Origin of the sequence: Streptococcus sanguinis, assembly GCF_019929225.1 — a bacterium.
GTDB lineage: Bacteria > Bacillota > Bacilli > Lactobacillales > Streptococcaceae > Streptococcus > Streptococcus sanguinis_J.
Genome location: NZ_JAHZPA010000009.1, coordinates 1 through 46,104, shown reverse-complemented (window position 1 = coordinate 46,104; position 46,104 = coordinate 1). Strand labels below are relative to the sequence as shown.

45 protein-coding genes, 1 tRNA gene, 1 other RNA gene and 1 pseudogene are annotated in these 46,104 nt (G+C 44.3%); 42 read left to right on the top strand and 6 right to left on the bottom strand.

Annotated features, from left to right (window positions below):
- Positions 1 to 506: 506 nt before the first annotated feature.
- The 18 genes from K1I80_RS11485 to K1I80_RS11400 all read left to right on the top strand — a co-directional run bounded on the left by K1I80_RS11485 (position 507) and on the right by K1I80_RS11400 (position 17,152).
- Entirely contained in the window at positions 507 to 707 is a 201-nt protein-coding gene (locus K1I80_RS11485) for a F0F1 ATP synthase subunit C (RefSeq protein WP_002896005.1), read from the top strand.
- A gap of 35 nt (positions 708 to 742) precedes the next feature.
- On the top strand, positions 743 to 1,459 hold the full coding sequence (gene atpB / locus K1I80_RS11480; RefSeq protein WP_002910186.1) for a F0F1 ATP synthase subunit A: 717 nt from the start codon (positions 743 to 745) through the stop codon (positions 1,457 to 1,459).
- 18 nt (positions 1,460 to 1,477) lie between these two features.
- On the top strand, positions 1,478 to 1,972 hold the full coding sequence (gene atpF / locus K1I80_RS11475; RefSeq protein ID WP_223312524.1) for a F0F1 ATP synthase subunit B: 495 nt from the start codon (positions 1,478 to 1,480) through the stop codon (positions 1,970 to 1,972).
- Entirely contained in the window at positions 1,972 to 2,508 is a 537-nt protein-coding gene (locus K1I80_RS11470; RefSeq protein WP_223313966.1) for a F0F1 ATP synthase subunit delta, read from the top strand. The genes atpF and K1I80_RS11470 overlap by 1 nt, the downstream gene beginning before the upstream one ends.
- Positions 2,509 to 2,523: 15 nt before the next feature.
- On the top strand, positions 2,524 to 4,029 hold the full coding sequence (gene atpA, locus K1I80_RS11465; RefSeq protein ID WP_223313965.1) for a F0F1 ATP synthase subunit alpha: 1,506 nt from the start codon (positions 2,524 to 2,526) through the stop codon (positions 4,027 to 4,029).
- A 15-nt stretch (positions 4,030 to 4,044) separates the two neighbouring features.
- A complete protein-coding gene (locus tag K1I80_RS11460; protein WP_002895995.1) occupies positions 4,045 to 4,926 on the top strand; it encodes a F0F1 ATP synthase subunit gamma in 882 nt (293 codons plus the stop codon).
- A 39-nt stretch (positions 4,927 to 4,965) separates the two neighbouring features.
- On the top strand, positions 4,966 to 6,372 hold the full coding sequence (atpD, locus tag K1I80_RS11455; RefSeq protein ID WP_223313964.1) for a F0F1 ATP synthase subunit beta: 1,407 nt from the start codon (positions 4,966 to 4,968) through the stop codon (positions 6,370 to 6,372).
- Between the two features lie 7 nt (positions 6,373 to 6,379).
- Entirely contained in the window at positions 6,380 to 6,802 is a 423-nt protein-coding gene (locus K1I80_RS11450; RefSeq protein ID WP_002904155.1) for a F0F1 ATP synthase subunit epsilon, read from the top strand.
- Positions 6,803 to 6,977: 175 nt separating this feature from the next.
- A complete protein-coding gene (locus tag K1I80_RS11445) occupies positions 6,978 to 7,208 on the top strand; it encodes a DUF1146 family protein (protein WP_223313963.1) in 231 nt (76 codons plus the stop codon).
- Positions 7,209 to 7,275: 67 nt separating this feature from the next.
- On the top strand, positions 7,276 to 8,556 hold the full coding sequence (gene murA, locus K1I80_RS11440; RefSeq protein ID WP_223313962.1) for a UDP-N-acetylglucosamine 1-carboxyvinyltransferase: 1,281 nt from the start codon (positions 7,276 to 7,278) through the stop codon (positions 8,554 to 8,556).
- The gene (locus K1I80_RS11435; protein WP_002900736.1) at positions 8,549 to 8,731 is read left to right on the top strand and encodes a DNA-directed RNA polymerase subunit beta; all 183 of its coding nucleotides are present in this window, start codon (positions 8,549 to 8,551) and stop codon (positions 8,729 to 8,731) included. Before murA ends, K1I80_RS11435 begins: the two co-directional genes overlap by 8 nt.
- A 58-nt stretch (positions 8,732 to 8,789) precedes the next feature.
- Positions 8,790 to 9,650 carry a DNA/RNA non-specific endonuclease gene (locus K1I80_RS11430; protein WP_223313961.1) on the top strand — a complete coding sequence of 287 codons (861 nt, stop codon included), beginning with the start codon at positions 8,790 to 8,792 and terminating at the stop codon, positions 9,648 to 9,650.
- Between the two features lie 177 nt (positions 9,651 to 9,827).
- A complete protein-coding gene (locus K1I80_RS11425) occupies positions 9,828 to 10,547 on the top strand; it encodes a matrixin family metalloprotease (protein ID WP_223313960.1) in 720 nt (239 codons plus the stop codon).
- A 4-nt stretch (positions 10,548 to 10,551) separates the two neighbouring features.
- Positions 10,552 to 10,917 carry a hypothetical protein gene (locus K1I80_RS11420; RefSeq protein ID WP_002906927.1) on the top strand — a complete coding sequence of 122 codons (366 nt, stop codon included), beginning with the start codon at positions 10,552 to 10,554 and terminating at the stop codon, positions 10,915 to 10,917.
- 97 nt (positions 10,918 to 11,014) lie between these two features.
- The gene (locus K1I80_RS11415) at positions 11,015 to 12,910 is read left to right on the top strand and encodes an ABC-F family ATP-binding cassette domain-containing protein (protein WP_223313959.1); all 1,896 of its coding nucleotides are present in this window, start codon (positions 11,015 to 11,017) and stop codon (positions 12,908 to 12,910) included.
- 21 nt (positions 12,911 to 12,931) lie between these two features.
- Entirely contained in the window at positions 12,932 to 14,575 is a 1,644-nt protein-coding gene (locus tag K1I80_RS11410) for a DUF2971 domain-containing protein (protein WP_223313958.1), read from the top strand.
- Positions 14,576 to 15,028: 453 nt separating this feature from the next.
- On the top strand, positions 15,029 to 15,892 hold the full coding sequence (locus K1I80_RS11405) for an Rgg family transcriptional regulator (protein WP_061602942.1): 864 nt from the start codon (positions 15,029 to 15,031) through the stop codon (positions 15,890 to 15,892).
- Positions 15,893 to 15,970: 78 nt separating this feature from the next.
- A complete protein-coding gene (locus K1I80_RS11400) occupies positions 15,971 to 17,152 on the top strand; it encodes an MFS transporter (protein WP_317627764.1) in 1,182 nt (393 codons plus the stop codon).
- 18 nt (positions 17,153 to 17,170) lie between these two features.
- Here the strand turns inward: K1I80_RS11400 and K1I80_RS11395 are convergent, their stop codons facing one another.
- From K1I80_RS11395 to murT, 3 genes are read right to left on the bottom strand one after another with little or no spacing between them, the layout of a single operon-like run.
- On the bottom strand, positions 17,171 to 17,428 hold the full coding sequence (locus K1I80_RS11395) for a LapA family protein (RefSeq protein WP_223313956.1): 258 nt from the start codon (positions 17,426 to 17,428) through the stop codon (positions 17,171 to 17,173).
- Positions 17,429 to 17,446: 18 nt separating this feature from the next.
- Positions 17,447 to 18,232, bottom strand: coding sequence for a lipid II isoglutaminyl synthase subunit GatD (gatD, locus tag K1I80_RS11390; RefSeq protein ID WP_223313955.1), 786 nt, complete (start codon positions 18,230 to 18,232; stop codon positions 17,447 to 17,449).
- Complete coding sequence (murT, locus tag K1I80_RS11385) at positions 18,232 to 19,575, bottom strand: lipid II isoglutaminyl synthase subunit MurT (RefSeq protein WP_223313954.1); 1,344 nt, start codon at positions 19,573 to 19,575, stop codon at positions 18,232 to 18,234. The genes gatD and murT overlap by 1 nt, the downstream gene beginning before the upstream one ends.
- Positions 19,576 to 19,807: 232 nt before the next feature.
- On the opposite strand from murT, the pseudogene cdaA reads away from it, so the two are divergent.
- From cdaA to whiA, 11 genes and pseudogenes are all read left to right on the top strand, one after another.
- Positions 19,808 to 20,653: pseudogene (gene cdaA, locus K1I80_RS11380) on the top strand (diadenylate cyclase CdaA); the annotation flags it as partial.
- On the top strand, positions 20,653 to 21,408 hold the full coding sequence (locus K1I80_RS11375; RefSeq protein WP_032913377.1) for a CdaR family protein: 756 nt from the start codon (positions 20,653 to 20,655) through the stop codon (positions 21,406 to 21,408). The pseudogene cdaA and the gene K1I80_RS11375, both read left to right, overlap by 1 nt.
- Positions 21,409 to 21,502: 94 nt before the next feature.
- Positions 21,503 to 22,855: a phosphoglucosamine mutase gene (glmM, locus tag K1I80_RS11370; RefSeq protein ID WP_223313952.1), complete on the top strand. Its 1,353-nt coding sequence runs from the start codon at positions 21,503 to 21,505 to the stop codon at positions 22,853 to 22,855.
- A gap of 65 nt (positions 22,856 to 22,920) precedes the next feature.
- Positions 22,921 to 24,660, top strand: coding sequence for an Ig-like domain-containing protein (locus tag K1I80_RS11365; RefSeq protein WP_223313951.1), 1,740 nt, complete (start codon positions 22,921 to 22,923; stop codon positions 24,658 to 24,660).
- A 117-nt stretch (positions 24,661 to 24,777) separates the two neighbouring features.
- A complete protein-coding gene (locus K1I80_RS11360) occupies positions 24,778 to 24,906 on the top strand; it encodes a DUF4044 domain-containing protein (RefSeq protein WP_002895969.1) in 129 nt (42 codons plus the stop codon).
- A 50-nt stretch (positions 24,907 to 24,956) separates the two neighbouring features.
- Positions 24,957 to 26,267, top strand: coding sequence for a GTPase ObgE (gene obgE, locus K1I80_RS11355; protein WP_223313950.1), 1,311 nt, complete (start codon positions 24,957 to 24,959; stop codon positions 26,265 to 26,267).
- Between the two features lie 11 nt (positions 26,268 to 26,278).
- Positions 26,279 to 26,440: a hypothetical protein gene (locus K1I80_RS11350; protein WP_002895966.1), complete on the top strand. Its 162-nt coding sequence runs from the start codon at positions 26,279 to 26,281 to the stop codon at positions 26,438 to 26,440.
- Between the two features lie 213 nt (positions 26,441 to 26,653).
- The gene (locus K1I80_RS11345; protein ID WP_002895964.1) at positions 26,654 to 27,034 is read left to right on the top strand and encodes a RidA family protein; all 381 of its coding nucleotides are present in this window, start codon (positions 26,654 to 26,656) and stop codon (positions 27,032 to 27,034) included.
- Positions 27,035 to 27,090: 56 nt separating this feature from the next.
- Entirely contained in the window at positions 27,091 to 27,981 is an 891-nt protein-coding gene (rapZ, locus tag K1I80_RS11340) for an RNase adapter RapZ (protein ID WP_002921728.1), read from the top strand.
- Complete coding sequence (locus K1I80_RS11335) at positions 27,978 to 28,955, top strand: YvcK family protein (RefSeq protein ID WP_002912115.1); 978 nt, start codon at positions 27,978 to 27,980, stop codon at positions 28,953 to 28,955. Before rapZ ends, K1I80_RS11335 begins: the two co-directional genes overlap by 4 nt.
- On the top strand, positions 28,952 to 29,863 hold the full coding sequence (gene whiA / locus K1I80_RS11330; protein WP_223313949.1) for a DNA-binding protein WhiA: 912 nt from the start codon (positions 28,952 to 28,954) through the stop codon (positions 29,861 to 29,863). The genes K1I80_RS11335 and whiA overlap by 4 nt, the downstream gene beginning before the upstream one ends.
- Positions 29,864 to 29,896: 33 nt before the next feature.
- Here the strand turns inward: whiA and K1I80_RS11325 are convergent, their stop codons facing one another.
- Positions 29,897 to 30,865, bottom strand: a complete 969-nt coding sequence (locus K1I80_RS11325) for an NAD(P)/FAD-dependent oxidoreductase (protein ID WP_223313948.1) — start codon at positions 30,863 to 30,865, stop codon at positions 29,897 to 29,899.
- 111 nt (positions 30,866 to 30,976) lie between these two features.
- Entirely contained in the window at positions 30,977 to 32,293 is a 1,317-nt protein-coding gene (locus K1I80_RS11320) for an FAD-containing oxidoreductase (protein WP_223313947.1), read from the bottom strand.
- Positions 32,294 to 32,482: 189 nt separating this feature from the next.
- Here K1I80_RS11320 and K1I80_RS11315 point away from each other — a divergent pair, with 189 nt between their 5' ends.
- The 6 genes from K1I80_RS11315 to rpsU all read left to right on the top strand — a co-directional run bounded on the left by K1I80_RS11315 (position 32,483) and on the right by rpsU (position 36,931).
- A complete protein-coding gene (locus tag K1I80_RS11315) occupies positions 32,483 to 32,839 on the top strand; it encodes a DUF1304 domain-containing protein (RefSeq protein WP_223313946.1) in 357 nt (118 codons plus the stop codon).
- A 113-nt stretch (positions 32,840 to 32,952) separates the two neighbouring features.
- Complete coding sequence (locus K1I80_RS11310) at positions 32,953 to 33,330, top strand: BlaI/MecI/CopY family transcriptional regulator (RefSeq protein ID WP_002895954.1); 378 nt, start codon at positions 32,953 to 32,955, stop codon at positions 33,328 to 33,330.
- A gap of 15 nt (positions 33,331 to 33,345) precedes the next feature.
- Entirely contained in the window at positions 33,346 to 34,803 is a 1,458-nt protein-coding gene (locus K1I80_RS11305; RefSeq protein WP_223313945.1) for a M56 family metallopeptidase, read from the top strand.
- Between the two features lie 377 nt (positions 34,804 to 35,180).
- Positions 35,181 to 35,912, top strand: a complete 732-nt coding sequence (locus K1I80_RS11300) for a polyphosphate polymerase domain-containing protein (protein ID WP_223312506.1) — start codon at positions 35,181 to 35,183, stop codon at positions 35,910 to 35,912.
- A gap of 11 nt (positions 35,913 to 35,923) precedes the next feature.
- Complete coding sequence (locus K1I80_RS11295; protein ID WP_002895949.1) at positions 35,924 to 36,607, top strand: DUF4956 domain-containing protein; 684 nt, start codon at positions 35,924 to 35,926, stop codon at positions 36,605 to 36,607.
- Between the two features lie 147 nt (positions 36,608 to 36,754).
- Entirely contained in the window at positions 36,755 to 36,931 is a 177-nt protein-coding gene (gene rpsU, locus K1I80_RS11290; RefSeq protein WP_000048054.1) for a 30S ribosomal protein S21, read from the top strand.
- A 112-nt stretch (positions 36,932 to 37,043) separates the two neighbouring features.
- On the opposite strand, the gene mscL is transcribed toward rpsU, so the two are convergent.
- Entirely contained in the window at positions 37,044 to 37,427 is a 384-nt protein-coding gene (mscL, locus tag K1I80_RS11285; RefSeq protein WP_002904176.1) for a large conductance mechanosensitive channel protein MscL, read from the bottom strand.
- A 154-nt stretch (positions 37,428 to 37,581) separates the two neighbouring features.
- On the opposite strand from mscL, the gene dnaG reads away from it, so the two are divergent.
- The 7 genes from dnaG to K1I80_RS11250 all read left to right on the top strand — a co-directional run.
- Positions 37,582 to 39,366, top strand: a complete 1,785-nt coding sequence (gene dnaG, locus K1I80_RS11280; RefSeq protein ID WP_317627804.1) for a DNA primase — start codon at positions 37,582 to 37,584, stop codon at positions 39,364 to 39,366.
- 2 nt (positions 39,367 to 39,368) lie between these two features.
- Positions 39,369 to 40,481: an RNA polymerase sigma factor RpoD gene (gene rpoD, locus K1I80_RS11275; RefSeq protein ID WP_002897871.1), complete on the top strand. Its 1,113-nt coding sequence runs from the start codon at positions 39,369 to 39,371 to the stop codon at positions 40,479 to 40,481.
- Positions 40,482 to 40,607: 126 nt separating this feature from the next.
- The gene (locus tag K1I80_RS11270; protein ID WP_002895943.1) at positions 40,608 to 40,946 is read left to right on the top strand and encodes a metal-sulfur cluster assembly factor; all 339 of its coding nucleotides are present in this window, start codon (positions 40,608 to 40,610) and stop codon (positions 40,944 to 40,946) included.
- A gap of 81 nt (positions 40,947 to 41,027) precedes the next feature.
- Positions 41,028 to 41,376, top strand: a transfer-messenger RNA (tmRNA) gene (ssrA, locus tag K1I80_RS11265).
- A 166-nt stretch (positions 41,377 to 41,542) separates the two neighbouring features.
- On the top strand, positions 41,543 to 42,388 hold the full coding sequence (locus tag K1I80_RS11260; protein ID WP_223313943.1) for a DUF695 domain-containing protein: 846 nt from the start codon (positions 41,543 to 41,545) through the stop codon (positions 42,386 to 42,388).
- A 38-nt stretch (positions 42,389 to 42,426) separates the two neighbouring features.
- Positions 42,427 to 42,514: transfer RNA gene (locus tag K1I80_RS11255), tRNA-Ser, on the top strand.
- 201 nt (positions 42,515 to 42,715) lie between these two features.
- Positions 42,716 to 46,104: accessory Sec-dependent serine-rich glycoprotein adhesin (locus tag K1I80_RS11250; protein WP_223339044.1), on the top strand; the 3,389-nt coding region annotated here is incomplete at its 3' end.

Here is a 46,104-nt window from a genome sequence, read left to right as displayed (position 1 = left end):
AGTGGGGAACGACCTTTTGATTCTTGATTTTTTGTTTTCATAAGTTCACTTCCTTTCAAAATCGGGTAAAAAAATAGACACCTCATTTTTTGAAGTGTCTACCTATTAAATATTCAAATTTTATTGGAAGTATCTTTATATCTTCACTTTTCAAGGATAAATCGTCGTATCAAAGCTCATTCATAAGTAGTAAATTAGTAGTAAATTGAGTGGTTTTGACCTTGATAAAGTGTGATAAGTCCAGTTTTTATGCGGATAACTAGATTTTTATGCTATTTTTATAATAAGAAAAAACATATGAAATAAGTGAAATTTTAATCACTTTCTTCTTATTTATATAGCAGAATAGTTTGTATATCAACAATAATTCAATTGTTTTGACAGGAAAATTTATAAATCAAAAGAATGAAACAAAAAACGCTTACAATGGTGGCAAAAGATTGACTATTCGATATTTTAGGAGTAAACTAAGGAAGTAAATTTTAAAATATAAAGGAGAAGTCATCATGAATTTAACATATTTAGGACTTTGTTTGGCCTGCTTGGGCGTATCAATTGCTGAAGGTATGATTATGAGTAATCTATTTAAGGCAGCAGCTCGTCAGCCAGAAATTATCGGTCAATTACGAAGCCTCCTAATCTTGGGAGTAGCCTTTGTTGAAGGTACTTTCTTTGTAACGCTGGCTATGTCCTTTGTTATCAAATAAGAAAGGATTCTCTTTAGAAAAGGGGGTGTCATCTGTTGGAAGAAAGTATCAATCCAACTATCAATATAGGTCCTGTGACCTTTGATTTGACCCTGCTGGCCATGACTCTGCTAACGGTGTTTGTAACTTTTGGACTTGTTTATTGGGCAAGTCGAAAGATGACGATTAAGCCGTCAAGAAAGCAGAATGCTTTGGAATATATCTATGACTTTGTCATTGATTTTACCAAGGGAAACGTTGGCGAGCATTATATGAAGAATTACTCGCTTTTTCTATTCTCCCTCTTTCTTTTCGTTGCTGTGGCGAATAACTTGGGATTAATGGCTAAGGTTCAGACAACCAATGGTTTCAATCTCTGGACATCACCAACAGCAAATCTCGCTTTTGACCTAGGCTTCTCTCTTTTAGTGACGGTATTCTGTCATGTAGAAGGAATCCGTCGTCAAGGTATAAAAGGATATCTGAAAGGTTTTGTGACTCCAGGTATCATGACACCCATGAATATCTTGGAAGAATTTACCAATTTTGCTTCGCTAGCCTTGCGGATTTATGGGAATATTTTTGCAGGTGAAGTATTGGCTGGTTTGCTCTTGACTTGGGCACATCAAGCAGCGTATTGGTATCCGATTGCCTTTATTATGAACATGGTTTGGACTGGTTTTTCCATCTTTATTTCCTGTATCCAAGCCTATGTTTTTACCATGCTAACATCTATGTATCTTGGTAAGAAAATTAATGGTGAGGAAGAATAAAAAGAAAGGATAGATAAAATGAATATAACCGTAGGTGAAATTATTGGCAACTTTATCCTGATTGCTGGCTCCTTTCTTCTTTTAGTATTTCTCATTAAGAAGTTTGCTTGGGGCAATATTATCGGGATTTTAGATCAGCGTGCTCAAAAGATTTCAGACGATATTGATGGTGCAGAAGCTGCCCGTCAGAAAGCTGAAGACTTGGCGCAAAAGCGTGAAGAAGCCTTGGCAGGAAGCCGTGAAGAAGCTGCTACTATTGTTGAAACAGCTAAAGAAACAGCTGAGAAGAACAAGGCTGGAATCCTAGCTAATGCAGCAGAAGAAGCAGGGCGCTTGAAGGCTAAAGCCAATCAGGAAATTGCCCAAAATAAGGCAGAGGCTATGAGCAGCATCAAAGGAGAAGTAGCCGACTTGACAGTGACTCTGGCTAGTAAGATTTTGAGTCAGGAGCTGGATAAGGAAGCTCAGAGCGAGCTCATTGACCGCTATATCAAACAGTTAGGAGATGCCTGATGGATAAGAAGCAATATGCAATCATTGAGAAATATGCTTTGCCTTTTGTTCAGACGGTCTTTGAAAAAGGTCAGCAAGAAGATGTTTTTGAAAAACTGAGTCAGATTAAGGCTGTTTTCGCGGAGACCGGCCTTGCTGACTTTTTGTCACATATCGGCGTCAGCGACCACGAGAAAGAAAAGAGTCTGCGGCTCTTTCAAAACTCAGGCTCCCAGCTGCTTGATAATCTGATTGAAATTGTCATTCTCAATCATCGTGAGGACCTCTTTTATGAGATTGTGCTGGAGAGTCAGCACCAGCTCGAAAAGATCAGCAATGAGTTTGAGGTGACACTGCGATCTGTTCAGCCTTTGACAGCCGGTCAGAAGGAAAAGATTCGACCAATTATTGAGCAGAAGATGGGCCTAAAAGTCCGCTCGCTCAAGGAAGAATTGGACAGCAGCTTGATTGGCGGCTTTGTCATCTCTGCCAATAACAAAACAATTGATGCAAGCATAAAACGTCAATTGCAAGTCGTAAAAGAAAAATTGAAATAGAAAGTGGTGTGAATTTTGGCGATTAACGCACAAGAAATCAGCGCTTTAATTAAGCAACAAATTGAAAATTTCCAGCCAAATTTTGACGTCACGGAAACAGGGGTCGTCACTTATATTGGTGATGGAATCGCGCGTGCTCATGGTCTGGATAAGGCTATGAGCGGAGAGTTGTTAATCTTTGAAAATGGCTCTTATGGTATGGCGCAAAATCTAGAGTCGACCGATGTTGGGATTATCATCTTGGGAGACTTTACAGACATTCGTGAGGGAGATACCATCCGCCGGACTGGTAAAATCATGGAAGTTCCTGTGGAAGAGGCCTTGATTGGACGGGTTGTTGATCCGCTGGGTCGTCCTGTTGATGGACTTGGTGACATTGTCACGGATAAGACACGTCCGGTTGAAACACCGGCTCCAGGTGTTATGCAGCGTAAGTCAGTATCTGAGCCTTTGCAGACAGGTCTCAAGGCTATTGATGCCTTGGTTCCGATTGGCCGCGGTCAGCGGGAGCTGATTATCGGGGACCGTCAGACTGGGAAGACGACCATTGCCATTGATGCCATCCTGAACCAGAAAGGTCAGGATATGATTTGTATCTATGTGGCCATTGGTCAGAAAGAATCTACCGTCCGTACGCAGGTAGAAACGCTCCGTCAGTATGGTGCTTTGGACTATACGATTGTCGTGACAGCCTCTGCTTCACAGCCGTCGCCTTTGCTTTTCCTAGCGCCTTATGCTGGTGTAGCGATGGCAGAAGAGTTCATGTATAATGGCAAGCATGTTTTGATTGTCTATGATGACTTATCCAAGCAGGCTGTAGCCTACCGTGAATTGTCCCTCCTGCTTCGTCGTCCGCCAGGCCGTGAGGCCTTTCCAGGGGATGTTTTCTATCTGCATAGCCGTCTCTTGGAGCGTTCAGCCAAGGTTTCTGATGAGCTGGGCGGTGGTTCGATTACAGCTTTGCCATTTATTGAAACGCAGGCAGGAGATATTTCAGCTTATATCGCGACCAACGTGATTTCAATCACTGACGGACAAATTTTCCTCAGCGACAGCCTGTTCAATGCTGGGGTACGTCCAGCCATTGATGCAGGTTCTTCTGTATCACGGGTTGGGGGCTCTGCCCAAATCAAAGCTATGAAGAAAGTAGCTGGAACCCTGCGTATCGACCTGGCTTCTTATCGGGAGCTTGAGGCCTTTACTAAGTTTGGTAGTGATTTGGATGCGGCAACGCAGGCCAAGCTCAATCGTGGCCGCAGGACTGTAGAAGTCTTGAAGCAGCCGATTCATGAGCCGCTGCCGGTTGAAAAGCAGGTCGTGATTCTCTATGCTTTGACCCATGGTTTCTTAGACAGTGTGCCAGTAGACGATATTCTGCGCTTTGAGTCAGAATTATTCGCCTACTTTGATGCACATCAAGAAAGCATTTATGAAACCATTCGGACAACGAAAGATCTTCCAAGTGAGGAAGTCTTGGATGCTGCCATTACTGAGTTTATTGACCAGTCTAGCTTCAAATAGGAATAGAGGTGTCAGATGGCAGTTTCATTAAATGATATTAAAAATAAAATTGCATCCACGAAAAACACCAGTCAAATCACCAATGCCATGCAGATGGTTTCTGCTGCTAAGCTGGGAAAGTCTGAGGAAGCAGCTAAGAACTTTCAGGTCTATGCCCAGAAAGTGCGTAAGCTAGTTACGGATATGCTGCATGGCCACGAGGCAGAAAATGCCCGTCATCATTCGATGTTAATCAGTCGGCCAGTCAAGAAATCAGCCTATATCGTCATCACTTCTGACCGCGGTCTGGTAGGTGGCTATAATGCGACCATTCTCAAGGCATTGATGGAGCTGAAAGCTGAGTACCATCCGACAGGAGAGGACTTTGAAGTCATCTGTATCGGAAGTGTCGGTGCTGATTTCTTCCGAGCTCGGGGGATTCAGCCAGTTTATGAGCTGCGTGGTCTAGCCGACCAGCCTAGCTTCGATGAGGTCCGTAAAATCATTAGCAAAACCATTGAGATGTATCAGAATGAACTCTTTGATGAGCTCTATGTCTGTTATAACCACCATGTCAACAGTCTGACCAGTCAGATGCGGGTGGAGCAGATGCTGCCAATCATTGACTTGGATCCTAATGAAGCTGATGAAGATTATACGCTGAATCTGGAACTGGAGTCCAGTCGGGATTCTATCTTGGACCAACTGCTACCCCAGTTTGCAGAGAGCATGATTTACGGTGCCATTATTGATGCCAAGACGGCTGAGAATGCTGCCGGTATGACTGCTATGCAGACAGCGACAGACAATGCTAAAAAAGTCATCAGTGATTTGACTATTCAGTACAACCGTGCTCGGCAAGCTGCCATTACGCAGGAAATTACTGAAATCGTGGCGGGTGCAAGTGCCCTAGAATAAGGCCACAAATGAATTAGAAATTAAACGAGGGGAAAAAACATGAGCTCAGGCAAAATTGCTCAGGTTATCGGGCCGGTCGTAGACGTTGCGTTTGCTGCCGGAGACAAACTACCTGAGATAAATAATGCACTTGTAGTCTATAAAAATGATGAGAAAAAATCAAAAATCGTCCTTGAAGTAGCTCTTGAGCTTGGTGACGGTGTGGTGCGGACCATTGCCATGGAGTCGACCGATGGTTTGACGCGTGGTTTGGAGGTCTTGGATACTGGTCGTCCGATTTCTGTGCCGGTCGGCAAGGAAACTCTGGGCCGAGTGTTCAATGTCCTAGGAGACACTATTGACTTGGATGCGCCTTTTGCAGAGGATGCAGAGCGCCAGCCGATTCATAAGAAGGCGCCGACCTTTGATGAACTATCGACTTCATCAGAAATCCTGGAAACAGGAATCAAGGTTATCGACTTGCTAGCTCCTTATCTGAAAGGTGGAAAGGTTGGACTCTTTGGCGGTGCCGGAGTAGGGAAAACAGTCTTGATTCAGGAATTGATTCACAACATTGCCCAAGAGCACGGTGGGATTTCTGTCTTCACAGGTGTTGGTGAACGGACGCGTGAAGGGAATGACCTCTACTGGGAAATGAAAGAGTCTGGCGTTATCGAAAAGACGGCTATGGTCTTTGGTCAGATGAATGAACCGCCAGGAGCTCGGATGCGGGTTGCTCTTACCGGACTGACTATCGCGGAATATTTCCGTGATGTGGAAGGTCAGGATGTGTTGCTCTTTATTGACAACATCTTCCGCTTTACGCAGGCTGGTTCGGAAGTGTCTGCCCTTTTGGGCCGCATGCCGTCAGCCGTTGGTTACCAACCAACACTTGCGACAGAAATGGGACAGCTACAAGAACGGATTACCTCAACCAAGAAAGGTTCCGTTACTTCCATCCAGGCTATCTATGTGCCAGCGGATGACTATACTGACCCTGCGCCAGCGACAGCTTTTGCTCACTTGGACTCTACGACCAACCTAGAACGGAAATTGGTTCAGCTGGGAATTTATCCTGCCGTGGATCCATTGGCTTCCAGTTCTCGTGCCCTTTCTCCTGAGATTGTCGGAGAAGAGCACTATGCAGTGGCAGCAGAGGTTAAGCGGGTCTTGCAACGTTATCATGAATTGCAGGATATCATTGCTATCCTTGGTATGGACGAGTTGTCTGATGATGAGAAGACTTTGGTTGCGCGTGCGCGGCGGATTCAGTTCTTCCTGTCACAGAACTTCAATGTGGCGGAGCAATTTACCGGCCAGCCAGGCTCTTATGTACCAGTAGCTGAAACGGTTCGTGGTTTCAAGGAAATCCTTGAAGGTAAGCACGATAAGCTGCCAGAAGACGCCTTCCGTGGTGTGGGCTCCATCAAGGATGTATTGGCCAAGGCTGAGAAAATGGGATTCTAAGAGGTGAATGATGGCTCAAATGACAGTACAAATCGTGACACCGGATGGTCTTATTTATGATCACCATGCTGCATTTGTTTCCGTAAAGACCATTGATGGTGAGCTGGGGATTTTGCCCCGCCACATCAATACCATCGCTGTTTTAGAAGTAGATCAGGTCAAGGTGCGCCGGGTTGATGATGACAAGCATATCGACTGGATTGCGGTTAATGGCGGAATCATTGAAATTGCAGATAATGTCATTACCATTGTGGCGGACTCAGCTGAGCGTGAGCGAGATATCGACATTAGTCGGGCTGAGCGGGCTAAGCTCCGAGCTGAGCAAGAAATCGAAGAAGCACATGATAAGCATTTGATTGACCAAGAACGCCGGGCTAAGATTGCCCTGCAGCGGGCAATCAACCGGATCAATGTCGGAACAAGATTATAAGAAGCTATTTTGTCTAGATTGATGGAAGTCATCCTTCATTTGACGAGATTTGGTTTCTTGAATACAAACTGAATACGAAAAACTGAGGCAGGTCTGTCTCAGTTTTCTTTTCCAAAGAAAAAGGGGGGACTATTTAGTTCGTCCCTAACTGGAGTCTTGTGGTATAATAAAAGTTATGATAGAAGTTATTTTTAAATTATGCAGTCATTTGCTCTTTATTTTCTTTGCCTTTCATCTGCTGTCAACGGTTGTTGAGTGGGAGAGGTTTTTCAAGGTTAATGCCGAAAATGCGATGAAGATTCGCTTTTTGATTCTCTTGTTCAGTATTGCTTTGGGCTATTTAGTCAGCCTTTTCTTCATTGGTATTTACGATATGAGCCGGGCGATTTTTAATGGTACTTTATAAGGTCATATTTTTGATTTTATGGTATGATAGTATGGATGATTTTAAAAATTTAGAGTAAGGAATCGGTATGGAAAAAATTATTATTCAAGGTGGAGATAATCGCTTGGTCGGAAAGGTCAAGATTGAAGGAGCAAAAAATGCGGTCCTGCCACTCTTGGCAGCGACAGTCTTGGCTAGTGAAGGCCAGTCTGTTTTGAAAAATGTTCCGGTCTTGTCTGATGTCTTTACCATGAACAATGTGGTCCGCGGTTTAAACACTCAGGTGGATTTTAATCAGGAAGAAAATACAGTTGTTGTGGATGCCACCCAGCCTTTGTCTGAGGAGGCGCCTTACAAATACGTCAGCAAAATGCGGGCGTCTATCGTTGTTTTGGGGCCAGTTCTTGCTCGTAATGGTCATGCTAAGGTTTCCATGCCAGGCGGCTGTACGATTGGCAGTCGGCCTATTGACTTGCACCTGAAGGGCTTAGAAGCCATGGGCGCGCAGATTACCCAGACAGCGGGTTATATCGAAGCGAAGGCAGATCGGCTCAAGGGTGCTCACATTTACATGGACTTTCCTAGTGTGGGAGCAACGCAAAACATCATGATGGCTGCAACTCTGGCTCAAGGCACGACAGTGATTGAAAATGCTGCTCGGGAGCCTGAAATCGTTGACCTAGCCCTCTTTTTAAATGAAATGGGAGCCAAGGTCAGAGGAGCAGGTACTGAGACTCTGACTATTGTCGGAGTGGACCAGCTGCGAGGGGCCAAGCATAATGTGGTTCAAGACCGTATCGAGGCAGGAACTTTTATGGTTGCTGCAGCTATGACCAGCGGTGACTTGCTGATTGAGGATGCCATTTGGGAGCACAATCGTCCCCTGCTTTCCAAAATGCAGGAAATGGGAGTGGAAGTGACAGAGGAAGATGAAGGGATTCGGATTCGTTCCGATATTTCGAAACTTAGACCGGTTGCGGTCAAGACCCTTCCTTATCCAGGTTTCCCAACGGACATGCAGGCTCAGTTTACGGCGCTGATGGCCATGGCCAAGGGCGAGTCTACGATGATTGAGACTGTCTTTGAGAACCGCTTCCAGCATCTGGAGGAAATGCGTCGGATGGGGCTGCACTCTGATATCATGCGTGACACAGCTCGTATCTGGGGCGGTGGCAGTCTTCAGGGGGCTGAAGTCATGTCAACAGACCTTCGGGCCAGTGCGACTTTGATTCTGATGGGCTTGATTGCCGAAGGCGAGACCAAGGTCAGCAAGCTAGTACACTTAGACCGAGGCTACTATAAATTCCATGAGAAATTGGCAGCCTTGGGAGCCAAAGTGAAGCGTGTAAAGGAAGAAGACGATGAGTGAAAATCTTAAATATTTAGGCCGGCAGATTGGCCTTGTTCTACTGGTTCTCCTGGTAGCCGTGATTCTCTTTTTCGTGGCTTTGATGATTGGCTATAACATTATCGGAAACGGTAAGGGCTCAGTTTTTTCACCAGAAACCTGGCAAGAATTAATTGGGAAGTTTACTGGAAACTAGCTCCTAGTCGAAAAGACTGGCTGAAATGAATCCAGTTTGCTAAGTTGAGAGAAAGAATATGAAAAGAAAGACTAGTCAGAAAAGGAATTCTAAGAGCCTGCAAGGCTGGGCTGGGCTGACTCTGGCCTTGATTTTAGCTCTGGCTGGCTATTTCTGGGGACAGGAAGGTCAGCAGCCACTTCAAAATCCAAATTCAGAAATCAGAGTTGGGCAAGTTCAAGATCAGGGCACCTCTAGTCGGGAACTGGCTGAGAGCGTTCTGACGGATGCTGTCCGAGCTCAACTCAAAGGCAGCATTGAATGGAATGGAGCTGGTGCCTTTATCGTGAATGGGAATAAGACAGACTTGGATGCGGAGATTTCTAGCAAACCCTACGCTGACAATAAGACCAAGCTTGTTCAAGGGCAAACCCTTCCGACAGTGGCGAATGCCTTTTTATCCAAGTCTACCCGCCAGTACAAAAAACGGGAAGAAACTGGAAATGCCAACACTTCATGGGTACCGGCAGGTTGGCATCAACTCAAGAACCTCCCTGGTGAGTACAACCACGCTGTGGACCGAGGACATCTCTTGGCCTATTCTCTGATCGGTGGTTTGAAGGGCTTTGATGCCTCTACTAGCAATCCTGCCAATATCGCAGTGCAGACGGCTTGGTCCAACCAAGCCAATGAAGCAGACTCGACAGGGCAGAATTACTATGAGACAAAGATCCGTAAGGCCCTTGATAAGAACAAGCGAGTGCGCTACCGGGTAACCTTGATTTATGCCACGGAGACTGATTTAGTGCCAGTTGGTTCTCATCTAGAGGCCAAGTCCAGCGATGGCAGTCTGGAATTCAATGTCTTTATTCCGAATGTGCAAAAAGGGATTCGTTTGGACTATAATAGTGGCAAGGTCAGTCAGGAGACGGGTTCTTAATTTTATACTCAAAAATGGATTTGCAAAGAGTATTCAATAGTATGAAAAGAAATGGTTGCAGATTTGTAGTCATTTTCTTTTATAATAATAGATAGAAAGAAGGCTAATTTTTCAGTCTTCTTTAAGAAAGCGGTGATAAAATCAACGTTCTCTTACAATCTAGTAAAGGAGGTTGCGATGGGACTTATTTTTAAAAGCATCCGGTTCCTCATGCGTCTGATTGGGCGCGTGGTTTGGGGACTTGCTTGGTCCTTTGTCCTGAGCTTTATGGTTATTGTCGGAATTTTCTATTTTACCACTTCGACAAAACCGGGTACAGAGGGACTGACGCAGGCTGTTCAGACAGCTGTTGGCAGAGTGGATCAATTTTTAAATCACCAAGGCATTTCCACAGGGCTTCACAGCAGTGAGGAGACGCAGACGGATCAGCTGACAGATGAGCATGCAACAACAGGGGCTCGTTGGGATCAGCCAAGCGCCACAATTTACATCGATACAAATAATGAAACCTTCCGTTCAGCCTATAAGGAGGCCATTGATTCTTGGAATCAAACTGGTGCCTTCACCTTTCAAATCATCAATGACAAAGACAAGGCGGACATTGTCACGACGGAGATGAACGATGGCAACATCAGTGCAGCTGGTGAAGCTGAGTCGCAGACCAACCTCCTAACCAAGCGGTTTACCCATGTCACGGTTCGCCTTAACAGTTACTACCTGCTGGACAGTCGCTATGCTTATTCTCATGAGCGGATTGTCAATACAGCAGCGCACGAATTGGGCCATGCTATCGGATTAGACCATAATGAGGAGGAATCAGTGATGCAGTCAGCAGGCTCATTTTACAGTATCCAGCCGACAGATATCCAGGCTGTAAAAGACTTGTATCAATCGTAAGCCTATGTTAAAATCTATTTTTTACTTGATTCGACACTTTCCAGAGCAAGTTTTTCTCTTTGTTTTTAACTCAGGAATCTTTGTCTGGCTATGGAAAAGCGGCAATGAGATTGCCAACCAGCTAGGAGTGACAGCGGCTTGGGAAAATCATGTTCCGGCACCCATTCAGGTCTTCTTCGGTCAGAATATTGAGGCAGTTCAGGGCTTTTTTCACAATTCCGCCTTTATGTGGCTAGTCGGGTCCATGATTATCCTTCTGGTTATTCGTCTGATCAAGGGAATGATTAAATTTGTTGTCTTTGCGGTTCTGATTCTGCTGGGAATTTATCTGATTTTGCAGAATCAATCTATTCTCAATAGTTTTATGTAAGGCAGTCTGATAGACTGTCTTTTTCTTTTGGGGAGCTGAGTTCGCTTTCTCTTGAATTCTGATAGCTGTGCTTCTGGAAATCTGCTATAATGGTCTTATGATTATTTTACAAGCAAGCAAGATTGAGCGCTCTTTTGCAGGGGAGCTTCTTTTTGACAATATTAACCTGCAGGTGGATGAGGGTGATCGGATTGCCCTTGTCGGTAAAAATGGAGCTGGGAAGTCAACCCTGCTCAAGATTTTGGTGGGCGAGGAAGAGCCTACTTCTGGTCAGATCAATAAAAAACGAGATCTTTCCCTGTCCTATCTGGCACAGGACAGCCGCTTTGAGTCGGAGAATACTATCTACGACGAGATGCTGCAGGTCTTTGATAGTCTGCGTCAGCAAGAGAAGCACTTGCGTCAGATGGAGCTGCAAATGGGAGAATTGTCAGGGGAAGACCTGACTGCTCTCATGACCCAGTACGACCAGCTGTCAGAGGATTTTCGCCAGAAACGTGGTTTTACCTACGAGGCCGATATTCGAGCTATTTTGAATGGCTTCAAGTTTGACCAGTCCATGTGGCAGATGAAGATTTCTGAGCTGTCGGGCGGGCAGAATACCCGTCTGGCTCTGGCCAAGATGCTTTTGGAGAAGCCAGAACTGCTGGTCCTGGACGAGCCGACCAATCATCTGGATATCGAGACCATTGCCTGGCTAGAGACTTACTTAGTCAACTACAGCGGTGCCCTGATTATCGTCAGCCACGACCGCTATTTTCTGGACAAGGTAGCGACCATCACGCTGGATTTGACCAAGCATTCCTTGGATCGCTATGTGGGCAATTACTCTAGCTTTGTGGTCCAAAAGGAGCAAAAGCTGGCCACTGAAGCCAAGAACTATGAAAAGCAACAGAAAGAAATCGCTGCGCTGGAGGACTTTGTCAATCGCAATCTAGTTCGGGCTTCCACAACCAAGCGGGCTCAGTCCCGCCGTAAGCAGCTGGAAAAGATGGAGCGTTTGGATAAGCCGGAGACCGGCAATCGCTCGGCTACTATGACCTTCAAATCGGATAAGGTTTCAGGCAATGTTGTTCTGACCTTGGAAGATGCGGCTATTGGCTATGGTGAGGAAGTCCTGTCGGAGCCGATCAACCTTGACATTCGCAAGTTTAATGCGGTCGCTATTGTCGGGCCAAATGGGATTGGAAAGACGACCTTGATTAAATCACTAATCGGGCAAGTGCCCTTCATCAGAGGAAAGGAGCAGCTGGGGGCTAACGTGGAAGTGGGCTACTATGACCAGACCCAGAGCAAACTGACTGCCAGCAATACGGTACTTGACGAGCTATGGAACGACTTCAAGCTGACGCCAGAGGTCGAGATTCGCAATCGCTTAGGCGCTTTCCTCTTCTCGGGAGACGATGTCAAGAAGTCCGTCGGCATGCTGTCGGGAGGAGAGCGGGCGCGTCTCCTTCTAGCCAAGCTGTCTATGGAAAACAACAACTTCCTCATCCTAGACGAGCCGACCAACCACCTGGACATTGACAGCAAGGAAGTGCTGGAAAATGCCCTGATTGACTTTGACGGCACCCTGCTCTTTGTCAGCCATGACCGTTACTTCATCAATCGCGTGGCCACTCAGATTATCGAGCTCTCTGAGACAGGCTCCACCCTTTATCTGGGTGATTATGACTACTATCTGGAGAAAAAGGCAGAGCAGGAAGCCTTGCGTGAGGAGATAGAGCAGGTCGATTCTGACAAGCCAGCACCTGCCAATGACTATCAGCTTCAAAAGGAAAACCAGAAAGAACAGCGCCGTCTGGCCCGTCGCCTAGAACAACTGGAAGCGCAAATCGAGGACTTGGACAACCAGATCAGTCAGCTTCAGGAAGCCATGCAGGCAACCAATGACGCTGGTGAACTCATGGAGAGCCAGCAGCAAATCGACCAGCTGACCGCTGCCCAAGAAGAAGCCATGCTAGAATGGGAAGAACTGGCGGAGAAGGTGTAGAAGTAGAAAGGAATAGATACTATGTTTAATATTGCTTGGGATAATGTATTATATTATAAAAATTTAGTAAAAAGTAAAAAAGCTCCGAATACTATTGTATTTTACCCAGATGATTGGAATGATTATGGCTATTATTTAACTTTTACAGTATGCTACTATGATCAATATTTGAATGAAACTCTTATAGGAAATTATAGAATTTACAACCCATCAATTGAGATGCAAATTGATGAATTTGGAATAAAGACGATTTTTACTCAGATACATAGTGATATGATCAATAATACTTTTTATAATTACGATGATTCTCATAATGTTGAAGGTATAAATTGTAACTATTATTCATTAGCTCAAGATATTTCTTTTTATCAGCATTTATATACACTCGGAACGGGATACTATGAGACCTTTTTGAAAGTGTTTCGAGATTTAACAGTTATAGACTTACCTGATGACATAAAAGAAAACGAGGGTGTGAAAAAAGCTCTGTTAAGAAATGATGGTATAACAAAAAGTGCAGAGATTATAGAGCTAAATCAACAACTTAAGGAGATTGATGAATGTTGGAATGTTGGAAATTATATATCAAATATTTTGCAAAAATTAAAAGATGATCAACTAAATGATGAGAAAATAGAAGTTGTTTCTAAAATTATTGAAGTTTATGATTTTGATTATGGTTTATATTTTGATTTATTGAGTGAGTTACTTAAAGTTTATTTAGGAAGATATGATAAGTCGAACTTTGATAAAAGCTACGAATTATTAAAGTTATTACTTGATAAGACTGATTTTGAACAATTAAAGTCAGAATTGGAAACTAATAAAAATGAAAATTTAGGAGAAATATCAACTAGTGTTAAGAAAATTAAGGATACATTAAGATACTCTAAAACTACAAACGATGACAGTTTTATTCACTATACTTCCCTAAATACCTTAAAATTTTTGCTTTATAAAACTGATGATAAAAATAATTATCCTAAATTACGGCTTAGCAATGCTAGACAGATGAATGATCCGAATGAAGGATACATATTGTTTAATCTCATAGGGATTGAGAAAGAGGAATTACCTGAAACTGATTATGATACATCKCCGTTCTTCTTTGCTTCTATGACACAAATTGAAAAAGATCAAAAGCTAGATGATAGTCTTCCAATGTGGAAACAATACGGTGATGATGCTAAAGGGATTAATTTAACTTATCATTCAGATTATATTAAAAGTTTAATGGACGATGGAATAGAAATTTATAAAGTTTGTTATAATGTTGAGGCAGATTCATTAAAAGAGGAAATCGATGCAATAAAATCAGCATTTGACAAAATTAAACAGTATGATAACGACGATAAAAGAACAAAATATTTTTCTTCAGCATTGAATTTAATAGATGATATTCGTTATTTATTTAAAGAGACAGATTATAGCTATGAAAATGAGTATAGGATTATCAAATCTTACGAAGGTAAGGAGAAAGAAATTATTACTAGCGATAGTTCTAATAGTGTGATTCCTGGGCTATATACTTATATAGACAAAGAACTAAAATATTCAAAAATTAAACTAGGTCCTAAATGCGATGATATTGATTTTGTTGCTCCATATATCAAACACATTGATAGGAAAATTGAGGTGACCCGATCCGAGATTTCATATCGTTAATCGTTTATTTCTATCGGGAAATTTCTGGGATTACATGTAGAATTTCTGATTCTGTGACAAAAAGATAAATCCTTCATGAAGAATTGTTTCCCTGAGAGTAAGACCCGAACTTTTTCATATGTTCTGAGATTTTTTAGAGGAAAATAAAATATTCTTCATGCAATCTAAGTTCTTTTAAAGACAAGTCAGTCCGTCAGATTTTCTGAAAAGCTATTTTGGAGCAAAATGACTCTGTCAGATTTTCTGACAGTTGGTCTGAGAGCAAATCCCGAACTTTCTATTTTCTGACGAGTTCTTTTAGCAGAATCTGCCTTTTCTGATTTTCAGTCGATAAGATTTTGACGAAAAGAGCCTCGTCTGAAAATAAAATCCGAACAAGGGGCGGTGAAGATAGTTTTGAAAGAGCGACTAGGAAAGCGAAACAGCAATTAAAGGAATTGAAGTGGTAAACAAATGGAAAATTTAGGCAAAGTTTTTCGCGATTTTCGTTTAAATGGACATTATTCTTTGAAGGAAGCAGCTGGTCAGGTTTGCTCGACTTCTCAGCTGTCTCGTTTTGAGCTGGGTGAGTCGGATATGACTCTCTCGAAATTTTTAGATCTCTTGGATAATATCCATGTGACTCTTGAAAATTTTATGGACAAGGCACGGAATTTCCAGCAGCATGAGCACGTGTCCATGATGGGTCAGATTATCCCTCTTTACTACTCAAATGACATCAAGGGATTTCAAGACTTGCAAGCAGAGCAGTTGGAAAAGGCCAAGGCCAGTAACACGCCTCTTTACTATGAGCTGAATTGGATTTTGATGCAGGGCTTGATTTGTCAGCGAGACAGCCAGTTTTGTATGAGGCAAGAGGATTTAGATAAGGTGGCCGATTATCTCTTTCAAGCGGAAGATTGGACCATGTACGAGCTTATCCTCTTTGGCAATCTCTATAGTTTCTATGATGTGGACTACGTCTACCGTCTGGGCAAGGAAGTCATGGAGCGGGAGGACTACTACCAAGAAATCGGTCGCCATAAGAGGCTAGTCTTGATTATAGCGCTCAATTGTTACCAGCATTGTTTGGAAAGTCGTTCTTTTGATAAGGCTAGTTATTTTGAGGCTTACGTGGAGAAAATCATTGGCAAGGACATTAAACTCTATGAACGCAATGTGTTCCTCTATCTCAAGGGGTTTGCTGCTTATCAGAAGGAGCAGAAGAAGCAGGGCATCAAGCAAATGCAGGAAGCCATGCATATCTTTGAAGTGCTGGAACTACCTGAGCAAGTCGACTATTATCAAGATCATTTCCATAAGTTTGTAAAAGTATGATTTCCCAAATATGGGAAAAACAAAGAACCTCTCTCCATTCCTGATACAATAGTTTCAGAAATGGAAGGAGGTATTTTTATGAATCGACAGGCAGTACAGCTGATTACACGGGCTGCTATTAATAAAATTGGAAACATGCTTTATGACTATGGAAACAGCATCTGGCTTGCTTCTTTAGGAGCTCTGGGGCAGACGGTGCTGGGCATTTACCAGATATCGGAGCTAGTCACTTCCATCTTATTCAATCCTTTTGGGGGAGCCATTACGGACCGCTTTTCCAGGCGTAAGGTTTTGATGGTAACAGATTTGATTTGTGCTGGTCTTTGTCTGCTGATTTCTTTTATATCTAATGACCAGCTCATGATTGGAGCACTGATTTTTGCTAATGTGGTTCAGGCTATAGCCTTTGCTTTTTCTCGGCCAGCTAATAAATCCTACATCACTGAAATTGTGGACAAGGAAGACATTGTGACCTACAATTCTCATCTGGAATTGGCCTTGCAGGTTATCAGTGTCTCAGCTCCAGTTTTGTCTTTTATCGTAATGCAGTATGCAAATCTGCGCATGACTCTTCAGCTGGATGCCCTTAGCTTCTTTCTGGCTTTTGCCTTGGTTTATTTTCTGCCTAATCATGAGCCAAGCAAGCAGAAGTCTCCCATCAATCTTGGAAATATCCTGAGAGATATCAAGGAAGGTTTAGTTTATATCCGTCAGCAAAAAGAAATTTTCTTTCTGCTTTTGGTAGCTTCTGCAGTCAACTTTTTCTTTGCGGCCTTTAATTATCTATTGCCTTTTACCAATCAGCTCTACGATAAGACCGGCTCTTATGCAACTGTTCTGAGTTTGGGTGCTATAGGCTCAATCATCGGAGCCATTCTAGCCAGCAAGGTTAAGGCCAGTATGGGCAATTTACTTGTAGCCCTGCTATTGACCGGTGTTGGAGTCGCAGTCATGGGTGTCTCTGCCTTGCTACCGGTTCATCCCTATTTTTCTTATTCTGGTAATCTTATCTGTGAGCTCTTTATGACTGTGTTCAACATTCATTTCTTCAGCCAGGTTCAGACCAAGGTGGACAAGCAGTATCTAGGCCGCGTTTTCTCAACGATCTACACGCTGGCAATTCTTTTCATGCCTCCTGCGACTTTTCTGATGACTGTTCTGCCGAGTGTCCACACCCTTTCCTTTCTTCTGATTGGTTTCGGAGTGATGGGATTGGCTTTGATTTCTTACCTTTATCAAAAGAAAATACAAACAAACTAGGTTGGAGTGATTTCCAACCTAGTTTTCTGTATGGGAATTTTTAAGTGCTTCTTTAGTTTTCTTAAGCTCTTTTTTCAGTGAGAAATTTTTCAACATGCTGATGAGAAAGGTCGTGACAGAGCCTAGGAGCACTGAGACCACAATCAATATGATTAAGGGAAGTTTGAAGCTAAATAGGATAAAACTAACATTGACACTCTGCATATTTGCCAAGGAAATACTGGCAACCAATAGGACGGTAATTAAAAGCAGAATATAATGCAATTTTTCTTTCATAGTGATTCTCCTGTTTATCTATTCAAACTCAGCCTTGCTTTTGATATCTCCGTATTCTTCTGGGATTTCTTGGGCTAGGATATTTTCATAAGCAGCTAGTTTAATATCTGAGCCATACTTGTTTTTCAGAGCAGTGGTCACCAGACGGTAGGCCAGATTCGCATTGCGGGACAAGATGGGACCATGGAAGTAGGAGCCAAAGACATTTTTATAATGAACGCCTTCGCAACCATCCTCTTGGTTGTTGCCATTTCCATAGACGACTTTGCCCAGAGGTTTTTCGTCGTCAGAGAGGAAAGTCCGTCCTTGGTGATTTTCAAAGCCGTAGTAGGTCTCATTGAATTCTTCGTTATGAATCTTGATGTCACCGATATAGCGGTTTTTGGTCTGGTTGAGGGTATAGTGGCCCATGATGCCCAGACCTTCGATTCGACGGCCAGAAGCTTCAATATAGTATTGGCCTAAGAGTTGGAATCCACCGCAGATAGCTAGTACAACGCCATTTTCATTAATAAAGCTTTCCAAAGCTTCTTTTTTAGCTGGCAGGTCGCGAGCCACGATCGTTTGCTCATAGTCTTGACCGCCACCAAAGAAGACGATGTCGTAACTGTCCTTGTCAAAGTCATCATCTAGAGAAACGATATCGACTTCAACCCTAGCGCCTAGCTTTTCAGCCACATACTTGAGCATGAGAACATTGCCGTTGTCGCCGTAGGTATTCATGAGATTGCCATAGAGGTGGGCAATCTTTACATCGTAGCGATAGTCCTGGTTTTCAGGAGAAGTGAGGGATCTATATACCATTAGTTCATCTCCTTTCTGACCACTTGTCGTTCTGCCAGCAACTCGCGGAATTCCAGCATGGCAGTATAAGTTGCTAAGATATAGGCATGCTTGGTTTCTTGCTGCTCAATGGCCTTAAATACTGCTTCCAAATCTTTGACTTCGGTAATCTGATCTGCTGGATAGCCCGTTACCCGCAGTCGACGCGCTATCTCAGAGTGGCGCACACCGCCTGCAATGACATGAGGAATCTCCATCTCTAAAATCTTCTCAAAGTCAGCATCCCAGATCCAGCTGGTATCAATGCCGTCCGCATAGTTGGCATTGAGTAGGACAGACAAGCTAAAGTCAAATGGTGCAAGTCCAATCATATCCAAAGCTTGGGTCGCCCCAACCGGATTTTTAATCAAGACTAAGGTACATTCCTTATCACCGATTTTGAAAGTTTCCTGACGACCAAAGACGGCTCGGCTCTTGTCAAAGCCAGCCTTGATAGTAGCCGGCTCGACACCAAAGAACTGAGCTACTGACACAGCAGCTAAAGCATTGTAAATATTATAAAGACCGCCGATATTGATTTGATAGTCTTGACCATCAATGGTAAAGGCCGAGCGGTTATGCTCAAGTGTTTTGAGAGCGATCAGGCTGTAGTCAAGCTTAGGGCGCTTGAAGCCGCAGTCCTCACAGATATAAGCCCCCAGATTAGCATAAGTATTGAGCTCGTACTTGAGGATATGCTCGCACTTGGGGCAGAGGATGCCCTCTGTATTGTAGTGAGCTAGCTGGGCATGACCTTTCTCGGTGTCAAATCCATAGTAGCGGACAGGATTCTTTAGGGTGACCGAGTTAAAGAGCGGGCTGTCACCATTCATCAGTACAGTCGCTTCAGGCACTTTAGCTGCAGCATCCAGAATCATCTGGTAGGTCGTGTAGATCTCACCATAGCGGTCCATCTGGTCGCGGAAAATATTGGTAAAGACGAAGAGGCTGGGCTTGATATAATCACAAATCCGAGATAGGCTGGCTTCATCTATTTCCAGCACAGCGATATGTTTGCCAGATTTGCCTTTTTTAGCAGTCAGGAAGGTTGTGGTAATCCCGGTAATCATATTGGCACCGCTGGGGTTGGTCACCACTTCTCCAAAGGCTTCCTTGAGAATGCCTACTGTCAGAGCTGTAGTCAGGGTTTTACCATTGGTTCCGGTAATAACCACGACCTCATAGTTCTTCGCTAGATTTTGTAAAATGTTTTTATCAAATGTCAGGGCAACTTTTCCCGGCAAGGTCGATCCACGCCCCATTTTGCTGAGAACAAAGTGGGAGGACTTGCCCGCCAAGAGGCCCAATGCTGTATTTATCTTCATAAGAAATATTTTATCATAAAAAAGTAAAGAAGGTTACAGAAAAATATTGACAAACGTGATATAATGGGTTGGTAAGTCTTTAAGCATTAAGACCCACTGTAAAATAAAAAGAGAGAAGTTAATTGAGTAAACTCTAATTACAAGATAAAATCAGGCTGTTACTAGATTTAATAAGTTCGATTTGTTGCTACAGCTGTTTGACTTTGCTTGTAGAGGAGTAGGAAGTCTAAGTATGAATTTTCAACAACTAACCAATCTCCAATATTGGGCCAGTTTGTTTTCTGACCCTTGGAGGATTGTAATTAATATTATTGACGTCGCTATCGTCGCATGGATTTTATATTATCTAATCAAGGCCATTGCTGGTACGAAGATTATGATTCTGGTCCGTGGGGTGCTCTTCTTTATCTTGGCACAGTTTTTTGCCAATATCATCGGCTTGACCACCATTTCTTGGCTGATCAATCAGGTCATCACTTACGGGGTTATTGCGGCTGTGGTGATTTTCTCGCCTGAGATTCGGGCAGGATTGGAAAAGCTGGGCCGAGCAACGGATATTTTTTCTGCGACGCCTATCAGTAACGAAGAAAAAATGGTTCAGGCCTTTGTCAAGTCTGTTGCCTATATGAGTCCTCGGAAAATCGGGGCTTTGGTGGCCATTCAGGGAACCCGCACCTTGCAGGAATACATTGCAACAGGGATTCCCTTGGATGCAGATGTGTCCGGAGAGCTGCTAATCAACATTTTTATCCCCAATACGCCATTGCACGATGGAGCTGTCATCATAAAAAACAATAAAATTGCGGCTTCCTGTGCCTACCTGCCTCTGACAGAAAGCAGCGGCATCTCTAAGGAGTTTGGAACCCGGCACCGTGCAGCTATTGGCCTGTCTGAAGTATCAGATGCGTTTACTTTTGTCGTTTCCGAAGAAACCGGCGGTATTTCCACTACGCACAATGGAATTTTCAAGCATGATTTGACTTTGGATGAGTTTGAGATAGAGCTGAGAAAGGTCTTCTTATCAGAGCAGGACAAGCCAGCAGGTTTGAAAAAACGCTTCATAGGAGGATGGAAGAAATGAAAAAACGTAAAAAAATTCTTTATATCATCTCTTCGTTTTTCTTTGCCCTAGTGCTTTTTGTTTATGCAACCTCTAGCAGTTATCAAAACAATACAGGAGTTCGACAGGTCACATCTGAAACTTATACCAATACGGTTTCCAATGTGCCAATTGACATCAAATATGACAGCGAAAATTACTTTATCAGCGGCTTTACTTCTGAAGTTTCCGTTGCCTTGACAGGCTCCAACCGAGTCAATCTAGCCAGTGAAATGCAGGAAAGTACTCGGAAGTTTCGAGTTGTAGCTGATCTTTCCAAGGCTACAGAAGGCACAGTAGAGATTCCTCTGAAAGTGGAAAACCTACCGAGCGGTCTGACTGCTGCAGTCACTCCACAGAAGATTTCTGTTAAGATTGGTAAAAAAGCCAGCAAGAAGGTTGAGGTCCGCTACCTCATCACAGACAGTCAGGTGGCTGAAAATGTGTCTATCAGTGGTGTAACCTTGGAAAATAAGGAAGCTACAGTAACCAGTGACGAGGAGACCCTGTCTAAGATTGAGTATGTCGTAGCTATTCTCCCGACCAATGTCATTATCACCGGCAACTATAGCGGGACAGCGCCGCTGCAAGCTGTTGATGGACAGGGGAATGTCATGCCAAGCGTGGTGACACCATTTGAAACGACTATGCGTGTCAACACTAAAACAGCAGACAACTCAGGCTCGTCCTCCTCTAACAGTAGCTCAAATACGAGCTCATCAAATAAAAACTAACTAAAATTTTGAAAGTAAACTTGGATTAAAGCGGTCTGCCTTGCTTGCAGCCTAAATCTTTACATCCAGGTCTTATGAAAGGAAACTATTTATAATGGGTAAATACTTTGGAACCGATGGTGTTCGCGGAGAAGCAAATGTGGAATTAACGCCGGAATTGGCCTTTAAACTCGGCCGCTTTGGTGGTTATGTTCTGAGTCAGCACGAAAGTGAAGTTCCTCGGGTCTTTGTTGGCCGGGATACTCGAATTTCAGGAGAAATGCTGGAAAGCGCCTTGGTTGCAGGACTTTTGTCCGTTGGGATTCATGTCTATAAATTGGGTGTCATTGCAACACCGGGTGTAGCTTATCTGGTCAAGTCAGAGAAAGCCAGCGCCGGAGTCATGATTTCTGCTAGCCACAATCCAGCATTAGATAATGGTATCAAATTCTTTGGCGGTGACGGCTATAAGCTGGACGACGAGCGTGAGTTGGAAATCGAAGCTTTGCTGGACGCAGCAGAAGATACCTTGCCACGTCCAAGTGCAGAAGGACTGGGTGACTTGGTGGATTATCCAGAAGGACTGCGCAAGTACCAACAATACTTGGTTTCAACTGGCTTAGAACTAGAAGGAATGCATGTAGCTTTAGATACGGCCAACGGTGCAGCTTCAACCAGTGCCCGTCAGATTTTTGCGGATCTAGGCGCACAGTTGACCATTATCGGAGAAAATCCAGACGGCCTCAATATCAATCTGAATGTCGGGTCTACGCATCCAGAAGCTTTGCAGGAAGTTGTTCGTGAGTCTGGTGCAGCGATTGGTCTGGCCTTTGATGGAGATAGCGACCGCCTCATTGCCGTGGATGAAAATGGTGAGCTAGTAGATGGTGACAAGATTATGTACATCATCGGTAAGTACCTGTCTGAGAAAGGCGAGCTGGCGCAGAATACCATTGTTACGACCGTCATGTCCAATCTTGGCTTCCATAAGGCTTTGGAGCGTGAAGGTATTCAAAAGGCTGTGACAGCAGTCGGTGACCGCTATGTAGTAGAGGAAATGCGCAAGAATGGATATAATCTAGGTGGCGAGCAGTCTGGACATGTGATCATCATGGACTACAATACGACAGGTGATGGCCAGCTTTCAGCTGTGCAATTGACCAAGGTCATGCAGGAAACAGGCAAGAAACTATCCGAATTAGCTGCTGAAGTAACCATCTATCCGCAGAAACTAGTCAATATCCGTGTGGAAAACAGCATGAAGGATAAGGCGATGGAAGTTCCAGCTATTAAGACTGTCATTGAGAAAATGGAAGCTGAAATGGCTGGCAATGGCCGGATTTTGGTTCGTCCGAGCGGAACAGAGCCTCTGCTGAGGGTCATGGCAGAAGCACCAACTGACGAAGAAGTGAATTACTATGTAGATACCATTGCCAATGTTGTTCGAGATGAAATTGGGATAGACTAATAAATGTAAAGAAACTGAGACATAATGTCTTGGTTTTTTTATATTCGTATGAATTTTTAAACACTTTGAATAAAAATGTTGATAAATTGCAATACTCTTGGTATAATAAGCTACGAAAGGAGTATAAGATGAAAGATAAGAAGACAATCATTCTTAAAATTTTAATCTTGTTAACGGCTATTGTTACAGGTATTGGTTTTGCTGCTAGGACTCAGGCTGCTGAGGTAACAGACTATACTCAACAAACCAGTATCACTAAAAATGGTGTGCCATTAACAAGTGATTCAACGGTTATGACCAATGAAACTTTGTCTGCAACAACTAGTTTCACATTCCCGTCATCTCAAACTATCGCTGAAGGGGACACCCTTACTTTCTCACTGCCGCAGGAATTAACCCTGATTACTCCCTTAAACTTCCAAGTATCTGATGTTGTCAATCACAAGGGAGAAGTAGTCGGAAAAGCTCAAGCGAATCCAGCGACTCAGACGGTTACGGTAACGTTTAGTAATTACTTTACTAACTACACCGAACAAAAAGAAATGTCCCTGACTTTTAATGTACGAGTTAATAACGACAAGGTGCAAAATTCAGGGCCAGTTTCCTTCAAATTTGGCCAGACAGATTTTTCTTTCCAATACCAAAAGGTAGAAGGAACTGCTGGTGAATATGAAATGAAATATGGTTACCAAGACAGTAGCGATCCAAAGATTGTCAAGTGGCGCATTATCCTGAATGCAAGACAGGACATGCTTCGTAACATGGTGATTTCAGACAACTTTGGCGATGGTCTGACATTGGTACCAGGTACACTGCGCGCAGTTCGTTATGCTCCTGTAGAAGGTGGTATCCGCAATGAAGCGCACTTGCTGACTCTGCCTGTTTTGGATAACTTCACTAACAAGGCGGTTCTTACGCAAAATGCTAATGGTGATGCCAATGGCTTTACCATCAACTTTGGTGATAACTACAACTGGCCAATGTACATCGAGTACTCTACTCGCGTACCAGATGGTGTTCAAGTAGGTGATGTGGTTAACAACACCTTGTCTTGGACAGCTAAAGGCTTCCCAGAGCGTACAATTACTAAGTCCGTTCGCTTAGAAGATGGTTCTGGTAAAGGAAGCGCTCTGTTGGCAAAAGACGTAATGATTAAGGCTCAGAAGAAGCTTGTTAATAAAGAGTTAGAAAAAGGTCAATTTACTTTTGGTCTCTTTGACGAAAGTGGTAACTTGCTTCAAACAGTTACCAATGAAGCAGACGGCTCTATTAACTTCAAGGCCTTGAACTACAGTGCTGCTGGTACTTACCGCTACAGCATTAAGGAAATCCCAGGAAACGATCCTAACTATGTTTATGATGACAAGGAAGCACAGCTGACAGTTACTGTAACAGATGTTAATGGTGAGCTTTTAGGCTCTGTCAAGTATGACTTGGATCCAGTCTTTACAAATACTTATAGAGGTAATGATCCAGGTAAGTCAGTTCAGCCGCCAACTCCTGGCAATAACAACAATCCAAACAACAACCCAAATAATAATCCAAACAATAATCCAAATAACACTCCAGGCAATGGTAACAATACCCCTGGTAACAGTTCCGACAATCCAAAGGGTGGAACAGACAATCCAGGGAATGGAAATAACAATTCAAACAATGGTACCAACGATCCGGGTGCTGCAGGAGGCAACAAAAAAGTTCTGCCTAAGACTGGTCAAGAAACAACACTTTGGCTGTCAGTTGCAGGTTTGGCAATCTTAGTTGGCTTTGGAAGCTATGTCTTTCTTCAAAAAAAGATTAGATAAAATTCAAAGGTTTTAAGAGTTTTCTCTTAAAGCCTTTTTGCATGGTTTTCCATTTGAAAAAACTGAGCAATCGTGTTAGAATAGACCTAGTAATTTTTAAAGGATAGAGGTGTTATCGTGGCTTTTGGAGATAACGGACAACGCAAAAAAACAGGATTTGAAAAATTGACGATGCTGGTCGTGATTATCATGCTCATCGTGACAGTTGGAGCTATCTTTGCTTCCGCTCTCAGTGCAATCTTTTAATCCAAACGCTTCAGGGCGTTTTTTTAGACTAGAAAAAGAGAATAGAAAAAATGAGTATGTTTTTAGATACAGCCAAGATTCAAGTTAAGGCTGGCAATGGTGGCGATGGCATGGTGGCCTTTCGCCGTGAAAAATATGTTCCTAACGGCGGTCCTTGGGGCGGTGATGGTGGTCGTGGCGGCAATGTTGTTTTTGTCGTAGACGAGGGTCTTCGTACCCTGATGGATTTTCGCTACAATCGCCATTTCAAGGCTCAGTCTGGTGAAAAGGGCATGACTAAGGGCATGCATGGCCGTGGTGCTGAGGACTTGATTGTTCGAGTGCCGCAGGGGACGACAGTTCGTGATGCAGAGACTGGCAAGGTGCTGACGGACCTGGTAGAAAATGGCCAAGAATTTATCGTAGCGCGCGGTGGCCGAGGCGGTCGTGGAAATATCCGCTTTGCAACGCCTAAAAATCCTGCTCCAGAGATTTCTGAGAATGGAGAACCGGGTCAAGAGCGTGAGCTTCTGCTGGAGCTCAAGGTACTAGCAGACGTTGGTCTTGTCGGCTTCCCTTCTGTCGGGAAATCCACTTTGCTTAGTGTCATCACAGCAGCTAAGCCTAAGATTGGTGCTTATCATTTTACGACCATCGTGCCCAATCTAGGAATGGTTCGCACTCACTCTGGAGAGTCCTTTGCGGTGGCGGATTTGCCAGGTTTGATCGAAGGTGCCAGCCAAGGTGTCGGACTGGGAACTCAGTTTCTCCGTCATATTGAGCGGACACGGGTTATCCTGCATGTTATTGATATGTCAGCCAGTGAGGGACGTGACCCTTATGAGGACTATCTAGCTATTAATAAAGAGTTGGAATCCTACAATCTTCGTCTCATGGAGCGTCCGCAGATTATTGTTGCTAACAAGATGGATATGCCAGATAGCGCTGAAAATCTCAAGGAATTTAAAGAGAAATTGGCAGCTAATTATGATGAGTTTGCTGACCTACCGCAAATCTTCCCCATTTCCAGTCTTACTAAGCAGGGACTTGCGACCCTCTTGGATGCGACCGCAGAATTACTGGATAAGACGCCAGAGTTCTTGCTTTACGATGAGTCTGAAATGGAAGAAGAAGCTTACTACGGCTTTGACGAAGAAGCGCCAGCCTTTGAAATTTCTCGTGATGATGATGCGACTTGGGTGCTGTCAGGTGATAAGCTTGAGAAACTCTTTAATATGACCAACTTAGACCGTGATGAGGCAGTCATGAAATTTGCTCGTCAGCTACGTGGTATGGGAGTTGATGAAGCTCTTCGTGCTCGTGGAGCCAAGGATGGGGATTTGGTTCGCATCGGCAAGTTTGAGTTTGAATTCGTTGACTAAGGAGGCTTGCAATGGGTGATAAACCAATATCCTTCCGCGATGAAAATGGAAATTTTGTCTCTGCAGCCGACGTCTGGAATGCAGAAAAACTAGAAGAGCTCTTTAATAAACTCAACCCCAAACGCAAGCTGCGTCTGGAAAGAGAAGCATTAGCGAAAGCAGAAGAGGAATAAGACTTCTGATTTTGAAACTATAAACGCTGGGAAAAATTTCTCAGCGTTTTTAAATCTTAAAAAATGGGTTCTGATAGGTAAGTCGATTTCCTTTTAGCTTCTAAGGACCTCATTAATGAAAAAATGGAAAAAGTCAAGGCTTATCAGTCTGTCGTGGCCATTGCTTGCTATTTTATGGTATAATGAAAAAAATAAGTAGGAGAAGTGATAATTATGGCAAAAACGATTCATACAGATAAAGCACCAGCAGCGATTGGACCTTATGTTCAAGGAAAAATTGTCGGCAATCTTTTGTTCGCGAGCGGGCAGATTCCTCTGTCTCCTGAAACTGGAGAAATCATTGGGACGACTATTGAAGAGCAGACCCAGCAGGTGCTGAAAAATGTTTCAGCTATTTTGGAAGCCGCTGGAACAGACTTTGACCATGTGGTCAAGGCTACTTGCTTCTTGAGCGATATCAATGATTTTGTGGCCTTTAATGAAGTTTACAAAACAGCCTTTACAGAAGCCTTTCCAGCTCGTTCAGCAGTCGAAGTGGCTCGTCTGCCTAAGGATGTGAAGATTGAGATCGAGGTTATTGCCGAGATTCTCTAAAAAAAGAGCGGGGGAAAACCACTCTTTGACAGATTCTATCTGATGAAAGGATTATTATGTCTGAGAAGAAAATTCAGCTTGTCATTGTGACTGGAATGAGCGGGGCGGGGAAAACCGTTGCCATCCAGTCCTTTGAAGACTTAGGTTATTTTACCATTGATAACATGCCGCCAACTCTGGTGCCGAAGTTCTTGCAGCTGGTCGAAGGGACTACTGACAATGATAAATTGGCTCTGGTTGTTGATATGCGCAGCCGTTCCTTCTTTTTGCAAATCCAGAACGTTTTGGATGAATTAGAGCAGAATGAGAACATTGATTTCAAGATTCTTTTCCTAGATGCGGCGGATAAGGAGTTAGTAGCTCGTTACAAGGAAACGCGTCGCAGTCATCCGTTGGCAGCTGATGGAAGGATTTTAGATGGGATTAAACTGGAGCGCGAACTTTTAGCCCCTCTGAAGAATCTCAGCCAAAATGTTGTGGACACAACAGATTTGACACCACGGGAGCTCAGAAAGACCATCTCTGAGCAATTTTCAAATCAGGCTGACATGCACAGTTTCCGTATTGAGGTCATGAGTTTTGGTTTCAAATACGGTCTGCCTTTGGATGCAGACTTGGTCTTTGATGTACGCTTTTTGCCTAATCCCTACTATAAACCTGAGCTGCGCAATCAAACTGGCTTGGACAAGGATGTCTTTGATTATGTCATGAACCATGCCGAGTCAGAAGAATTTTACAAGAACTTGCTAGGCTTGATTGAGCCTATTTTGCCGGGATATCAGAAGGAAGGAAAGTCTATCCTGACGATTGCTGTTGGCTGTACAGGTGGTCAGCACCGCAGTGTAGCCTTTGCTCAGCGCTTAGCAGATGATTTGGCTAAAAATTGGCCGGTCAATGCTAGTCACCGCGACAAAAACCGTCGGAAAGAAACGGTGAACCGCTCATGAGAAAGCCACGAATTACAGTCATTGGCGGTGGAACAGGAATTTCAGTTATTTTAGACAGCCTGCGTAAAAAGGACGTAGAGATCACAGCCATTGTCACAGTAGCAGATGATGGCGGCAGTTCTGGTGAGCTGCGAAAAAACATCCAGCAGCTAACTCCGCCAGGTGACCTGCGAAATGTCCTGGTAGCTATGTCCGACATGCCAAAGTTTTATGAGAAGGTCTTCCAGTATCGCTTTGCGGAAGGAGATGGCGTTCTAGCGGGGCATCCCTTGGGCAATCTGATTATTGCCGGTATTTCCGAAATGCAGGGCTCAACCTATAATGCCATGCAGCTTTTGACCAAGTTTTTCCATACGACAGGAAAAATTTACCCTTCTAGCGACACTCCCCTAACTCTGCATGCTGTGTTTGCAGATGGGACGGAAGTTGTCGGTGAAAGCAATCTGACCAGTAAGAGCGGAATGATTGAGCGGGTCTATGTGACCAATACCTATGATGACAATAAGCCTGCTGCTAGCAAAAAGGTGGTTGAAAGTATCCTGGAAAGCGATATGGTGGTTCTGGGGCCGGGTTCGCTATTTACCTCTATCTTGCCTAATCTCGTTATCGAGGAAATCGGTCAAGCTCTTCTAGACACCAAGGCAGAAGTGGCCTATGTCTGCAATATCATGACCCAGCGTGGCGAAACAGAGCACTTTTCAGACAGTGATCATGTCCAAGTGTTGCACCGTCATCTAGGCAGGAATTTTGTAGATACAGTCTTGGTTAATATCGAACCTGTTCCTCACGAGTACATGGACAGCAACCAGTTTGACGAATATCTGGTACAGGTGGAGCATGATTTTCAAGGCTTACAAGAGCAGGTTCCGCGCGTTATTTCTTCGAATTTTCTGCGTTTGGAAAATGGCGGAGCTTTCCATGATGGTGAGTTGGTTGTTGACGAATTGATGCAGATTATACAGGTACGCAAATGAGCTTTACAGTAAAAGTAAAAGAAGAACTGCTGAGTCTGGCTAACAGAGATAAAAATGAGCTGTCAGCCATGATCAAGATGTCTGGCAGTCTGGGCCTAGCCAGCAGTGGTTTGACCCTGTCTGTCACAACAGAAAATGCCAAAATTGCCCGCCATCTCTATGAGTTGCTATCTGACCTTTATCAGGTCAAGTCAGAAATCCGCCACCATCAGAAGACCAATCTGCGCAAGAACCGTGTTTATACAGTATTTCTGGATCAGAAAGTGGAAGAAATCCTTTCTGACCTGCACTTGGCTGACTCCTTTTTTGGTATCGAGGCAGGGATTGACCAGGCCATTTTGTCAGATGACGAAGCCAGCCGAGCCTACCTTCGGGGAGCCTTTCTCTCAAATGGCAGCATGCGAGAGCCAGACTCAGGCAAGTACCAGCTGGAAATTCTGTCCGTTTATCTGGATCATGCTGAGGACTTGGCTGCCTTAATGCGCCGTTTTCTGCTGGATGCCAAGACCATCGAGCGTAAGAAGGGGGCTGTTACTTATCTGCAGAGAGCTGAGGACATCATGGACTTTCTCATTGTCATCGGGGCTATGGAAGCCATGGCTGAGTTTGAATCTCTTAAGCTCATGCGGGAAGCGCGCAATGACCTCAATCGCGCTAATAATGCGGAGACAGCGAACATCGCTCGTACGGTCACAGCCAGTATGAAAACCATCAACAATATTGCCAAAATCAGCGATAATATCGGCATTGAGAGTTTACCTGTAGACCTGCAGGAGGTAGCCCAGCTTCGTATCCAACATCCAGACTACTCCATCCAGCAGCTAGCTGATAGTCTGAGACAGCCACTGACTAAGAGCGGTGTCAATCATCGCTTGAGAAAAATCAATAAAATCGCAGATGAATTATAAAAGCTGCTGAGCTTGAGCTCGGCAGCTGTTTTTTTATAGGCTTGTAGAATGTTTGGGTTGGACTTTTTGCTCAGGATAGATATGGTTAATGGCATTGTTGACAGCAGTAGGTGCCTCGCCTAGCCCAGTCGCAATCAGGTCAATCTTACCCTCGTAGCTGCAGCAGTCCCCAGCTGCATAGATACCTGGCACGGAAGTTTCTTGCTTGCTGTTGACTAAAATCTTGTGACGGTTGAGTTCCAAGCCCCAATCTTTGAGATTGCCGACAGAGGATTTAAAACCGTAGTTGACAAAGAGGTGTTCCAGAGGCAGAAGCTGACTTTCCTCTCCCTTGACTTGGCTGATTTCCAAGTGAGTAATCGTGCCATTTTCACCAACCAATCGGCTCGGTATAAATGGTGTCTTAATCTCAACACTGGAAGCCTTGAGTTCTTCCACGCTATGCTCCAAAGCCCGGAAGTTATCCCGACGATGAACCAGACTAGTTTCTGCAATCTTTTCAAAAGCTAGCGCCCAGTCAACAGCCGAGTCGCCACCTCCCAGAACAACAACCTTTTTGCCTGCGTACTGGCTGATGTTTGAAACGTGATAGTGAAGGTTGCTGTAGCTTTCAGCATCATCTAGCTCCAAAGCTCTCGGTTTGAAGGCGCCGCCTCCCATGGCAATGATAATGGTTTTGGTCTGATGCTGGGCTTTAGAGGTTGTGATGGTGAAGCCATCATCAGATTTGACGATATCCAGCACCGTTTCATTGAGGCAAATCTCAGTCTGGAATGTTTCCAGCTGCTCAATCAGACGCTGTGTCAGTTCTTCGCCACTTAGATTGGTAAAGCCCGGCACATCCAGAATCTTCTTCTCTGGATAGAGAATGGCTGGCTGACCACCCAGCTGAGGCAGGGAATCAATGATTTTAACCTTAGCTTGGCGTAGATGAGCGTAAAAAGCTGCGAATAGGCCAACTGGACCGCCACCGACAATCGTAATATCATACAGTTCAGACATAATCTTCCTCAATCTTTTTAAAATAAACTAGCATTATTGTACCACAAAAAGGGGTTGAAATGTAAGCAAATGTTTTGAAGCCAGCTTAAAAGCCCCTGTTGGGGCTTAAAATTAGATAGCAAATAAATCATTGAGGTTTTCAGCCAACGTTGGGTGGGTGAAGATTTGCTTGCTCAAGTAGGTGTAAGGAATCTTATTATCCATAGCTACAGTCAGGATATTGATAATTTCCTGAGCCCCTGCTGAGAAGATTGTCGCTCCGACGATTTCCTTGGTTTCAGTGTTGACAACAGCCTTGAAAGCACCTCGCAAGTCAGCATTGACATGTCCGCGAGGCATTGCTGCGACTGGAATCTCCTTAACTGCAATCGGCAGGCCTTGCTCTTTGGCTTCCTTTTCAGTCAATCCGATTTGAGCCAAAGGTGGTGTGATGAACATGCTGGTAGGGACGTTTTTACGGTCTTCCAGTGTGTAGCTGCCATCGCCAGCCAGATAGCTATAAAGGATACGGAAGTCATCCAATGAGATATAAGTAAACTGCAGACCGCCATTGACATCGCCCGCTGCAAATACACCAGGTACAGATGTTTCCAAGTGCTTATCGACCTTAATCGCTCCGCGCTCTGTCAGCTCGATATCTGTATTTTCCAACTGCAGTGGCTCAACATTAGGCTTGCGGCCAGTAGCATAGAGTAGGGCATCAAAGCGGAATTCTCCAGATTCTGTCACAACTACAACTTCGTCACCATCATTTTTGACCTGTGTGGTACGTACATTTTGTAAGAGTTGGATTCCGTCTTCTTCCATGTATTGCTTAGCTAGAGCAGCGATAGAAGGCTCAACTCGAGGGAGAAAGACAGGAGCAGCATCCAGCACAGTCACCTGACTGCCCAATTTGTTGTAGAGTCCAGCGAATTCTAGGCCGATGTTACCGCCGCCCAGAACTCCCAAGCGTTTAGGAAGTTCTTCCAGATTTTGGATGCCAGTTGAGTCATATACGTGCTCGGTTTCAGTCAGTCCTGGAATTGGCAGGACGTTGGAAACAGCACCAGTATTGATGACAATAGTTTCAGCAGTCAGTTCCTCTTTCTCATCGCCAGCTGTGATTTCGATGATCTTATTTGAAAGAAAATGAGCTTCCGCATCAATGATGTCGACACTAGCGCCACTGATTGCTGCGTAGTTCTTCCCGTTGAGACGGCTGGTTACAGCGTTCTTTTCAGCCATGACTTGATCGAAAGCCAGGCCTTTTTCAGCAGCGACAAGCAGGGTTTTGGTTGGGATGCAGGCGATATTAATGCAGGTTCCCCCGTACATAGCCTTGCTTCGCTCAATCAAAGCAACTTTTTTTCCTTGGGCCGCCATTTTGGCTGCCAATGTTTTACCGGCCTTCCCAAAGCCGATGACAATTAAATCATAGGTTAACATAATTTACCTCCATTTTTCAAAAAAGATTGTATCACATCTAGTCAGAAATTGCTGATTTCTGCTACGCTTTTTTTCTTCAGTATTTTTAGTGTTTGATTTTATACATAATGTCCATTTTTGAGCATGATTTTCGCAGTTCCAGTCAGTCTGTGTTATACTAAGTTTCGTTATTTATTTTAGGAGGGTAAAATGTCTATTATTACACTGATTTTGGCAAGCTTGGTTGCCTTGGAATTTTTCTACATCCTGTACTTGGAGACCATTGCGACGACTTCTGCAGCAACAGCTCGGGTTTTCGGTATGTCACAAGAGGAGTTGGAGCAGCAGTCGGTCAATACACTTTTCAAAAACCAAGGAGTTTACAACGGATTGATAGCTGTTTTAGTGCTGATTGCGGCCTTTGTGCAGTCTAGTCCGCTTTGGCTGGGAATTTTTATGGTTTATATCATCTTGGTGGCAGCATACGGTGCAGTGACCAGTGACCCGAAAATCCTGTTCAAGCAGGGAGGACTGGCTATGCTGACCCTACTTAGTTTATTTTTCTAAATAGAGTGCGGAAAATTGATTTCCCGCTCTTTTTTTATATAATGATTGACTTTTTTGTTAGACAAGTGTAGAATAAAAATAGAATAGCATTATTTAGAAAGCGCGTGGGAACGATGAAAAGATCTATTAAACGTTTGCCAGACGGGGAATTTACTATTTTAAAAGTAATTTGGCAGCTGCCTACCCCGACGACCTCTGCCCGTATCATGGAAAAGCTGGGACCAGACAATCACTGGAAGCCCCAGACTTTGCTGACAGTTTTGGCTCGCTTGACTGAAAAGGGCTTTTTAGAAAGTGTCCGCAAGGGGCGTGAAAGGCAGTATACAGCCTTGATCTCAGAAGATGAGTATCTGGAAGTTGAGGCTTCGGATTTCTTGAAGCGTCACAGCGGCCGTTCAATGGGCGGGTTTGTCAAAACACTCTTTTCTTCTAACTCCTTTTCGGAAAATGAATTGGATGAGCTGCGCAGTTTGCTCAACCAAGGAAAGTAGGATGGAGGGATAAGCATGAAACAGTTCCTTCTTTCTTTTCTTCTGACCAGTTTGTCGACATCCATTTTGGTGCTTTTGCTTAGTCTGCTTTTTACGGCCTTTAAGACTAAGATTTCGGTCAGAGTGAAGTATTTTATTTGGTTTCTGATATTGCTGAGTTTTCTGTTTCCGTTCCGTCCCCAATTTGGCTCAGGCTTGATTCGGCTGAATACAGGATCGGTAGTTCAGACAGCAGTGACTGCTACCCAGACAGGTGGTGCTCAGGGCGCTTCTCCAGCAGTTGAAAAAGCTGCCCAGCCAAATCTGTGGGAGGCTTTTCTGGGCTTACCTTGGTTTGAAATTCTTTTTGCCATCTGGCTGATTGGCTTTGTCTTTAGTATAGGAAGATACGCTTATTCTTATATTCGCTTCAGAAAGATGCTGAAGCGCTGGGGCACGGTGTTTCAGGACGAAGAAGCGATGGCTCAGCTACGGGCTGTTCAGCAGGAGATGGGAGTTAAGGGCCGGATTCGTCTGCTCCACTATCCTATGTCCCAAAGTCCTATGCTGCTAGGTTTCAGAGATATTTTAATCGTGCTGCCAGAGTTGGACTACACAGAAGAAGAGCTGCAGCTGATTTTCAAGCATGAGCTGACTCACTATAAGCACCGCGATGTTTTAGTTAATCTTTTGGGAATTTTTGCTAAGAGTCTTCATTGGTTTAACCCGGTTGTCCGCTTTGCCTGCCGTGAAACTCAGGAAGCAGGAGAAATGTACTGTGACTATGATGTTCTGAGCAGTAGAGATACAGAGTATCGGACTTTCTACGGTGAAACGATTTTGACCATGATAGACCGCAGTAAGAAGACCCCAATTGCTCTGACGACCTGCTTTTACTCTGACAAGTTTAATCTCAAGCGGCGGATTGTCGGTATCATGGATAACCGCCTGCCTAAGAGGTTTCTGTCTGCTGCCTTTGTAGTAGCAGTCCCTCTCCTTTTGCTCTTGACTAGCTCGGTCTTTGCCTTAGAAAGCCCAGAAGCTCAACAAAGCAAGCCTGTGACGGGACAAAAACAGTCTCAAGGGCTCAGTCAGCGTCAGGCACTAGCATCCGTCTTAAAAGAGCTGTCTCTTTCTGAAAATGATATTAAAGATTTACAAATTTCGCGTGAGAAAGACACCTATAAAATCCGCTTCTCGCACGGGCAAACAGCCCATGAAACCATTGTCAATGCTAAGGATGGAAAACTAATTCAATCCAAGCAGTATACCATTGTCGAAAAGACGGTAACGGTTGAAAAAGAAGTCAGTCCATCCTCGTCTGCTGCATCAACTCCAGCTGATAACAGCTCTACTGCAGGTGCAGGAAATACGGGAGCAGCGGGCTCTACTGGAGCTAGTACAGCGACTGTTCAAACTCCGACTCAGAACAGTTCCTCTCATACGACAGACACCGATGATCCGGACGATGATGATGACCATGATGACGATTAAATAAAGGATTCTGCCAGTTTAAGTTTCTTAAAAGCTTAGACTGGTAGAATTTTATTATCTTCTCAAAAGGGGATTTAGAAATCCTCCAAGAGCAGTTAGTCATCAGTTTATCTTTATTTTAGGACGATTTTGCTTACAGTTTGTACTTCGTTTCCTAATGCTAAAAAAACTGAAAGATTATTTATCTTTTTTCTTGACATTCACAAACGACAATTGTAGAATATACTTATAAACTACATTTGTAGAATGTTTTTAAAAAATACTGCTTGGAAAGGAGAAGAAAGCAAAGCTTATCCAGACGCTTGTAGGATGCAGAGCGGAAGCTCTATTTCTTTTAAAAGCACAAACTACATTTGTAGAATCAAAGGAGAATTCAAATGAAACAAAAACAAATCCAAACCAACTTCCAACGAATCGAAACGAAGTATATTCTTGACCGAGCAATGCTAGCTCGTCTTGAAGCTGACATGAGGCCTCACCTCACCGCAGATGATTATGCGACATCAACCATTTCCAATGTGTATTTTGATAATGATGAGTTCCAGATGATTCAGGATTCCATTGCTAGAAAAGGTGGTCGCGAAAAAATGCGGATGCGGACTTATGCTGAGCAGCCAAATGATGATAGTCAAGTTTTCTTGGAAATCAAGAAGAAACGGGATGAAGTAGGTTTCAAATACCGTTTGGTTTCGAATCCTCTCTCTGTGACCAACTATATTGTGAACGGTGTGGCAGACCATACTATTTCTGATGATCGGGTCAAGGCAGAAGTGGAGCAGTTACAGGAGCGCTATATAGACTTGAAGCCAAAAATGGTGATTAGCTATGATCGCTACTCTATGAGAGGCTTGGAAGATAAAAAAGTCCGTGTGACAGTTGATTCCAACATCCGCTACCGTGATTATGATGTAGACTTGGCTTTAGGCCGCTATGGACTGCCCTTGCTGGATAACGACAAGGTAATTATGGAAATCAAGGTTCCTGGTCAATATCCTCAGTGGTTGGCTGATATTCTGAACAAATACGGTCTTGAAGACCAGTCCTTCTCAAAATACGGCAATGCCTACCTGAAAACTAAAGAAAGGCTGACTCAAACAGTCAAGGCCTAAGGAGGTAGTCTATGCTCAATCAGTTATTTAACAGTATCTACTCCTCTACGGAAGTCAAGATAAATCCTTTAGCATTGATTTTTTCACTAGCAACTAGTGTGGTTTTAGGAATTATCTTGGCCAAGGTCTATAAGCGCCAAACCATTTATACCAAGGAATTTGTCGTCACCCTCTCCCTTTTGCCAGCCATTATTTCCATTATCATCTTCTTGGTTAATGGAAATCTGGGTACCAGTGTCGCCGTAGCGGGAACTTTCAGTTTGATTCGCTTCCGGTCGGCTGCAGGTGGCTCCAAGGAGCTCCTAGCCATCTTTATGGCGACAGCTATCGGGATTACAACAGGGATGGGCTTTGTAGCACTGGGAATTGTCTTTACTCTAGCTATTTCAGGCATCTGGATGCTCTTTGAAAAGATGAGCTTTACTTCAGTCAGTCCGACCAGACGTTATGTTCAGGTTCAGGTTCCAGCTGACTTTGACTACGAAGTACTCTTTGATGCTATCTTTGAAACGACTTGTAAGTCAGCCGAACTGACATCTCTCAAGTCGGCTGAAAAGAAGTCTATCAAGTTGGACTATGTTGTTGACTTGAATCCTGACATGAGCGACAGGGAGCTTATTCAGCAGTTCCTGTTCTATGATAAGGTACAGGATATTTCCCTTTCCAAAGCCGCTAAGAAGCGTAAAACCCTCTAAGCAAAAGAAGACCAGCTGCAGCAGAGCAGTTGGTCTTCTTGTTTGTATCATAAAAAGGGGATACATCATACTTACAGAAAATACTTGACACTCTTTTCTATATGTGGTATGATTATATAGATTTTGGACTTGAAGGGAGTGAAAAAAATGTCAAAAACAGTAGTACGCAAGAATGAATCACTTGATGATGCACTTCGTCGTTTCAAACGTGCGGTTACTAAAGCTGGTACTCTTCAAGAAACACGCAAACGTGAATTCTATGAAAAACCTTCTGTAAAACGCAAACGCAAATCAGAAGCAGCTCGTAAACGTAAAAAATTCTAATTGAACAAAAAAGCAGACTCCGGTCTGTTTTTTGTTTTCGCTCTTTGGAGAGAAGAGGATGATCATGAGCAACAGGAAAGAAAAAACACTGATTTTCATCAGTGAATTCTCTTTATTTTTTCTCAGCCAACAAAGCTTTGATTTCTTGCAGGACTTCCAATTCAGTTGGTCCAGCTGGCGCTTCTTCAACTTCTTCCTTCTTCTTAGCAAGGCTTTGTGCTTTTTCAGCAGACTTGACGATGAAGAAAAGAACAGTACCGATTACCAAGAAGTTAATTACAGCACTCAAGAAGTTACCATAAGCAATTCCGTTCCATTTCAATTGAGAAATTTGCTCCAAGTTTGCAGCTTTCAAAATTGGGTTGAGGAAGAGGGGAGTGATTACGTCAGTAATCAATGAAGTGACGATTGCTCCAAAGGCGTTGGCGATGATCACACCGACTGCCAAATCAATCACGTTCCCGCGCAGCAAGAATTCTTTAAGATCCTTTAACATTCTTTCTTTCCTTTCAAGAATTTATTAATGAGATTATATTATAGCTTATTTATATGACATCCTCAAGATATTTGCTTGTCAAATATTTTACATTTGCATCATTTTAGTATAAAATATAGAATGATATTCTATGATAAATTGGAGGTATTGTCTCTTGATTGATAAAGAAATCATTTCTGAAATTAAAAACAGCGTCAATATCGTCGATGTCATAGGAGAAACGGTGGCCTTGACTAAGGCTGGACGGAATTTTCTGGGACTCTGTCCCTTTCATGGCGAAAAGACGCCCTCTTTTAACGTTGTAGAGGACAAGCAGTTTTATCACTGTTTTGGCTGCGGCAAGTCGGGCGATGTCTTCAAATTCATTGAGGATTATCGAGGCGTTTCCTTTATGGATGCTGTTCAGATTGTAGCAGAGCGGGCAGGGATTCCCTTGGCTGTAGAGACAGCGGGCAATGACCGACCGAGACAAAGCCATCCGCACCAGGCTCTCTACGATATCCATACCGAGGCAGCGAAGTTTTACCATGCGGTCCTGATGACGACCAAGATGGGAGAGGAAGCGCGGGCTTATCTCTACCAGCGCGGGCTGACAGATGATGTTCTTAAGCATTTTCAAATCGGGCTGGCTCCTAATGAGGGCAATTATCTTCATAAGAGTATGGCTGGCAAGTTTGATGAGAATACCATCATGAACTCAGGCCTCTTCAATCTAGCGGAGAATAATCTGGTCTATGATGCTTTTCAAAACCGGATTATGTTTCCCCTGACCAATGACAGTGGGCAGGTTGTGGCCTTTTCCGGTCGGATTTGGCAAGAGGCGGCTTCAGATGGTCATCAGGCCAAGTATAAAAATAGTCGCAGCACCGCTATTTTCAATAAAAGCTACGAGCTCTATCATCTGGATAAGGCCAAGCCGGTTATCAAGAAGAGCCATGAGGTCTATCTGATGGAAGGCTTCATGGATGTGATTGCAGCATATCGGGCCGGGATTGAAAATGCAGTAGCTTCTATGGGAACTGCTCTGACTCCTGAGCATGTTCAGCATCTGAGTAAGTATTGTAAGAAGATTATCCTGTCTTACGATGGAGATAGGGCAGGGCAGGCAGCGACTGCTAAGGCTTTAGATGAGTTGAGAGATATGACGGTGGAAATTGTTCGGATTCCGGATAATTTGGACCCGGATGAATTTCTAGCTAAAAATTCTGAGGAAGACTTGCAGCGTTTGCTGAGCAAAACGCGAATAAGTAATGTGGAGTTTCTGTTGCATCATCTGAAACCAGATAATATTGAAAATCTGCAGGCTCAGATTGAGTTTGTAGAGAAGATGGCACCGATTATTGCGAAGACCAAGTCTATCACAGCGCAGAACTCCTATATTTACATGCTGGCTGAGTTGCTGCCGGACTTTGACTATCAGCAGGTGGAGCAGACGGTAAATAACAGTCGGCTGGCTGAGCGATCTAGTCGCAGTCAGGAGGCGCCAATTCAGCAGTCTCAACCAGTCGTTATGCAGTTTTCGCCTTCGAACCGGCTGAATCGTCTCATGAGGGCGGAAAATCATATCTTCCACCGCATGCTGCACCATCCTTTGATATTGAACCAATATCGGTTGAGAGAAGACTTTGTCTTTGACTCGGAGGACTTGCAGGTCTTGTATGAGATTTTGCTGGCGAATGGTGAGGTGACACCGCAGGATTTGTCCCAGCTGCCAGATCATGTTCAGCAGGCTTGGTACCGCGTTTTAGAAGAAGACTTGCCTGATGAGGTTTTGGAAGATGAGTTGAAAGAAGTGGAAGAAACCAGAGAGCGGGAGATTTTGCGCAAGCATAATCAGTTTATTAGTAAGAAGATTCGAGAAGCCTCTCACAGCGGAGATACGGATACAGCCTTATCCGAGCTGGAGCGCTTGATTGAGCAAAAAAGAAGAATGGAGTAGGAATGGCTACAAAACAAAAAGAAGTAACAACATTAGACGTTCAAATTGCAGAATTTATCCGCAACCACAAGCAGACTGGGGTTGCGACAGATGATGAAATCAATGACCAGTTGGTCATTCCTTTCACTTTGGACGCCGATGGGATTGAGGATTTGCTGCAGCGCATCCAGGATGCGGGCATCTCAATTACAGATAAGGAAGGAAATCCCAGCGCGCGCGTCTTGAATAACGAAGAGGAAGAAGCGGAACTGACGGATGAAGAGCTCCTAGGCAGTAATTCAGCTAAGGTCAATGATCCAGTCCGCATGTATCTGAAAGAAATTGGGGTTGTGCCCCTTCTTAGCAATGAAGAAGAGCAGGAGCTGGCTATCTTGGTAGAGCAGGGAGACTTGGAAGCCAAGCAGCGTCTGGCTGAGGCCAACCTTCGTTTGGTTGTTTCCATTGCTAAGCGTTATGTTGGCCGTGGTATGCAGTTCCTTGATTTGATTCAAGAAGGAAACATGGGGCTGATGAAAGCCGTTGATAAGTTTGACTACACCAAAGGATTTAAGTTTTCAACTTATGCGACTTGGTGGATTCGTCAAGCCATTACCCGTGCGATTGCTGACCAAGCTCGGACCATTCGGATTCCGGTCCACATGGTGGAAACCATTAACAAGCTAGTCCGTGAGCAACGCAATCTCTTGCAGGAATTGGGTCAAGACCCAACACCAGAGCAAATCGCTGAGCGCATGGATATGACGCCTGACAAGGTTCGTGAGATTCTCAAGATTGCTCAGGAGCCGGTTTCTCTGGAGACCCCTATCGGTGAAGAAGACGACAGTCATCTGGGAGACTTTATCGAAGATGAAGTGATTGAAAATCCAGTCGACTACACAACTCGTGTCGTTCTTCGTGAGCAGCTGGATGAGGTCTTGGATACGCTGACAGACCGCGAGGAAAACGTCTTGCGTCTGCGCTTTGGTCTGGACGATGGAAAAATGCGGACACTAGAAGATGTCGGCAAGGTCTTCAATGTCACCCGCGAGCGGATTCGCCAGATTGAAGCCAAGGCTCTGCGTAAACTCCGCCATCCAAGCCGCAGCAAACCACTCAGAGACTTTATTGAAGATTAAGAACTGAAGAACAAAAAGGGGCAGAAATTTTTCAGTAGGAAGCATAAAGTCGGCAATCCTAACTGAAAGCAAAAGCCCCCTCGAGCTAACTTGAAATTTCTGCTATATCTATAAGGAGGATATTGCATGTCAGAAAAAAAATACAGCCCTGAAGAAGTTGAAAAAATCAAAACGCGTATTTTAGAGAGCTTGGAGCAGGTTATTGACCCAGAGCTGGGGATTGATATTGTCAATCTAGGTCTAATCTATGAAATCCGTTTTGATGAGACCAATGGAGAAACGGAAATCGATATGACCCTGACAACCATGGGATGCCCTCTGGCGGATCTTCTGACTGACCAGATTTATGACGCCATGTCAGATGTTCCAGAGGTTACCAAGACGGATGTTAAGTTGGTTTGGTACCCAGCTTGGACGGTGGAAAAGATGAGCCGCTATGCTCGGATCGCTTTGGGGATTCGTTAAGAACTGATAGTAAGTGCTGGCCTGCTGTTTGCAGGCTTTTGCTTTCTTTAGTAGATTCTGTTATAATGTTCTTATTGTCTTGGGGTCGTTACGGATTCGACAGGCATTATGCGGCACATTTTGCAACCCATCTAGCGGATGTAAAACGCCAGTTAAATATAACTGCAAAAAATAACAATTCTTACGCTGTAGCTGCCTAAAAACCAGCCAGCGTGACCCGATTCGGATTGCTTGTGTCTGATGACAGGTCTTATTATGAGCAAGCTACGGCAAAATCTGGTCTAGGGATTTTGCAAGAGATTGATAGACTCGCTTGACTTGGGCTTGAGCTATGTGTCAAGGTGAAGTTAAATCAATACATAGCCTATGGTTGTAGACAAATGTGTTAGCAGGTGTTTGGACGTGGGTTCGACTCCCACCGGCTCCATTATTTTAAAGTCCTTCTAAAACGTTGAGAAATCAGCGTTTTTTGCTTTTACGATGTTCAGGAAATCTTGATTTCTATCTGAAAAAGTAATACAATGATGTTAGTGATGACAAAGGAAATATTTGTATTTCTAGTAGGTTGATTTCATAAGTATTAAGGGAAGTTTGATATGAGTTTTTTTAAGAATCTGTTTGGTAAGAAGCGAGAGCAAGAAGAAGAGAAAGTAGAAAAGGTGGAAGAATCAGTGCTTGATGTGCCTGCTGAGGATCCTTTTCCGAGTGAGTGGGGCTCTTTCTCAACCTATATAGATGACAAGTTGGCTAGTATCCGTCTGAATCTAGCTCTTGCTGATGAGGCACCCTATCCTCTATACGCCTATGCTATGAGGCTCAAGGTAACGCTCCTCCAGTACGATGGGGAGACAGGTTTTCCATCTAGTGATGAGTTTAAAGAGCTGAATGTGATTGAGGACCGGCTTTCTGAGGCTTTAGGGCAGGTCGGTGGCATTCATGTTGGTGTGATTACAACAGATGGAAATATTGAGTTTTACTACTATCTGCAAGACAAGAAAAGCCATCTAGAGCCGATTGCAAACGTGATGCGCGACTTTCCAGACCGCCGCTATGACTCGGCAACCCTAGAAGACGAGGAATGGAATCAATACTTTGATTTTCTCTATCCTAATGAATACGAGTATCAGACCATTCTCAACCAGCGGGTCTGGTACCAGCTGGAGCAGGACGGCGATGACCATAGTCAGGAGCGCGAGATTGACCATTGGGCCTATTTTGCGTCTGAGGAAGATCGAGATGGTTTCCTAAAGGAAGTTGAAGCACTGGGCTATAGCCTCGTATCAGCTGAAAAGATAGAAGATGCGGACAAACCATATCAGCTGCAAGTGATTCGTATGGATACGACAGAAATCTTTGATTTGAACCAGAATGTTTGGACTTTGGTTGAATTTGTGAAAAAATTTAACGGAAACTATGGCGGTTGGGGCTGTAATGTGGTATAATGGTTAAAGTTTTGAGAAAGCTGGACTTTCTCTTTTGTGGAAGATTACTCAAGAGGCTTAAGAGGCTGTGTTGGAAACGCAGTAGGCGTGTAAAAGCGTGCGTGGGTTCGAATCCCATGTCTTCCGTCATAAGATGCAAGAAACGCTGTTTGGCGTTTTTTCTATTTGTTGAAGGAGATGAAAGTTGCTTTAATATGAATATTTTTTGGAAATGCTTGAAAACAATTTCAGCAAAAAAAATAAGTAATTTATTGTTCATTTTATATAATAGTGTGGTAAAATGGGATTAATGGATTTTTAAAAAGGATATAAATTAAAGGGAGAATTATGTTTTTTAAACGTCAAAAAGGTAAGTACCACGAAGTAGAGCGTGTGACTCGTTTTAAGCTGATTAAATCGGGTAAGCATTGGCTGCGTGCTGCGACATCACAGTTCGGCCTTTTTAGATCAATGAAGGGGGGAGGCCTTTCATCGATCGAGCTCAAGGTAACGGAAGAACAAGTTACCGATAAAAAGAGCGGCATAGACTTTTTGAGGGGTATTGTCGCCACAGGGGCCGTGCTGGGCGGAGCTGTTGTGACAAGTACAACTGTTCATGCAGAAGACGGTCAGGCTCTGGAAAAGGTCATTGATACGACAGACGTTTTAGCGACACGTGGTGAAACAGTTTTAGGAGAAGAAAGCAGTGCTACTGAAGCAGCAACTGCAACGGCAAGCTCACATACTGAGTCAGAGTCTGTATCAGATACATCCTCAGCCAGTGCCAGTGCTTCTGTCAGTGCATCTATCTCTGCCAGCATCTCAGCTTCAGAGTCAATGTCACAGTCTAGCTCTGCCTCTATCAGTGCCAGCACATCTCAAGCAGTCTCAGATTCCTTAAGTGTATCTGAGTCTCTTTCAGTGTCTTCAAGTACATCTGATTCGGTTAGTGCAAGCACTAGTGCGTCCGCTAGTGCATCAGAGTCAGTCTCAGCCAGTCAGACATCTACCACCTCTACATCAGAGAGTGCTAGATCCGAAAGTAGCCAGCAGTCAACAGAGGCTTCTAACCAGACAGGACGGAGAAGGGGCCGTCGGGCGGTGACACAGCCTAATTTTAATGAGACTAACCGTGATAGAGTCAACGGTGATATGATTGACAACATCACTACAAGCTTTGATGATCAGACTCGTCTGCTGACTTGGACTATTACCTTGTCTCCTAACAAAGCACAGACTGGCAATATTGGGGCGCTTGTATCTATCGGAGAAGGTCAGGAAACTACAAGCGTTACTTTTAATGGTCGAGAAGCTACAAATTCTGGGACTGTTCAGTCATCTGGCGCTTGGAACCTCTATACTAGTCGTTCAGCAGCGACTACAACACTACGAATTGTCACCAGAGTGGCAGAGACTACAGGTAATCCAGCTATTGCCCTGCGATTGGCAACAAGTACTCAAGCTATTACAAATAATAATTTTCCTGCTGAATACAGCGAAGTCGCTAGTAAGACTAGAGGAAGTTGGGATAAGATAGATCTGGATACCAATGTGCCGTTTAGAGATACGGAAAGACCAGTTGTTGATTTCCCTAGTGAAATTACTGTTTATCGTGGTGAGTCCTTTGAATTTGTTGCGACAGTAACGGATAATTCCAATGCTTTTGATCTTAATAAGACACTTTATCGTTGGTTGTATAGTAATCTTCCTGGAACCGGTACTGAATGGGTGAGATATTCAGTTGCGCAAGAAGGTAATCAGTTAAAGGTTCGAGTTTTTGGTAATGTTCCAGTCGATACAACGATTGGTGATTATACTCGTTACATAACTGCTACGGATGCGGCAGGGAACGTTAATGCAACACAAACAGAAATGGGTAATGCTGCTGTTGCAAAGACATCGGTAAATGGCCAGTTCAGATTGATTATTCGATACAAACCGAATATTCCAGAGAATACGTTAATAGTTAAGAACCCAAATCAATTATCAGAAACTGAAAAAAATCAGGTCAGAGAAGCGATTAAGCGAAGTAATCCAAATCTTAGAGAGCAGGATGTTTATAGAAGTAACTTTAATACAGCAATTGCTGTGTCTAATAATGGTACAGCTACTATAACGTTCAGAGATAGCAGAACGGCCACTGTTGAGGGAAGTAAGTTGGTAGATACAAGAGAAGGAAGTACTTCCAAATCTGCAAGCACCTCCGCATCCGTCAGTGCCTCTACCTCAACAATCGAATCTATTGCGGAAAGTAAGTCAGCCTCTGCTAGTGCCTCGACTTCAGCAAGCAGTTCCGCGTCTACGAGTGCTTCTGTGTCAATTAAGACCTCTGCGTCCACCAGCGCATCGGTAAGTGCAAGTACCTCAGCATCAACAAGTGCCTCAGTAAGTGCCAGCACGTCTGCATCAACAAGTGCGTCAGTAAGCGCAAGTACGTCCGCATCGACGAGTGCGTCAGTGAGTGCCAGCACGTCCGCATCGACAAGTGCTTCAGTTTCAGCCAGCACGTCTGCCTCCACGAGTGCGTCAGTATCTGCAAGTACGTCCGCGTCGACGAGTGCGTCAGTAAGTGCAAGTACATCCGCGTCCACAAGTGCATCTGTATCTGCAAGCACCTCGGCTTCAACGAGTGCGTCCGTAAGTGCAAGTACGTCCGCGTCCACCAGTGCGTCAGTGTCTGCAAGTACGTCCGCATCGACAAGTGCGTCAGTCAGCGCAAGTACGTCCGCGTCCACCAGTGCATCAGTGAGTGCAAGTACGTCCGCTTCAACGAGTGCATCAGTTTCAGCCAGCACATCTGCGTCAACGAGTGCGTCAGTTTCAGCCAGCACCTCCGCGTCCACCAGCGCATCCGTATCCGCAAGTACGTCCGCGTCCACTAGCGCCTCCGTAAGCGCAAGTACGTCAGCCTCCACGAGCGCATCAGTTTCAGCCAGCACATCTGCGTCAACGAGTGCGTCAGTTTCAGCCAGCACCTCCGCGTCCACCAGCGCATCCGTATCCGCAAGTACGTCCGCGTCCACTAGCGCATCCGTAAGTGCCAGCACCTCCGCTTCAACGAGTGCGTCAGTGAGTGCAAGTGCGTCTGCTTCAACGAGTGCGTCCGTTTCAGCAAGTACGTCTGCGTCCACGAGTGCATCTGTAAGCGCAAGTACGTCAGCATCGACGAGTGCATCAGTTTCCGCAAGTACGTCTGCCTCAACGAGCGCATCAGTTTCCGCAAGCACATCGGCCTCAACGAGCGCGTCGGTAAGTGCAAGCACGTCTGCCTCAACGAGCGCGTCGGTAAGTGCAAGCACGTCTGCCTCAACGAGCGCGTCAGTGAGTGCAAGTACTTCAGCGTCGACCAGTGCGTCAGTATCCGCAAGCACTTCAGCATCGACCAGCGCGTCAGTGAGTGCAAGTACTTCAGCGTCCACGAGTGCCTCAGTAAGCGCAAGTACGTCCGCGTCCACGAGTGCTTCAGTTTCCGCAAGCACGTCCGCATCGACAAGTGCGTCAGTGAGCGCAAGTACGTCCGCATCGACAAGTGCGTCAGTAAGTGCAAGTACGTCCGCTTCAACGAGCGCGTCCGTATCTGCCAGCACGTCCGCTTCAACGAGCGCGTCAGTAAGCGCAAGTACGTCTGCTTCAACGAGTGCATCAGTGAGCGCAAGTACGTCCGCGTCTACTAGTGCGTCAGTAAGCGCAAGTACGTCTGCATCGACCAGCGCGTCTATGAGTGCAAGTACGGTACG

Coding starts and splice junctions, on each gene's coding strand:
- K1I80_RS11395 (WP_223313956.1), bottom strand. CDS start 17,428: ATGAAAGAAAAATTGCATTATATTCTGCTTTTAATTACCGTCCTATTG.
- K1I80_RS11435 (WP_002900736.1), top strand. CDS start 8,549: ATGAGTGAAAATCTTAAATATTTAGGCCGGCAGATTGGCCTTGTTCTA.
- K1I80_RS11260 (WP_223313943.1), top strand. CDS start 41,543: ATGAGTTTTTTTAAGAATCTGTTTGGTAAGAAGCGAGAGCAAGAAGAA.
- rpsU (WP_000048054.1), top strand. CDS start 36,755: ATGTCAAAAACAGTAGTACGCAAGAATGAATCACTTGATGATGCACTT.
- K1I80_RS11310 (WP_002895954.1), top strand. CDS start 32,953: ATGAAAAGATCTATTAAACGTTTGCCAGACGGGGAATTTACTATTTTA.
- whiA (WP_223313949.1), top strand. CDS start 28,952: ATGAGCTTTACAGTAAAAGTAAAAGAAGAACTGCTGAGTCTGGCTAAC.
- K1I80_RS11420 (WP_002906927.1), top strand. CDS start 10,552: ATGTTAAAATCTATTTTTTACTTGATTCGACACTTTCCAGAGCAAGTT.
- glmM (WP_223313952.1), top strand. CDS start 21,503: ATGGGTAAATACTTTGGAACCGATGGTGTTCGCGGAGAAGCAAATGTG.
- K1I80_RS11415 (WP_223313959.1), top strand. CDS start 11,015: ATGATTATTTTACAAGCAAGCAAGATTGAGCGCTCTTTTGCAGGGGAG.
- K1I80_RS11425 (WP_223313960.1), top strand. CDS start 9,828: ATGGGACTTATTTTTAAAAGCATCCGGTTCCTCATGCGTCTGATTGGG.
- K1I80_RS11450 (WP_002904155.1), top strand. CDS start 6,380: ATGATGGCTCAAATGACAGTACAAATCGTGACACCGGATGGTCTTATT.
- K1I80_RS11485 (WP_002896005.1), top strand. CDS start 507: ATGAATTTAACATATTTAGGACTTTGTTTGGCCTGCTTGGGCGTATCA.
- rpoD (WP_002897871.1), top strand. CDS start 39,369: ATGGCTACAAAACAAAAAGAAGTAACAACATTAGACGTTCAAATTGCA.
- K1I80_RS11470 (WP_223313966.1), top strand. CDS start 1,972: ATGGATAAGAAGCAATATGCAATCATTGAGAAATATGCTTTGCCTTTT.
- K1I80_RS11345 (WP_002895964.1), top strand. CDS start 26,654: ATGGCAAAAACGATTCATACAGATAAAGCACCAGCAGCGATTGGACCT.
- obgE (WP_223313950.1), top strand. CDS start 24,957: ATGAGTATGTTTTTAGATACAGCCAAGATTCAAGTTAAGGCTGGCAAT.
- K1I80_RS11325 (WP_223313948.1), bottom strand. CDS start 30,865: ATGTCTGAACTGTATGATATTACGATTGTCGGTGGCGGTCCAGTTGGC.
- K1I80_RS11400 (WP_317627764.1), top strand. CDS start 15,971: ATGAATCGACAGGCAGTACAGCTGATTACACGGGCTGCTATTAATAAA.
- murT (WP_223313954.1), bottom strand. CDS start 19,575: ATGAAGATAAATACAGCATTGGGCCTCTTGGCGGGCAAGTCCTCCCAC.
- K1I80_RS11315 (WP_223313946.1), top strand. CDS start 32,483: ATGTCTATTATTACACTGATTTTGGCAAGCTTGGTTGCCTTGGAATTT.
- K1I80_RS11270 (WP_002895943.1), top strand. CDS start 40,608: ATGTCAGAAAAAAAATACAGCCCTGAAGAAGTTGAAAAAATCAAAACG.
- K1I80_RS11335 (WP_002912115.1), top strand. CDS start 27,978: ATGAGAAAGCCACGAATTACAGTCATTGGCGGTGGAACAGGAATTTCA.
- K1I80_RS11295 (WP_002895949.1), top strand. CDS start 35,924: ATGCTCAATCAGTTATTTAACAGTATCTACTCCTCTACGGAAGTCAAG.
- K1I80_RS11375 (WP_032913377.1), top strand. CDS start 20,653: ATGAAAAAACGTAAAAAAATTCTTTATATCATCTCTTCGTTTTTCTTT.
- murA (WP_223313962.1), top strand. CDS start 7,276: ATGGAAAAAATTATTATTCAAGGTGGAGATAATCGCTTGGTCGGAAAG.
- K1I80_RS11320 (WP_223313947.1), bottom strand. CDS start 32,293: ATGTTAACCTATGATTTAATTGTCATCGGCTTTGGGAAGGCCGGTAAA.
- rapZ (WP_002921728.1), top strand. CDS start 27,091: ATGTCTGAGAAGAAAATTCAGCTTGTCATTGTGACTGGAATGAGCGGG.
- K1I80_RS11460 (WP_002895995.1), top strand. CDS start 4,045: ATGGCAGTTTCATTAAATGATATTAAAAATAAAATTGCATCCACGAAA.
- mscL (WP_002904176.1), bottom strand. CDS start 37,427: ATGTTAAAGGATCTTAAAGAATTCTTGCTGCGCGGGAACGTGATTGAT.
- K1I80_RS11350 (WP_002895966.1), top strand. CDS start 26,279: ATGGGTGATAAACCAATATCCTTCCGCGATGAAAATGGAAATTTTGTC.
- K1I80_RS11430 (WP_223313961.1), top strand. CDS start 8,790: ATGAAAAGAAAGACTAGTCAGAAAAGGAATTCTAAGAGCCTGCAAGGC.
- K1I80_RS11405 (WP_061602942.1), top strand. CDS start 15,029: ATGGAAAATTTAGGCAAAGTTTTTCGCGATTTTCGTTTAAATGGACAT.
- atpD (WP_223313964.1), top strand. CDS start 4,966: ATGAGCTCAGGCAAAATTGCTCAGGTTATCGGGCCGGTCGTAGACGTT.
- K1I80_RS11305 (WP_223313945.1), top strand. CDS start 33,346: ATGAAACAGTTCCTTCTTTCTTTTCTTCTGACCAGTTTGTCGACATCC.
- atpF (WP_223312524.1), top strand. CDS start 1,478: ATGAATATAACCGTAGGTGAAATTATTGGCAACTTTATCCTGATTGCT.
- K1I80_RS11300 (WP_223312506.1), top strand. CDS start 35,181: ATGAAACAAAAACAAATCCAAACCAACTTCCAACGAATCGAAACGAAG.
- gatD (WP_223313955.1), bottom strand. CDS start 18,232: ATGGTATATAGATCCCTCACTTCTCCTGAAAACCAGGACTATCGCTAC.
- K1I80_RS11445 (WP_223313963.1), top strand. CDS start 6,978: ATGATAGAAGTTATTTTTAAATTATGCAGTCATTTGCTCTTTATTTTC.